Here is a 57,671-nt window from a genome sequence, read left to right as displayed (position 1 = left end):
TTCTTTACGACCTTGGTCTTGAGGATAAGATTGTAGGGATAACCAAATTTTGTGTTCACCCGTATCACCTAAAGCAAACCAAAAGGATTATTGGGGGAACCAAAAGAGTGCATTATGAAAAAATAAAGGCACTGGAGCCCGATATTATCATCGCTAATAAGGAGGAGAATACGCCCGAGATTGTTGAAAGGCTTAGCGAAATAGCTCCTGTATGGGTTAGTGATATTATTACGATTGAAGATAATATCAAAATGATAGAGGAACTGGGGAAAATATTCTCGGTTCGTACCAAGGCCCAGCACTGGGTTGATAAAATAAGCCACGGGTATTTAGATTTTAAGAAGTTTATGGAAGGCAGGCCGTTTAAAAGGTCGGCTTATTTTATCTGGAAAAATCCGTATATGGTTGCCGGGGGTAATAACTTTATCAACGAGATGCTTAAACTGAATCATTTTACCAATATATATGAAGACAGGGAAGGGCGTTACCCCGAAGTTATCGTTCAGAAAATGAGGATACAGGGAGACCCTGAGGTGATATTCCTTTCGTCAGAACCTTACCCGTTTAAGGATGAAGATGCTTTTGAACTGGGCAGGCATACACACCACGCACAAACCATTTTTGTTGATGGCGAAATGTTTTCATGGTACGGCAGCAGGATCGTAAAGGCGTTTGATTACTTTAAACAGCTACAACTACGTATAGAAGAACCGGTTTAGGATACTGGTAAGTATTTGTCATTACGAGGAGGGATGACGCGGCGATCTGTTACAATTTAGATTCTTCCTATCGTCAGAATGACAAGTAGTATTGTCATCTTGAACGTAATGCAATGGAGTGAAAGATCTTTAAAGTTTAGAGATTCTTCCTGTCGTCAGAATGACAAGTAGTATTGTCATCTTGAACGCAATGCAATGGAGTGAAAGATATTTAAAGTTTAGAGATTCTTCCTGTCGTCAGAATGACAAGTAGGGTTGTCATCTTGAACGCAATGCAATGGAGTGAAAGATCTTTAAAGCTTAGAGATTCTTCCTGTCGTCAGAATGACAAGTAGTATTGTCATCTTGAACGTAATGCAATGGAGTGAAAGATCTTTAAAGCTTAGAGATTCTTCCTGTCGTCAGAATGACAAGCAGTATTGTCATCTTGAACACAATGTAATGGAGTGAAAGATCTCCTGTCCTTTTGTCTTTCCACAAAAGAACGAAAAAGGCACGGCTATGACTCCTTAAGCTAAAAATTACTGCACTCGGCTAAACCATCCGAACTCGGGCTTGCGCCTCAAACAGCGGATGCTTTTTTGCGCCTCGTTTGTAATTTTCTATACGCTACGGAGCCTGATGCCGAATCTTCACGCTGATATTGATATAGGATTTGAAAGACGGGTTACGTGTTCTTCCGGTCATTGCGAGGAGGGACGACGCAGCAATCTGCTATAATTTAGATTCTTCCTTTCGTCAGAATGACAAGTAGAGTGTTGTAAGGCCTATGTAATAAAGAAAAGGTTGTATATTAGCCTTTTAAACCTTACCAATGAAAAACTTTATCTCCAAATTAAACTGGCGCCTTATTTTAGTTCATGTACTGGCTACCTATTTTTTTGTTTTCGGAATAAAATTACTTTCATTTTTTAGTGATATAGAGGCTGTTAAAGTGCTTTTAACCAATAGGGAAGAGCCTGTGGGAGATGATTATGTTTTCAGAATTGGAATGATTAATCTTTATAACTTTTATTCTGGATGTGCTGCTATCATCTTAGTTTTTATAATTTCACTAATCCTTTGTAAAAAATATAGATGGTATTGGGGTAATTCTTTAATTGTGTTTATTTTCTCAATGACTATGTATTGGCTTGGCTATACAGGATGGACTTACGTTAAAATAGTGCTTTTGATGCCCGGAACAATTTTTAAACAAATTGAACCGGAATTTATAACAAATATCCTGATACTTTTAACTTTTGGAGTTCTTTTCCTGTTTAATAAAAGAATTATTCGATTTGTAGAAACCGGTAGATTTACCAATTGTCAGGTAACCGAACCTGTAAGTTAATAGTTTACTTCTTCCCCAGTTTTTTAAAATATTCAATATATTCCTTAGCGGTATTAAACTGTTCGTAGCCATCGCGTTCTATAACACGGCCGTATTTATCCAGTAGTACGATATATGGGAAAAAGCCGTTACGGTTATAACGTTCGGTAAGTATTATTTTTGGGTCGTTAATATCAACAGGCTCTGATTCCCCTTTTTTTTGCAGGAAATCGGCTCTTAGTAATATCCAGTTTTTATCGGCTTCGGCTTTAAATTCTTCGCTTTGCCATACTTTGCGCTCCAGTTCAATACAGCGGGAACACCAGTCTGACCCCGAAAAGACCAATAGTATATTTTTATTTTGGGCAATGGCTTTGCTCTTTGCAGTTTCCAAATCCACATTCCACTCCTGGCAAAAGCCCACAGCATTCAGCATAAGGCATACAAGTAATACGCACTTTTTCACGTTTCCACAATTTGCGCAAATGTAGAAAACAAAACGATTTAAAAAACAGTGGGTTAAAAATATTTTAAGGGGTATAAAAACAAAAATGCCAATAGCATTTACTACCGGCACTTTTCTTTAACTAACCCTAACTAAATGTGAGAAAACTATATTAGTTTCAGCGTGCAAATTACTCAAAAAAAATAGTTTCCAATGTTAAGGTAATGTTATATGTATGTCATTGTAAATTAAAGTATTAGCTTTTAGTTGTCCTGCAAAGCAAATACCTTTTTTAATAGCGGAGATGTTCTCTCGCTAATGTTGTTTCTAATCTCTTTTTCCTCTACAGATATCATTGTAAATACCCCGTTTAAGGCCTGTGATGTTACATAGTCGGTTAGATCTGGGTTTACCTTGTCTACAAACGGAAGTTTGTTGTACTTGTTTATAATGTTTTCCCAAACTTTATCGGCTCCCACTTTACCAAAAGACGACTTAATAACAGGGTTGAACTTAGAGTACAACTGAGTAGTGGTGGTTTTTTCCAGATAGGTAGTAGCCGACCTGTCGTCGCCCATTAATATGTTTTTGGCATCATTAAAAGTCATATCCTTTACCGCCGAAACAAAAATAGGGGTGGCTTCTTTAACGGCATCTTCGGCAGCGCGGTTCATCATTTTCAAACCTTCGTCTGCCAGTGAGCCTAGTCCTACTTTGCGCAGGCCTTCATCCACTTTTTTAAGTTCGTCGGGTAAAAGTATCTTTACCATTTCGTTTTTATAAAAACCATCGGTAGCAGTAAGTTTGCTTACCTGTTTATCAATGCCTTTATCCAGCGCCTCTTTAAGTCCGGCAGCGATATCGGCATTGCTTATAATTCCGTTTTGCGGAAACTGTTCTGCCATTTGCTGTAGTTCGGCACAACCTGAAAAGGAAACCGACAGCATAACGGCAAAAACAGGGATCAGTATTTTTTTCATGTATAGGGTTTGGTTTTAGTCCTGTAAAGCAAAAACTTCTTTAAGTAGGTCAGACGTACGAGAAGATAAATCGGTTCTAATGTCTTTCTCTTCCACGGCAATCATTGTAAATACACCGTCCATTGCTTTAGAGGTAACATAATCGGTAAGGTTAGGGTTAACATCTTTAGTTAATGGTAGTGAGTTGTATTTTTCAATGATGGTAGCCCATACTTCATCGGCACCTACTTTGTCTAACGATGTTTTTACAACCGGACTGAATTTTTGATACAGTTGGGTTGAGGTAGTATTCTCCAGATAGGTAGTAGCCGATCTGTCGTCGCCCATAAGTATATTTTTAGCATCGGTAAAACTCATACTTGTAATAGCATTTACAAAAATAGGGGTAGCTTCCTTCACGGCATCTTCGGCAGCACGGTTAAGCACAACAAGGCCTTTATCTGCAAGGTCACCCATACCTACACTGCGCAGGGTTTTGTCTACCTTTTGCAGTTCTTCCGGTAAAAGTATTTTTACCATTTCGTTTTTATAAAAACCATCTTCGGCAGTAAGTTTTGTTACCTGCTCTTTAACTCCCTGATTAAGGGCTTCTTTAAGGGCAGATGCAATATCGGTATTACTTATACCTGTACTGCTTCCGGTAACTTCAGATACTTTAGATTTTGCCTTATCCAGAAGGCCTCCCAACTGTGCATGAGATGCCAGTGGTAATAACAAAAGGGCGAATACTAATTTTTTCATGTAAGTAATGTTTTTCCAAAAATAAACAAAAACCGTTCCACGCAAAATATAGCACCGTTTTATTGACAGTAAAATATTGTTAGTTTACCGACGGACGGTTTATCGGCATGTCCTGCTCCTTTAGTTTTAAGTAGCTGCCTACATTAAACAGTATTACCGATATTACAATAACAAAATAGGCTGCTGCCTGTATTAGTGTAACACTCTCATCATAATACACTATGGCAAGCGTAAATGCGATAATGGGGTTAAGGTATATCAATATCCTTACTGTTGATGAATTGATTCCTTTTAGTGCAAACAGGTTAAGGAACATAGGTACTATGGTAAAGCCTACAGCAATCATCAATATAAAACAGTAAAATAGAGGCTCTGTAGGTACAGGGCCACTGTATGGCTTATAAAACGGCAGCAGTATAAGTGCCGTAAACCCTATTTGCAGGGTAAGTAGTATAAACCTGTCGGGCATTGTAATCTTTTTTTGGAGAACGAGGTATACCGCATAACTGGAGGCAACAACCACGCTGTAAAGCGCACTGGTAAAGCTGTTGTAAGATAATATTACACAGCTAAGCATGCTTAGAAAAACCGACAGCCACTGTAGCCGGGTGAGCTTTTCTTTTAATATAAACCAGGCAAATACCGTGGTAAGTATAGGGCATACCATATAGGCAAAGGACGCTGCCTTTACACTTATGTGGTTCATTACATAAATAAAGAAAAACCAGTTTGCAGTAAGCAACAGCGAACTGCCGAAAATAAGCAGCCATTGGTTTCGCTTTTCTTTTTTGGTAAGGGTGGAAAAATAGTTTTTGGTTTCTTTTATTTTATCTCTTCTAAAGGCAATGTTAATAAGTAGCATGATAATAATGCAGGCAAAAACACGATAAAAAAGTATGTCCAGAGAAGGGTATAAATAAAGGGGTTTAAGCACAATGCTAAAAAATCCCCATATAATAAAGGCTGAAATGGCAGCCATGTAGTGTTTAGGAAGTTTCATCTCCATATAAATAAGGGCGCAAATGTAGTGAACAACACCCTATGTAAAAGTTAAAAAACTATAAATATATTACAGCTTTTAATGATATTTTTTAGTCACTATTTAACTATTTAATTTCCTGTAAGTTTTTTATTATCCGTAACTTGCATAGATGTTTTTGTAAAATTTAAGGGAATGCAGATTATCGAGCTTGAACTGCTTAGTAACAATTTAGCAGCGACCGAGAGTTTTTATAAAGAAGTGTTAGGATTAAAGGCAGATTTGTCTGATAAGTTTTCTTTAACCTTTTCCATAGGGTACACCAAACTTATATTCAGGCATGTGGATGATTTAAACCCTGTTTATCATTTTGCTATTGATATCCCTAATAACCGATTTGACCAGGCATACTCCATTATGAAGTCTAAAATCGACCTTATTCCGGTAGATCCTGAAAATGATATTGCCGACTTTAGGAACTGGCAGGCGCAGTCGTTTTACTTTTACGACAACAACGGTAATATACTGGAGTTTATAACCCGTTACCCCAACAAGGAAACATCTGATAAGGACTTTACTTCACAATCCTACATCTCCATTAGTGAAATAGGATTTGTTACTAACGATGTCCCTCATCTTGCCAATAAACTGAAAAAGTGGTTTGGTGTACCTATATTCCACAGGCAGCCCCGTAGCAGTAAATTTACGGTATCGGGCGACGACCACGGGTTGTTTATAATAGGAGCAAAGGGAAGAAACTGGTATCCTACTAAGGTTAAGGCGGCTTCTTTCCTTACAAGGGTTTTATTTATGAATGAGGGTAATTTGTATCATATTGTAAGGTAGTTCTTTAAAAATTACTATAACGTTTTTTCTGGGGTTAGTTTGTTTTGAAATCTTCAATAAATCCGTAAATTGCGGGCTTAAAATTGAGATTCTTATAACGATGGAGCAAGTACAGCCTTATAATCCTAAACATAAAGTTAGAATAGTAACAGCCGCATCCCTGTTTGACGGGCACGATGCAGCCATAAACATCATGCGCCGTATTATACAGGCAACCGGTGTTGAGGTAATTCACCTGGGGCATGACCGTAGTGTGGAAGAAGTGGTAAACACTGCCATACAGGAAGATGCTAATGCTATTGCCATGACTTCTTACCAGGGAGGTCACAACGAATATTTTAAATACATGTACGACCTGCTTAACGAAAAAGGAGCAGGACACATTAAAATATTTGGCGGTGGGGGCGGAGTTATCCTTCCTGAAGAGATAAAAGAGCTGCATGAATATGGTATTACCCGAATCTATTCTCCGGACGACGGACGTGAGCTTGGATTACAGGGTATGATTAATGATTTGGTACAAAGAGCTGATTTCCCTGTAGGCGATAAGCTAAACGGTGAAGTAAACACGCTGGAAGAGAAAAACCCAACTGCTATTGCCAGGGTAATATCATCGGCAGAGAACTTCCCTGAAATCGCAAAAGAAACGCTTGATGTTATACATAAGAAAAACGAAACTTCTAAAATCCCTGTACTGGGTATTACGGGTACAGGTGGTGCCGGTAAATCATCGTTAGTAGATGAATTGGTGCGCCGTTTCCTTATTGATTTCCCTGAAAAAACCATCGGACTTATATCGGTAGACCCGTCTAAGCGTAAAACAGGTGGTGCATTACTGGGAGACCGTATCAGGATGAATGCCATTAATAACCCAAGGGTTTATATGCGTTCGCTTGCTACACGCCAGTCTAACCTTGCCCTTTCTAAATATGTGGCTGAGGCTATACAGGTGCTTAAGGCAGCTAAATATGATTTAATTATCCTTGAAACATCGGGTATCGGGCAAAGTGATACCGAGATATTAGACCACTCTGATGTTTCGCTGTATGTAATGACACCTGAATTTGGTGCTGCTACTCAGCTGGAAAAAATTGATATGCTTGACTTTGCCGATCTTGTTGCGATTAACAAGTTTGACAAACGCGGTTCGCTTGATGCGCTTCGTGATGTGAAAAAGCAATACCAGCGTAACCACAACCTGTGGGATGCTAACCCAGACGATCTTCCGGTGTATGGTACTATTGCGTCGCAGTTTAACGACCCGGGTATGAATACGCTTTATAAGTCGATTATGGATAAGATTGTGGAGAAAACAGAATCTGAACTACAATCGACCTTTGAGATTACCCGTGAAATGAGCGAGAAGATTTTTGTAATTCCGCCAAGCAGAACACGTTACCTTAGCGAAATTGCAGAAAATAACCGTGGGTATGACGAAACAGCTGCTACACAGCAGGATGTGGCTCAAAAGCTATACGGTATTTTCAAAACCATTGAAACCGTTAGTGGTAAAACTCCAGAGATAAATAAGGCAGGTATTGAAGAAACATCGGTAGCTACAAATGATGCCGAGAAAAAACAATTCCTTGATTTACTTGTAAAAGAGTTTGACCGTGTAAAAATGAACCTTGACCCATACAACTGGGAGGTTATACTTACATGGGACGAAAAAGTAAACAAATACAAAAATCCTGTTTATACCTTTAAGGTAAGGGATAAGGAAATAAAAATACAAACCCATACCGAGTCGCTTTCGCATTCGCAGATACCAAAGGTTGCCCTGCCTAAATACCAGGCCTGGGGTGATATTTTAAGATGGTGCCTGCAGGAAAACGTACCGGGAGAATTCCCTTATACATCTGGACTGTATCCGTTTAAGAGGGAAGGGGAAGACCCAACCCGTATGTTTGCCGGAGAGGGCGGACCTGAGCGTACTAACAGACGTTTCCACTATGTGAGTCTTGGTATGCCTGCAAAACGTTTATCTACAGCGTTTGATAGTGTTACTCTTTATGGTAATGACCCAGACCACCGTCCGGATATTTACGGTAAAATTGGTAATGCCGGTGTGTCTATATGCTGTCTTGACGATGCTAAGAAACTGTATTCGGGCTTTAACCTTGCCCACCCAATGACATCGGTGAGTATGACTATTAACGGTCCGGCACCAATGCTGTTAGGTTTCTTTATGAACGCGGCTATCGACCAGCAGTGTGAGCTTTACATCAAGGAAAACGGACTTGAAAAAGAGGTTGACAGTAAGATAAATAAGATATACAAAGAGAAAGGTGTAGAAAGACCTCGTTACAACGGTAAACTACCGGAAGGTAACGACGGACTTGGGCTTATGCTTCTGGGTGTAACCGGAGACCAGGTGCTTCCTGCCGATGTGTATAACGATATTAAAGTACGTACCCTGTCGCAAGTGCGTGGTACGGTACAAGCCGATATTCTTAAAGAAGACCAGGCGCAAAATACCTGTATCTTCTCTACCGAATTTGCCCTTCGTTTAATGGGTGACGTACAGGAGTACTTTATCCAGAAAAACGTAAGGAATTTCTATTCGGTTTCTATATCAGGATACCACATTGCCGAGGCTGGTGCTAACCCAATCACGCAGTTAGCATTTACTCTTGCTAACGGATTTACGTATGTGGAGTACTACCTGAGCCGTGGTATGAACATTAACGATTTTGGTCCTAACCTGTCATTCTTCTTCTCTAACGGTATTGATCCTGAATATGCGGTTATTGGTCGTGTTGCAAGAAGAATTTGGGCTAAGGCACTTAAAAATAAATATGGTGCAAACGAGCGTGCACAAATGCTTAAGTACCACATTCAAACATCGGGTCGTTCACTACACGCGCAGGAAATTGACTTTAATGATATCCGTACAACGCTACAGGCGCTTTATGCTATTTATGATAACTGTAATTCACTGCATACAAATGCTTATGACGAGGCTATTACAACGCCTACCGAAGAAAGTGTGCGTCGTGCAATGGCAATTCAGCTTATTATCAATAAAGAGCTTGGACTGGCTAAAAATGAAAACCCTATACAGGGGTCGTTTATTATTGAGGAGCTTACCGACCTTGTGGAGGAAGCTGTACTTACCGAGTTTGACCGCATTACCGAAAGGGGCGGTGTGCTTGGTGCTATGGAAACTATGTATCAGCGTTCTAAAATTCAGGAAGAAAGCCTTTACTACGAAACCCTTAAGCATACAGGAGAGTTCCCTATTATTGGGGTGAATACCTTCCTGAGTTCTAAAGGTTCGCCTACGGTTGTTCCTGCAGAGGTTATACGTGCAACAGAGGAGGAGAAACAGTTCCAAATCAACACGCTTGAAAGCCTACACGAGGGTAATGCACAAAAGGTTAAGGAACAGCTTGCTATAGTACAGGAAGCTGCCATACAAAACCAAAACATATTTGAATGCCTTATGGAAGCTGCCAAGGTTTGTTCGCTGGGACAAATTACTGCTGCCCTGTTTGAGGTAGGTGGTCAGTACCGCAGGAATATGTAATTATCACTTAGATTTAAAAATTTAAGACTGAAATATTTAAATAGAAGCCTCCTAATAAGGGAGGCTTTTTTTGATATGTTAAAATTATTTGTTTATTTAGTGGTTCTAACCTTTTAACCTTACCTAATGAAACTACGACTATTAGCTCTTTCATTTTTTATAGTTTTAATGTCATGCTCATCAGATGATAGTACAGACCCCGTAAATGAAAATCCAACCCCGGAACAGCCTGAACAACCATCAGAACCTGTAGTGAAAAATTTACTTACAGTTGAAGAAGAATTTTTTTCTCAACCGTATTTTTCAAAAAAGGTGGTTACCAATTTTGAAGGTAATAAACCTGTTTTGATGGTACGTTATAATGAGGATAATAGTATAATGTTTAATACTGTTTATACGTATAATGAAAATGGATCTCTCGAAAGTTTAGAAGAGGTTTACGAAAATGGTACCCAAAGGTCTTTTACGCAATACCAATATGATGAAAGTGGTAATATTATACTGATTACCTGGAATGATTTTAGTGCTAATCTCAATATTACTTATGATTATGTTTATAACAACGATAATACAGTAAGTTGTACACGAACAAATTTAAATAATAATACAACAGTCGTAACTGTTTTTTACCTTAATGAAAATAATCTGATTTATAAAATTATGGAAGAAACAGATAATCAAAATAATATCTATACAAAGGCGGAATATGATAATACGGGGAAAAATATTTCAACCCTTGCAATAATTGATGATAACGGTACGCACTACAATGTTAATTGTTCTTATGAATATAGCTATGAAGTAAAAGGAGATTTTTTTAAAAGATATAAGTTACATGGGAATCAAAACAATATTATATTAATTAATGGGTCATTTGACCCATATCTTCAGGCAATAGGCTATATTTCTACTATTCATATGGTGGATGCTGAAGGCGGATTTGAATACACTGAGAGTATTTATAATTATAATTATGAGTTTGATAATGAAGGTTTTCCCATTGTGCAACAATTCTATTTAGAAGGCATTCATAAATCTGAAATCAATATCACTTACGAATAAAGAAATTTCCAGTAATAACTTCTAACCCTTACCTAATGAAACTACGACTATTAGCCCTTTCATTTTTTATAGTTTTAATGTCATGCTCATCAGACGATAGTACAGACCCCGAAAATGAAAATCCAAACCCTGAACAGCCTACAGAACCTGTGGATAAGGTAATGACCCAAATTGAAATTATTTATCATGATGATTTTTCTTATAAACGTTCAGTTACACAATATGAAGATGGTAAGCCTGTTTCAAGTGTTAATTATGATGATAATGATAATATTATGGTAACAGGAACTTACACTTATAACAGTAGTGGTTATCTTACCTCTATTGATGCTCTTAAAGCTGATGGTACTATAGATAATACTACCGAATATCAATATGATGAACAGGGAAGGTTAATGGGGTATATTCAGGATGGAGAGGAAGCTTATGGGGCTTTGCAAACTAAATATTATACTTATAACGATGATAATACCATAACCTGTACCAGGACATTTGATACGTTTGTTTATGTTACTACATTTTTTGTAAATGAAAACGGAAAGATTTATAGTATAAAAGATGAAACCGATAATGATAATAATGAGAGGTATGATGCACAATATAACAGTCAGGGTGATAATATTATTACGGTTAGTACGATAAGTGACTATGGAGTAACCAGTATAGTAAATTATAACTACAATTATAATCAGGAAGTAAAAGGTAGTTATTTAGGGAGAAACAAATTATATGGCGGTTTTAATAATAATATTTTAAGAGCTGAAAGTTTTAACATGGATTATCTTGTATTAACAAGTTATCCAGTATCATATATCAATGAAAACGGTCCTGATAATTATTATGATTATGAGTACCATTACAATTATATATATGAGTTTGATGAATATGGATATCCTGTAAAAGTGAAAAAGTATTATGATGGTGTTTATAACACAGAAATTATAATAACCTACGAATAATAAATTATATTGAAACTCTTACTTTACTTTTTGTTGTCTTTAATGTGTACAGGTCAGGCTTCTAATACACATACTAAACGTATTTATAAATTTGAACATGCATCAAACGGAAACAAAGGGCAAGTTGATTACATTCAGTTAGTTTTTGAAAAAGATTCGATTAAGGGGGGTAAATATTATGGTAATGAAAATAATATTCATTTTGTTGCTGATATAGAATTTAATGAGGATATCCAATGTGATTATTTGGTGTTTACATTAAACAACTATGTATTTTGTGATAATGATTCTAATCCTTATCAAAGAGTGGCGTGTTTGCAAAAGGACAACCCTGAGTTTGATGTTTTATTAGATATGCCTCGTTTTAGAGGAGATATTTCATCAGGACAATTAATTTTAAATAGAATTTTTGATTATTATTCCGGGAGATTTGATGATATGACTTTTACATTAGTAAATGGAAATTAACACTTACTAATTTGAATAAAGGAGATTTGCTACATGAAGGTATCTAAATAAAGAGTTAGATAATTTTTATAATATAATATGGATATTTATTTTCAATTGGGTGTAATATCGATTGCAATATTCGCTTTTTTGGCTTTGGTGTTAATCATTCTTATTTTTATTGATAGGGAAAAATTAAATAATCTATCTCAAAAAAAAGAATACTTAGGCGGATTTCATGGGAGTACTTTTTATTCTCAACCATTTCTTACTATTGAAGAGGCTAAAGATGAAAAATTGAATAAGATTATACGTAAGCACAATAAGAAAGTAGTAGTGTTTTATATATGTTTTTTGTTTCTAATTATTGGTGTAATATTCTTAAATGTTGGAAGAGAATAATCAGACTTAAATAGTTGTATAGAGATAATGTTGAAGTAACTTACTGAAGATGTCTATAAATTTATAATTGATAGTATGAATTAGAGAGAAGTTCCCTGATAAAGAAAGTTTTTTTTGATAAGTTATAATAATTTATTTACTTAGCAGCTATAACCTTTTAAACCTTACCTAATGAAACTACGATTATTCTATTTTGCGACGTTTGTGGCTCTTATGTCTTGTTCTGATGATGATTATACTCCTTTGGAAACAAAATCAATAAAAAGTGTTACTACTTTTTATAATGACGGAGATGAGATTAAGGATTCTGAAACTTTTTTTTACATGGACTTGCCGGCTAAACGATATGTTTATAAAAACGGACAGGATTTTGCCAGTGAATGGTTTATGTATGATGCGGCTACTATGTATCTGTCTTCCTATAATTATCTTCAGGAAAACAGGGAAGATAGTTTAGATAAAAGTATTTACTATGATGAAGAGGGAAGAATTAAAACAATTTATATTTACGATTACACCCCTCAGGTAGTATTATATACAAACACTTACGATTATTCGGTAAACGGTGAGATTAGGCTTTATCAGCAAAAAGATGATAATAGCGTAATAACCAATCAGGAAATACAGTACAGCCTTAATTCGATGGGTGATATCTATAAAATTACTGCTTTTGATTCAAATAGTGATATAATGTATGTTACTGAGGCAGAATATACGGGAGATGTACTTACATCTGTCACTAAAACCGAGTATCAGGATGGTATTTCAGGCCAGCAAACTACTGTAAACTATAACTATAATACTTCACTGGAGGTTAAAGGATCTTACTTAAACCTAACTGTGTCTCAGTTAGGTACAAACAATAATAGTATTTTGTTTTATAATGGTTTTGAGGTGTTTAAGGACAGTTATATTCAGGCGTATAGTAATAAAAGCTTTGATTATGAACTTGATAAGGATAATTTTCCTTCAAAGGAAACTGTTTATCTTGATGGGAATTTTACACAGAAAAACATAATTACTTACAAGTAAACTGTTTTTTTTAGTTATTATAGGTTTTTGTTTTTAGGTTAAATCTTATTTTATTTGCATTCTTAACTTAAAACTACACCAATGAAACTACGTTTATTCTTTTTAGCAGCTTTTGTGGCGCTAGCTTCGTGTTCATCAGACGACAGTACTGATCCTGTAAATGAAAACCCTAATCCAAACCCAAATCCGGTTGAAGAGGAACCGGAGCCGAATGATGAATGGCCTGATCAGCCTGAAGTTGTAAAATATCTGGACAAAATCAACATATTACACACCTCACTTAGTGGCGAGGTAGGTACAAATGTTATGACTTTTGGCGATAATAATAAGCTTACTACTTACGAATCTTTTGGTGTTAATACCATGCTTATTGCTCGTAGTGAATACGAGTATAATGAAAATGGTAGCCTTAGTGCTCAAAGCTCGTATAATTCATCAGACGTTTTACTTACAGAATTTTCCATTTCTTATGACGAACAGGGGCGAATAAGTGAAAAATTATATGGTTTTCAACACGCAACACAGGGTTGGAAAAACCAAACAATAACATATACTTATGAAGAAGATAAGATAGTGGCATCTACTTATGATTCAGCAAACCTTCAAACACCTGTTTTTGTATTTACCCATTCATTAAATGCAGAAGGTAAAATTATTAAAATTGTAAGAAATGAAGAAACCCAGCCTATTCAGGAAATTGTATACAGTGGAAATAATATAAGTAGTATTACAAATAACGGTATTACAACTTCATATGAATATGATACAGAAATGCCAGTTTATGGAGATATTACTAAAATATATGAAAATCAGTTTGCAGGTAACACTAATAACATGATACTGTTTGAGGGTAAGGTTAATCTTGATGTTATTCATGTTCAAAAACAGGTAGCAACGGCTAACTACATGTCGGCAGTTATTGCAGGCGAGGATAATAGCTATACTTTTGAATATGTTTTTGATGAAGATGGCTACCCGGTAGAACGTAACAAATACAAAGGCATGTTAGCTGTTTTTTATACAGCGATAACCTATAAAAATTAAATATAAATACACCTTATGAAATTACGCTTATTTTTTTTAGCGGCATTTGTATCGCTCGCTTCGTGTTCATCTGACGATGATGGAAATCCAGCAAATGAAATACCAACTCCTGTAGTTAAGAACTTAAAAGATATTACTTATAAAAATGCTTTAGGAGAAACTAGGGAAATAACAAAATACGAGGATAATAAACTTAAAGAAAGGATTCTTTATGATCAGGGAGTGATTTTTCATACAGAAATATTTGCTTATAATGAAGACGGATATCTTGTTTCGGGAGTTTATACAGCCGATGATGACGGCGTAAATCAGTATGTAAGCTATGACGATTCCGGAAGGATTACACAAATTACGAATGATTTTACTTATATGGGTATTGTAGGTAATACAACTACTTCTGTTGTTGATTATTCGGAAACGGGAGTGATTAATGTTACTAAAACCACAGTTCAAGGGGAAAACGAAGAGCTAGATTACTTTAAATATTTCCTAACTGCAGAAGGAAGGGTGTATGAAATAGCTTTGGTTAATGATGATGAACTAAGTTATATTTATAAGGTAGACTATGATGGTGATAACGTTGCTGTGGTTTACAGTTACAGAGATGGTGATACTGGAGCTTACCTGAACACATCTACATTATCTTATGATAATGAAACAGAAGTAAAAGGGGAATTTGTACACATAAACAGTAACAGGTTTGGTGATAATAAAGCAAACTATGTGATTTACAGGGAAGATGCTATACCAAATGTGTCTGAACAATATCTTATAGGTAATGTTTCAAACGGACAGGCAAACTATATTGGAGAAATTACTTATGAATTTGATGAAGATGGTTACCCTATTAAGCAATTGTCCTATTTGCTGGGACAGGAGAATCCTTTAAGCCAATACATTATTACATACGAATAAAACAAAAAAGCCTCCTTACGGGGGCTTTTTAATTACAATGCCATTTGTTATTTTCTAATTTAAAATCGTTCTTCTTTTCGGGTATAAATACTTTAACAATCAAACTTTTTGATTTTTTTCTTACGAATAATTCTACAAATTAAAATTATAGGAAATTTCAATAAATTTCAAAGTATTGATAATTAGGTGGTTTTTACGGAAATCCGTAAAATAAAGTAAGAATAATTCTACTTGAATATCATTGTGTGGTAGAAATTTCTTATAAAATGATTTATATGGTAAGTAAAAAGTATTTTAAGAATACGTTATAAATTAACATTTTGTTTATATTGCACTGAGATATTTTCTATTTTTGCTAAGCCCAATCAAAAATTTTAATGAAGAAAACCCTACCGATTTTAGTGCTATTGCTCGGACTCCTATGCCACGCACAGGAAGAGAACGCCGACTATTTCCTAAATCAGGGAATAAAACAAAATTCCCAAAACCAATATGTGGAGGCGGTTGAGTCTCTAAAACAAAGTGTTTCTTTAGCTACAGAGTCTGATGATAAAGTAACCCTGATTAAAGCATATGCAGGTTTAGGAGAAGCTTACCATAAAGCCGATCAGCCAAAACTGGCTACAAAGAACTACTTACTATCCTTAAGCCATGCAAAGACAATTAAGGACGGAAACGCTATTATAAAAGCATCAAAAGAACTTGGAGAACTATATGCTGATGAGGAAGACTATGGTCTTTCTGTTCAGTACTATACCTATGCTATTAAGGAGGCAAAGCAGTTGAATAATGAGGTGCTTGAAGCCGAGGTTCTTGTGGAGCTTGGTGAAGTATACGAGCTACAGGATAAGCCCGAACCGGCTCTTGATGCTTATAGCAGGGCACTTGCCATTTACCGTGCTAGAGGTAAAAACAGTGAGGCAGGGCATACGCTTAGCAAAATGGGTAATGCTTACCGAAAGAAAACCGATTATGTACAGTCAATATTAAACTACAAGGAGGCACTGGGCTATTTTGCCGGACTTGATGACAGAAAAAATGTGGCTGCTACACTAAGTGACTTAGGGAAGGTACATGCGCTTAACGACGATTACAGTGAATCATTACGTCTTTATGAGCAGGCTTACCTTGATGCTTCGTCTATTAAAGATAATGAAGTTATCATTTCATCTTGTCTTGGTATGGCAACTGCATATGAGAAGCTTAAGCAGTACCCGGAGTCTATTCGTTACCATAAACTGTACGAACAGAAAAAAGATAGTTTAGTAACAGCAAAGCATGCACTGGCATTACAAACACTACAGTCAAAGTACAAAAAACAGCGTGATCAAAACGAGTCAAGACTACTTGGTACTGAGGGTGGGGAGCAGGAAACTGTTTCTTCGGGCGATAGTATAAGCCGTGCAGAATATGAAGCTACAAAACGTACACGTATTATAATTATAGGTGTATGCTCTATAGTAGTATTGTTAGTTATAGGCTGGTTTTGGAAAAGAAAACAACAGCTTAAAGAGAAGCTGAGAGAGGAAAGAATGAACCATGAAACCGAAAGGCAGGAACGCCTTCGTATGGTTCAGGATATACATTCTGATCTTGACTCTAAGCTTTCTAAAATCAATTACCTTAGTGAATCTATTGTAGAGAAAACCCATGGTATGCCTACTATTAAGAGTAGTGGAGAGGCCATGCAGGATACTACTAAAAAACTGGAAGAGAATATTAGGGATCTTGTTTGGTTATTAACCCCAAGGTCTACTACGCTTTCCAATTATATTACCAATACTCAGGATTATGTAACCGATTACTTTAAGGACAGTCCGGTTGAAGTATTGTTCTCAATGCCCGATAATCCTTCTACAAATACTATTGTAAAAGAGAGTCAGCGTGAGTTAACCGCAGCCATTAAGGAGAGCCTTGAAGCTATTGCCGAAGATCCGCAGGCATCAAAAGTATTCTTTGGTATGTCGTTTTCGGGTACAAGGTTAATGGTATCCATTAAAGATAACGGTGCCGGTACAGATCGTAATGAGGCTAGTAAGAAAACCATGGAAAGCCACATTGTGAGCATTGGCGGTATTATGAAAGTAGATGCCGAACAGGGTTGGGGAACCATGGTAAAAATGATTATCCCAATCAACAAACAAATAAGAAAATCAATGAAGAAAGTGTAGTTTATACCTTTAACTTCAAATACCCTATATGCAGCTCATCTTCTACAGGATGGGCTGTTTTTGTAATAGCAAAGCTGTATTGCTCTTTATACTTAGGTAAAAGTATATCGGCTACGTTATAAGCATCATCAATATCAAGTGCATATTTGTCGTCCACGTGCGATTCGGCTCCTTTAAAACCAAAGTGCTTGTAAAAGGTAGTTTGTTTAACGGCTTTAACAGCTTCTCCCATAGTTTGTGCCACTATTAAGGTTTTATAATGATACTCTTCAAAATCGCCCGGTTTGTATCCGCCAAGGTTTATAAAAAACAGCTTTTCGGTATTGTTATTGTCCTGTTTTTTGGTGATGGAAATTTCATATTCACCCACGTGTGTAACCTCTCTCCAGGAGTCTACATGTAGCCTTCCGCCATCAGGCCAAAAAGTATACATATCTGAGATAAGGGACTCGATTGAAGTGCCTATTCCAAAAAAAATATCATGTTGTTCGGTTAAACGTCCGTTAGGCGTGCAGCCCAGTAATACCTTGAATAATCGTAGTTTTTGTTCCATACTGATACAAAGGTATTTAAATTTTTTTTCATGAATTTTCCTTTGAAAATATTTTTTGGTTCAGTTTTTGGAAATATCTTTATAAACAATAAAACTTTTAACATTATGAAAAAGATATTTTTACTTTTAAGCGTAGTGAGCCTCTTTACATTATCGTCGTGTGTTGATGACGATCCGGATGTGGTATATAACAATACAGATAATTATTTTGAAGCTGAGGTATTTGAAGTAAACCAGGCAACATTCTCATTTGATGCTAATACAGGTTACTATACTTCTTTTTACGAATTAAATCCTGCTTTATATCCTGCAGATATGATTTTAGTATACCGTTTAAAAGAGGTAAATAACGGTAGCGATGTATGGGAAATGATTCCTAAAACACTTTACTATGATAATGGTGATTATGTAGAGTTTGATTTTGATTTTACCCGTAACGATATTGTTTTCTACATGGGAGCAAACTATGATTTAGGTACTGATCCAAACTTTTTACAAAATCAGGTATTCAGGGTAGTGATTATTCCGGGTTATGATAATTCTGCAAGGATTGACCTTACAGATTACAACAATGTAATCAAAGAGTTTAATGTTGACCAAAGCAATATTAAAACACTACAGCCAAAAAAATAATTTGGTGTACATAACAATATAAAAAGAAGCAGGCCATTGGCCTGCTTCTTCGTTTTTAAAAAACGGAATTAGAATTTTTCTAAATGGCGCGTAATAATATTTTTTAGTTTCCTTCTAAAATATACTTCGTTAGGATTGCCAAAGTAACGTGTAATGGTAAGCCTTGCCATAAGGTAGCTAATACTTGATTCTGCTCCCTGATTAAGGTTTACATTATGCTCTTCAAGTCCGTCAAAACAACCTCCTGTACAGGGATTATATATAATTTGCTGTAAATGGTTGTTCCCTAAAAACCAGTTAAAGGCCATTTCCATTTTGGTAAGGTACTTTTCGTCTTTAAATATATCGTGAAACTTACGTAATGCCAGTATGGTATAAGCTACATCAATAGGCTGCTCACCATAGCGTTTTTTTTCTTCTCCTTTAAAGTGCCAGCCGTCGTTAGATATTACTTTGATAGATTGTTCGTCAAAAATCACATCCAGTAAAAAGTCAAAAGCTTTGCGAGCTATATCACGATACGTTTCGTTGCCGGTAATAGTGTAGCAAAGCAACAGCGCTTCGGGGAGTACACTATTGGCATAGGTTAGGTAGCTTTCAAACCACTGCCAGTTTTCCTCATTTTCATGCCTGTACATTTGTACCATCCTGTCGGCAAACAGTTTTATGTATATAAGGGTATCTTCATCCTTAATGCGCCTGTTGTAATAATACAAGCCTTTTATTACAAAAGCCATTGCTCTGGTAGAGTAAATGTTTTTGGTAAGTGATAGGGAAAGGTGAAAAGCGGCTTCGGCACGTTCACCCAGCTCATCAGGTAAAATGTTAGCTATAGATATAAGATAACCTAAAGCCCACATGGCTCTGCCCGAACAATCTTCCAGATTCTCGTTGTTATTTTGAGCGGTAATCTTTTTATTAAAGTCTACATAATTAAAAAAGCGTCCGTCTTTACTTTGGCAGTACTCAATAAAGTTAAGATAGGTATCTATATACGGAATTACACTGTCATCCTTAAACTGTTTGTAGTACTGACACATGGCTATAAGGGCGCGGGCATTATCATCCAGTGTGTATCCAGAATCCGGGTCGGGTTTGTTTAGTTTTGAAAACTGCAGCATCCCGAAATCAGTAGTCATATTCTTAATATGATTTAGGTTTACCCGGGGATTCCTGTACTGGAGTTTCATTCCGTTTCCCATGGTTTGCTGTATTAAACGGGCATGATCTACGGCAGAGTTTTCCCAGGCGGTATGAATTATTTTATGCAGTCCGTTAAGTACCATAGTTTGGCGAAGGGTATCGTCTCCCAGTAGGCGGTTAATCGCTTTAGCCAACTGATTGGAATCTCCAAAGTCAAACGTAATACCGGTTTCTCCGGCAAGCACTTCCTGTGCATGTGGAATTGGTGTAGATACAATGGCGCATCCGCAACTTAAAGCATAGGAGAAAGTACCACTTACTGCCTGATTAGGGTCTTTAGAGGTAAACAGGTACACATCGGTCATTTGCAGGTACTCCAACAGTTCATTTAACGGAACATACTTATTAATAAAGGTTACGTTATTTTGTAGGTTCAGTTCGTTTATTTTTTTGATAAGGCTATTGCGGTAGCTTTCGCCTTCGTGTAAAAATACGGTAGGATGGGTTTTACCTATAATAAGGAAAAGCACATTAGGGTTTTGTGCTACCACTTCGGGTAGTGCTTCCAGTGTTGTTTCTATACTTTTACCAGAGCTAAGCAGCCCGAATGTGGAAAGTATAGTTTTTCCTTTAAAGCCATATTTTTCTTTTAGTTCGTTTTTCTCCCTGTGAGGTACCAGGTGAGTACCGTGTGGGATAACCGTAATAAGGTTACGGTCTATTATATAGTCGCGCACCAGTATATCGGCAGCGTTGTTTGTCATTACAATAAGCGAATCCACGCGGTTAAGTATATGCTGTACGTTGGCTTTAAAAGCCTCGTCAGGATTTGGTAATACCGTATGGAATACAACAGTGAGTGGTTTTTCAATCTCATCAATAAAAGTATTGAAGGCATCGCTGGTTTCGGCAAACAGCCCAAACTCATGCTGTATCATTACTATTTTTACATTGGTATCCTCATTAAGGGTTTTTGCCAGTTTTATGTATGATTCGGGTTCAGAGGTGTTGAGTGTATATTTTACATCCGGATTGGTGTAAGTATGCTTTTCGTTTTTGTTTTCCAGTGCACATATCTTTATGGAAAAAGAATCTACATACTGGTTGTTAAGAGCTTTAATAAGATCTTCAGAATAGGTTGCTATACCGCACTGCCTTGGAGGGTAAGTGGTAATAACTGTAATTTCGGGTAACGGATGGTTAATTTCATTATCCTTTACCACCTGCTCTATAATTAGGGGTTTGTACTTATCTCCTGCATTTTTCCTGTTTTTCATGACACGGTCTTTTTTTGTGAGTTGTGGGTTTAGCTTTTAATTAAATAGATTTAAAAACCGGTTATAAGTAATTTATAACCGGTTTTCGAGTGTTTATGAATTATAAGGGATTCCTTAACTCTATGCTTGGGCATTGCTCACCCAGTCATTTGCTCTTTCTTTAGCGCTGTTCACAGCCTCTTTGGCATCGTTTGCAGCACTTTTAAGTTCTTTACCGGCTTTACGCTGCAGTTCGTTTAGTTTACCTTTAAAATGTTCTTTTGCTTCTGCGGCGTTTGCTTCAAATTTTTTCCTGTCATTTCTTCTTTTTGCAAAATATAAAGCTGCTCCTGCTAAGGCTACAGCACCAGCTGTAACTCCTACTACAATTTTCCTGTTCATTTTTTTTATATATTTAGGTTATTAAAACTTGAATAACCTAAAATTACCACATTCTCGTTTCAGGTAGGGTTTTGCTTAGAGAATATTTAACACAATTAACAATACTTTGAGTATTTTAAAATTTAGTTAACGGATGTAAGAAATTCTTTGAGAAAAATTCAATATAAAGTTAAATAAATGTTGTGGAAATGCGAAATTTAGAAGTTGGTAATTTTATTTTAGGGGTTATTTTTGTGTAGTTGATAAAATTTAAGAATTATACCCCCTAAAAAATAGGGGTGTCTTAATATTTGAATTCAAAAATTCATATATTTGCATCGATTTTAATATCATTAATAACTTAAAAAATTAGTTTCATGTCAACAATTCGTTTTCAGGCCTTAAAAGAAACCGCGGGCAGAAAGCCGGTTAAAGTAGAAGAGCTGGATCGTAAGTCTGCTATTTTCGGCAGTAATGTGTTTAACGACAAAGCAATGCGTCAATTTTTAACGTCTGAAGCATACCAGGCAGTAAAAGGAGCTGTACAGTATGGAACAAAGATTGATAGAAAACTGGCTGATTATGTAGCTATGGGTATGAAAGAGTGGGCTCTTTCTAAAGGTGTAACGCACTATACTCACTGGTTCCAGCCATTAACAGGTACTACTGCAGAAAAGCACGATGCTTTCTTTGAAACATCTTTTGACGGTAGTGACCCAATCGAAAAATTTGCTGGTACTCAGCTTGTACAACAGGAGCCGGACGCATCAAGTTTCCCTAACGGTGGTATTCGTAACACGTTTGAGGCTCGTGGTTATACAGCATGGGACCCAACATCTCCGGCATTCATTTTTGGTACTACATTATGTATCCCAACTGTGTTTGTATCTTACACAGGTGAGGCGCTGGATTACAAAGCACCATTATTACGTGCACTTAATGCTGTAGACGAAGCTGCTACAGATGTGTGCCGTTACTTTGATAAAAACGTAAAGAAAGTAACTCCAACTTTAGGGTGGGAGCAGGAATATTTCCTTATTGATAAAGCTCTTGCTGCATCAAGACCGGATATTACACTTACAGGACGTACACTTTTAGGACATACTTCTGCTAAAGGGCAGCAGTTAGAAGACCACTATTTCGGTTCTATCCCTACAAGGGTTCTTAACTATATGAGAGACCTTGAAAACGAGTGTATGCTATTAGGTATACCTGTAAAAACACGTCACAACGAGGTAGCTCCAAACCAGTTTGAGCTTGCTCCTATATTTGAGGAAACTAACCTTGCTGTAGACCACAACTCATTACTAATGGATGTAATGCAGAAAGTTGCAGAACGTCATGACTTTAAAGTACTTTTCCACGAAAAGCCATTCCAGGGAGTTAACGGTAGTGGTAAGCACAATAACTGGTCGCTTGCTACAGATACAGGAATAAACCTTTTAGGTCCTGGTAAAACGCCAATGAGCAACCTACAGTTCCTTACTTTCTTCATTAACACTATTAAGGCTGTATACCAAAACGAGCAATTGCTAAGAGCTTCTATCGCTTCTGCGTCAAACGATCACCGACTTGGAGCTAACGAGGCGCCTCCTGCAATTATCTCTGTATTCATCGGTCAGCAGCTTACAAAAGTTCTTGAGGAGCTTGAAGGTGTATCTAACGGTAAACTTTCTCCTGAAGAGAAAACAGATCTTAAACTTAACGTAGTAGGTAAAATTCCGGATGTATTACTTGATAATACTGACAGAAACAGAACTTCTCCGTTTGCCTTTACAGGTAATAAATTTGAGTTTAGAGCAGTAGGTTCTAATTCTAACTGTGCTAACTCAATGACAGTTCTTAACGCAATCGTTGCTAAGCAGCTTAAAGACTTCAAAAAAGAAGTAGATGCGCTTATCGATTCTAAGAAAATGAAGAAAGATGATGCTATCTTTAACGTATTAAGAGAGTACATCAAAGAAACCAAAAACATTCTTTTTGAAGGTGACGGTTACAGTGACGAGTGGGAAGTGGAAGCTGCAAAACGCGGACTAAGCAACAACAAAACTACTCCGGAAGCGCTTAAAGCAAGAGTATCTAAAGAGGCACTTGCATTATTTGAAGAGCTTGATGTAATGAACCACGTTGAGGTTGAAGCACGTTATGAAATTGAACTTGAAGAGTATGCTAAGAAAATCCAGATTGAAGGACGTGTACTTGGAGATATTGCACGTAACCACGTAATCCCAACAGCTATTCGTTACCAAAATATCCTTATCGAGAACGTAAAAGGTCTTAAAGAGATATTCGGTAGCAAGTTTGAGGAAATAGGTAAAGAGCAAATTATCCTTATCAAAGAAATATCTGAGCACATTTCAGGAATCAACTCTAAAGTTGAAGAAATGACTGAAGAGCGTAAAAAAGCAAATGCACTTGAAACTGCTGAAGAGCAGGCTGCTGCTTACTGTAATAATGTAAAACCATACTTTGACGTTATCAGAAAGCACTGTGACAAACTGGAGCTTCTTGTTGACGATGAGCTTTGGACACTTACTAAATACAGAGAGTTATTATTTACAAGATAATATAAGCTTATTATAAATTAAAGCCCCGCAATAGCGGGGCTTTTTTTGTACTAAAAAGTATGAGTTTACGTTTTATTATAAATCCTTACCTAATGAAACACTTATATACTCTTTTTTTACTTACTCTTTTTACGTTTGTACAGGCCCAGCAAAAGCATACCATTTATTTTGATTTAGATATTGATGAACCAAATACTTCATCTGTAAATAGTTTTGACACATGGTTGCAACAAAATAAAGATGCAATTGTATTTAAAGTATATGGCTATGCCGACACTACAGGTAGTGTGCCGTATAATAAAAATTTATCGCTTAGAAGAGCAAATGCAATTGTAAGCCGATTAAAACAAAATAATATAGCCTTTGCAGAAGGGGTAGAGATTAAAGGTTTTGGTGAACAATTTGAGAAGGATAGTGACCAGGCTAAAAACCGTAAGGTTGAGGTGTACTATGGACTACCTGTGGTAGAAGCGGATGTTGTTAAACCGGAGCCGGAGCCGAAAAAGACTGTGTTTGCTCAAAAAGTAGAAAAGTCTAAAGTAGGAGATAAACTGAGGTTAGAGAATTTAAATTTTTACGGTGGCTCAGCCCATTTTTTACCCGAATCCATACCGGTTCTGGAAGAGTTATTGGCTGTTATGAAAAGCAACCCCAATCTTAAAATTGAAATACAGGGACACATATGTTGTGAAAAGAAAGTAACACATCCGGTGTCTTCAGATAGGGCAAAAGCCGTTTACAGCTATTTAAATAATAATGGTATTTCCCATTCCAGAATTTCGTATAAAGATTATGGAGCAACTTCTCCAATATACAGTATACCTGAAAAGAATGAAAAAGAACGGGTTACTAACAGAAGAGTTGAAATTAAAATAATAGCGAATTAATTATGAAGCGAATTTTTACCTTGCTAATATTATTGGTTTTTACACTTGTACAGGGCCAGCAAAAGCATACCGTTTACTTTGACTTAGATATTGATGAACCAAACAGCTCGTCTGTAAATAATTTTGATACATGGCTGCAACAAAATAAAGATGCAATTGTGTTTAAAGTATATGGCTATACCGATAAAGTAGGTAGTGTGCCGTATAATAAAGATTTATCGCTTAGAAGGGCAAATGCAATTGTAAGCCGATTAAAACAAAATAATATAGCCTTCGCAGAAGGGGCTGAGATTAAAGGTTTTGGAGAGGAGTTTGAGCAGGATAGCGAACAGGCTAAAAACCGTAAGGTGGAGGTGTATTATGAACTGCCCGAAACGGTTGAGGAAGTCATAGAGCCTCTTGATACCGAATTGGCTAAAAAAGTAGACCGCTCTAAAGTAGGGGATAAGCTAAAACTGCCTAATCTCTACTTTTATAATAACAGCGATATTGTAGTACCTAAGTCAAAACCGGTATTAAGAGAATTGCTTGTTATTATGCAGAAAAGACCTAAACTTAAAATAGAGATACAGGGACATATTTGCTGTCAGCCAACAGACGAGGGGCGTATTTCATTCTTTAGGGCAAAAGCCGTGTACGAATATTTACTCTACAATGGGATAGACGCGGGGAGATTAAAGTATCGTGGTTTTTCAAGCAATAATCCGGTTTACCCGTTACCCGAAAAAAATGAAGATGAACGCAATGCCAACAGGCGTGTAGAGATTGAGATTATTGAGAATTAAATATTTTATAATAAATAAAGTCTTATTTTCGTAAAAATACCATATTACAAAAGGATGAAAAGACCTGTTTTATTCATTATATTTTTACTGCTTGCTTTACCGGCTGTTGCCCAAAAGCAATACACACTTTATTTTGATTCTAATAAATATGAGATAGATCCGGCTTCCGACCAGATAAGAATCTTTAAGGCATGGATGTCGGCAAACAAAGAGTCTAAAGTAGTGGCGATAGACGGTTATACCGATGAAGACGGTAGTACCCAGTTTAACGATACACTGGCACAAAACAGGGTAGACTATGTGTACAACCTTATAAAAGGGAATATAAAAATACGCGACGATTTTAAAACCCGCAGTTTTGGGGAACTTCACAAGCAGGAGGCAGATAAGTCTAAAAACCGTAGGGTAGATATATTTTACATCCGTAAAGATCAGTTACATTTAGAGAACGAAATACTGGGAATCGAGGAAGAACCTGCCCCAGAACCCGAACCAAAACCAATTGTATATACTGAGAAAATCGTACTGCGCAATCCAAACGGTACTATGGACGAGATTGTGCTCGATACCGTGTTTATGAAAAAGGTAGGTACGGCAAAACCGGGTGAACACCTGGCAATAAAGAATCTTAACTTTTACGAAAATACTTTTGCCATTACTCAGGAGTCGCGCCCAAGGCTTTTTGAACTGCTGGAAGTAATGCGACTGCACCCCAAACTTAAAATCAAATTACAGGGACATATTTGCTGTATGGAAGGCGACCCGCGCGATTTGAGCACTAAAAGGGCTAAGGCAATATTTATGTTCCTGCAACAGTATGGTGTACCAAAAAGCCGACTGTCGTTTGAAGGGCTTGGAACTTCACAACCGCTTTACCCGTTACCGGAAAAAAACGAAGAGGAACGCGCCGCTAACCGCCGTGTGGAAATTTTGGTGGTGGAAAACGAGTAGTCGTTTTCAGTGATCAGTGTTCAATTCCCCTCTTGAGAGGGGTGGCGTAGCCGGGGTGTGTCATTGCGAGGAACGATGCAATCACTGAGATTTCTCCCGCTGGTCGAAATGACATAGCATGTTGTCATTCCGATACGTAACACAGTGTAGTGAGGAATCTTGTTTTTATCTGATATATAGAGTACTCCTTTTATGTACTGTCATTGCGAGGAACGATGTACTCACTGAGATTTCTCCCGCTGGTCGAAATGACATAGCATGTTGTCATTCCGATACGCAATGCAGTGTAGTGAGGAATCTTGTTTTACCTTATCGTATAAAGTTCTCCTTTTATGTACTGTCATTGCGAGGAACGAAGCAATCTTTAAGATTTCTCCCTCTGGTCGAAATGACATAGCGTGTTGTCATTCCGATACGTAACGGAGTGTAGTGAGGAATCTTGTTTTGTTGTCGAGGTCTGTAAAATTCTCCTTTTATGTACTGTCATTGCGAGTAACGAAGCAATCTTTAAGATTTCTCCCTCTGGTCGAAATGACATTGCGTCTTGTCATTCCGATACGTAACGCAGTGTAGTGAGGAATCTTGTTTTGTTGTTCTTATGTACAAAGTTCTCCTTCTTATGTACTGTCATTGCGGGGAACGATGCAATCACTGAGATTTCTCCCGCTGGTCGAAATGACATAGTGTGTTGTCATTCCGATATGCAACGCAGTGTAGTGAGGAATCTTGTTTTGTTGTTCTTATGTGCAGTCATTGCGAGTAACGAAGCAATCTTTAAGATTTCTCCCTCTGGTCGAAATGACATAGCGTGTTGTCATTCCTATACTTAACGCAGTGTAGTGAGGAATCTTATTTTACCTGATATTTAAAGTACTCTTTCTGTGTATTGTCATAGCTAGGAATGAAGCAATCACTGAGATTTCTCCCGCTTGTCGAAATGACATAGCGTGTTGTCATTCCGATACGTAACGCAGTGTAGTGAGGAATCTTGTTTTGTTGTTCTTATGTACAAAGTTCTCCTTCTTATGTACAGTCATTGCGAGGAATGATGCAATCACTGAGATTTTTCCCGCTGGTCGAAATGACATAGCGTGTTGTCATTCCGATACGTAACGCAGTGTAGTGAGGAATCTTGTTTTGTTGTCGAGGTCTGTAAAATTCTCCTTTTAGATGCTGTTATTGTGAGGAACGAAGAAATCTTTAAGATTTCTTCCTCTGGTCGAAATGACATAGCGTGTTGTCATTCCGATACGTAACGCAGTGTAGTGAGGAATCTTGTTTTTGTCCTACTTATATAAATATCCTGTTATTATTAGGAACGAAGCAATCTCATTACAGAGATTCCTCGGTTTCGCTGTCGCTTCACTCGGAATGACAGAACGATAATTAATTGCTAAATTAAACAATTGCCATATTAGCAAATTAAAACTATCTTTGCACACAGTAATACAAACCCTATTTCATGAGTTCTGATAACAGCAAACGCTATAGCCTGAGGGGAGTTTCGGCTTCTAAGGAAGATGTTCATAACGCTATTAAAAACATAGATAAAGGCTTATTCCCAAAAGCTTTCTGTAAAATCGTACCCGATTATCTTACTAACGATGAGGATTACTGCCTTATAATGCATGCCGATGGCGCCGGTACAAAATCGTCACTGGCTTATATGTACTGGAAAGAAACGGGAGATATTTCGGTATGGAAAGGTATCGCTCAGGATGCTCTTATCATGAATATTGACGATCTGCTTTGTGTAGGTGCTGCCGATAATATTATGCTGTCATCAACCATAGGTCGTAACAAAAACCTTGTTCCGGGTGAGGTAATCTCGGCTATCATAAACGGTACCGAAGAACTTATTGAGGAGTTAGGGAAATTTGGTGTTACCATTCATTCTACAGGTGGTGAAACTGCCGATGTGGGCGACCTTGTGCGTACCATAATCGTAGACTCTACCGTAACTGCACGTATAAAACGTAAGGATGTTGTAGATAATGCAAACATTCAGGCAGGTGATGTTATTGTGGGGCTTGCTTCTTTCGGTCAGGCTTCTTACGAAAAAGAATATAATGGCGGTATGGGTAGTAACGGACTTACCTCTGCACGTCATGATGTGTTTGATAACTACCTTGCTCAAAAATACCCTGAAAGCTATGATGCTGCCGTTCCTTCAGAACTGGTTTACTCAGGAAAAACAAAACTTACCGATGCGGTTGAAAACAGTCCTATAGATGCCGGTAAGCTTGTACTATCGCCTACACGTACCTATGCGCCAATCATTAAAAGCATATTAGACAAATATACACCACAGGATATTCACGGTATGGTACACTGTAGTGGTGGTGCACAAACTAAAGTGCTTCACTTTGTAGATAACGTACACGTGATTAAAGATAACCTGTTCCCTGTACCTCCTTTATTTAAACTGATCCAGGAGCAAAGCGGTACTGACTGGAAAGAAATGTACCAGGTGTTTAACTGCGGTCACCGTATGGAACTTTATGTTCCGCAGGAAATTGCCGAAGATATCATTGCTATTTCAAAATCGTTTAACGTAGATGCGCAAATAGTGGGAAGGGTAGAGGCTTCTGATAAGAAAGAGCTTACCATTACCAGCGAATACGGAACGTTTAAATACTAAAATACTGAATCCGCCCATTGGGCGGATTTTTTTATTTATTATATTAGGGCTTAATTATTTTTGAGATTTCTCCGCTCCACTCTGTTTCGGTCGAAATGGCATTCCATTCCGGGTGTAGTGATAGTAAAATTGGGGAATCCGATACAAGTAAATAAACCTTACCAACCCATGAAAAAAACATTTCTTAATGCACAATGGCGCAAGCTGGTTATGATTAACTATGCTGTTGACCCAAAAGTACTGGAGCCTTATGTGCCGTTTAATACCGAACTAGACCTGTGGAACGGTACCTGCTATGTAAGCCTTATAGGGTTTATGTTTGTTGATACTAAAGTACTGAAGCTTAAAATCCCTTTTCATATCAATTTTGAGGAAATCAACCTTCGCTTTTATGTGAAGTATAAGGATACCGAAGGTTATAAAAGGGGAGTGGTATTTATTAAGGAAATTGTTCCGCGACCTGCACTTACCCTTGTGGCAAACATGCTGTATAAGGAAAACTACGAGACCCTGCCTACACGCCACAACTGGATAGAGCGCGATGATTCGCTTATGGTGGAGTATGGCTGGAAAAAGGACGAGTGGAACAGTATACGTGTTACTGCCGATAAGCAGCTTGTAGATATTGTTCCTGATAGTGAGGAAGAATTTATTACCGAACATTTTTGGGGATATACCAAAGTGAATGATACGGTGACATCTGAATATGAGGTGGCACACCCACGCTGGCAGATTTATCCGGTAAGGGATTATGAAATTGATGTTGATTTTACCAAAGTATACGGCAGTGAGTTTGCCTTTTTAAAGGATGTCAAACCGGTATCGGTTTACCTTGCAGAGGGATCTGATATTGTGGTAAAAAAAGGAAAGAAGCTAAAAATAGAAACTGCCGAAGTATAAATAAAAAGGGAACATCTGTAAGTTGTCATTCTGAATGCAACGAAGTGGAATGAAGAATCCCTAAGAACTCAATAAGAAATTTTCTTAAAGTCAAAAACGACAAAATACAAATGAAAAGGGCAGCCAATGAGCTGCCCTTTTCTGCCAATCCAATAAAGATATATTACACTTAATTACCTCCTTATTACAATTTTATGTGTTTCGGTAGTAAAGTCGCTTACAATTTGCATCACATAAGTACCCGATGCTAACTCCTCCATATTAAGGGCAGTTGCCATAGCATCGGCTTTCATTTCCATAACAAGTTTTCCCGTTCCTAAATCGTATACGGCTACACCGGCATTATCGCCGTGGTTTTGTGCCAGTTCTATATTAAATATTCCGTTGTTTGAAGGGTTAGGGTATACTATACTCCTTACGGCACTTGCTGCAAAATCTTCGGTATCAAGAGAACACGCCTCCTGAGATTCGTATGCACCAATATCACGACGTCCGTTAAACACATCCTGTCCCGCCTGATCCTGAGAGTTATCGTTAGGGTCACCCATATCGGCAGCTGCACTAGGGCATCCCAGTTTGTGGGTAAAGGTGCTGCCTCCGTTATCTCCCAGTGCCAGTAGCTCAATGGTAAACGGAGTAGTTATTGATCCCGTAATATCAGTTTCTGCGCTTACATAAGCTTCTGCTTCTGCAATACCTATAAGGTTATACCCCATAGAGTTTATCATTTCGCCTTCGGCATACACATCGGCTCCAGCCACAACAGCAAGGTTACCTGCCAGTATAGTGTTAGTAACAGTAGGCGACATCATGGAATTGTTTGAAATACCACCACCGCTAATAGTAGCTGCGTTCAATGTGATAGTGTTGGCGTTTATCATAAGTTCGGCATTGTTATAAATACCACCACCGTTAGTAAGTGCTGTATTTCCTGATATAGTAGTTTTAACCACCGTAGCCGATCCTGCATTGATATGGATTCCGCCACCCTGACCAAGCAGACCCGTAGCACTATTACCCGAAATGGTAGAGTTACTAACGCTTAGTGTACCACCATTGTTAAAAATTCCCCCGCCACCATCATCGGCAGCAACTCCCGCAGCAATATTATCGCTAATTGTTACATTGGTAACCGTCATGGTACTACCGTTTTGGTTCCATAGTCCGCCACCCTCACGGGCTGCTATATTGGCACTCACACTACTTTCGCTAATATCAACCATAGTAGCTCCGCTAATGTGTAGTGCGCCTCCGTTACCGGGGTTAGGAGTCCCGGCTGTACCGTTAACATCGTTTTCATTAAGGGCAGATGCGCTTATCATTAAATTTCCGGCAATAACCTCTATACCACCACCTGCACGGTTAGCGCTGTTTAGGGTAATCATGGTGTCATCAATACTTACAGTACCGTTTGAGCTAAAGATACCACCACCGCTACCGCTTACACCTGTAGCTGTGTTACCTGTAATTGTACTGCCTGATATACTTACCATACCACTAACGTTAAACACACCGCCTCCGCCATCGATAGCTGCGCTACCTGCTGCTTCATTGTTTTGTATAGTAACATCGGTAATGGTCATGGAGCCACTTCCGTTCCATAGTCCGCCACCTTGTAGTCCTGCATAGTTGCCGCTTACCATACCACCTGTTATAGTAGCACTACCCGAACCTGTAATGTGTAAACCACCACCATTACCCGGAGGTCCTGAAGCCGAATTTCCGGTTAGCATTACATTGGTTAGTACGATAGTACTTGTGCCCGAATTGTCTTCAATACCACCACCGGCTCTTACGGCTGTATTGCCTGATATTTCGGTATCGGTAACAGTAAGCTGCGAACCAACATCGTTAAGAATACCACCGCCACTACCAAGAGTACCATCGGCAGTATTATCACTAATTGTAGCATTTGCAATAACAAGTGTACCACCATTAAGGTTGTAAATACCACCACCACCTTGATCGGCACCGTCACCACTTGCAGTATTTCCGCTAATAACAGTTCCGTCAATGTTCATTGTTCCTGTTCCGTTCCATAGTCCGCCACCTTCTGATCCTGCCATATTTCCTGAAACTTCACCACCGCTAATAGTAATCATTCCCATACCTGTAACGTGTAGTCCGCCACCATTACCGGGTGAGTTGTTTGTAGTGTTGTTGATAATCATTACATCGGTTAATGATACCGATCCCATCATACCTGAATTATCTTCTATACCACCACCTGCACGGTTTGATACGTTTCCTGATATTTCGGTATCTGTAACAGTAAGTTGCGCTCCTGCATCGTTAAGGATACCACCACCACTACCGGAAGTACCATCGGCTGTATTATTACTAATTGTAGCATTTGCAATAATAAGGGTACCACCATTAAGGTTGTAAATACCACCACCACCTTGGTCGGCATCGTTACCGCTTGCGGTATTACCGCTAATAACGGTTCCGTCAATGTTCATTGTTCCTGTTCCGTTCCACAGTCCACCACCTTCTGATCCTGCCATGTTTCCTGAAACTTCACCACCGTTAATAGTAATCATTCCCATACCTGTAACGTGTAGTCCGCCACCATTACCGGGTGAGTTATTTGTGGTATTGTTGGTAATCATAGCATCGGTTAATGTTACTGATCCCATCATACCTGAGTTATCTTCAATACCACCACCTGCACGGTTTGATACATTACCTATTATTTCTGCTTCGGTTACTACCAGTGTAGCTCCTGCATCATTAAGGATACCACCACCACTACCGGAAGTACCATCGGCTGTGTTATTGCTTATTACCGTTTCGGCATTTACATTAAGTGTACCGCTAAGGTTGTAAATACCGCCACCACCTTGGTCGGCACCGTCTCCGCTGGCAGTATTGCCGCTTATCACTGTTCCTTCTATAGTCATGGTACCACTACCGTTCCATAGTCCGCCACCTTCGGCAGAAGCTGTATTGTTGTTTACCGTACCGCCTGTAATCATGGTATCACCTGCACCTGTAATGTGCAGTCCGCCACCATTACCCGGGCTTGACGCTGTGGAGTTATTGTTAAGGGTAACATCTGTTAAGGTTATCATTGTTCCTGCTCCCGAGTTTCCTTCTATACCACCACCGGCACGTCCTGCCATGTTACCTGTAATAACACAGTCGTTAACCGTAAGGTTACTGCCTGCGCCTACTAAAATAGCACCACCGCTACCTGCCATACCATCGGCTTCGTTTCCGGTTAGGGAAGAGGTGTTAATGGTTACATCGCTGTCGCCCATAACGTAAATGGCACCACCGCCCATGCCTGCTGTTGCTCCGCTGGCTGTATTACTGCTAAAAGCGCTGTTGTTTATAAGTACATCGGTACCCGATATAAAAAGCGCCCCACCATTATCTGATGCGGCACCTCCCGTAAATGATATGTTATTGATGGTAACCTGCGTAGCGTCCGATATGTTGAATATCCTGTTGCTGTCGCCTCCGCTAATAATTGTAGCATCGTCTCCATTACCGTTAATAATAAGTTCTTTATCAATGGTTATTTCGCTGTTAAGCGTAATGGTATTTCCATTGGTTGTAAGGGCAAATATAATAGTGCTGCCCGCAGAGGCATCTAATACTGCCTGACGTAATGACCCCATGCCACTATCGTTTGAGTTTGTCACGGTAACCTGAGCATTGGCTGAAAAACCAAACAAGAGGCAAACCGTTAAAAACATCGTGAATGTAAAATTCTTCATCATGTTGTAAAAGTTTCTGGTTCGTATTACTGTTAGTTACGATGTAAATTGTTTATTGGTTTTTTGGTGTTATAGTTAAATAATTCTTAAATATTTATTTTATGGATCAATATGTTGATGAAAATTTCATCTCATACATTCAAAATGTATTACTACCTTTAATGAAAATTAAACAATACTGAAGATGAAAGTAAACTTAAAAACCGGAGTAGATAAATTACTGTTTGGAATGAAACAGCAGGATGTAAAGGCTATTTACGGCGAGCCCGACAGGGAATATAAAGACGATGAAGAGAATATTATATATGTATATAATAAAGAGAAGTTCAGGCTTACGTTTTATAGTGACGAAGATTTGAGGCTTGGGTATATCATATCGGCAAATCCTGAATTGGAACTGTTTTCTAATAAAATAATAGGGCAGAAGTGGGGAGATGTTGCTGCTGTGTTAAAAGAAAACAAGATAACATCGTTTGAAAAAGAACCGTTTGATATAACCGATAATTATTTTAATGAAGATAACTGGGTTATTTTTCAGGTAGAGTTTGATGAGGTAGATACCCTTGAACTTGGCGCTGTTTTTAACAGTAAAGATGAGTTTGACTGGAAATTCTAATTTGCTGTACTGCATAAAAAAAAAAGGACATCTTATTCAGATGTCCTTTTTTTTTTATGTTTATCCTGTTTGGGATTATTTTCTTTCCGGTTTTTTGTCAAGCATTTTAATTTCGAATGCAAGATCAGTATTTGGCGGAATTAAACGCCCTGCACCTTTTTCACCATAAGCAAGGTGAGCAGGGATATAAGCAATAAGTTTATCACCAACGTTTAGCTGCTCTATAGCTTCGATAAAACCAGGAATCATTCCTGTTTTTTTACCTACTGTAAAAGGAATTGGCATATAACCACCCTGCATGTCTCTTTGCTGCATGTATGTACCGAATTTTTTAGCTGTTTCAGGGTCGCTTGTATCAAATACAGTTCCGTTTTGGAAGAATCCGGCATACTCAATATACACTTCAGATCCCGGTATTGGCTTGCCTGCCGAACCACTTTCTAGTATTTTGTATCTAAGTCCTGATGCTGTTTTAGTACCCGAAGTTTTTACTTCGTTAATAAGGGCAGCCTTATCTGCTTTAGCCTTTTCAATAGCCTCTGCTTTTTCTTTCAGTTCTTTGTTGGCTTTCTCGTAGTATTCTTTAAAAACTTTTTCAGCTTTAAATTTCTTAGCGTCTTTACCTACACGGATAATTTTAACGCTAATCATTGTATCGTTGTTTTCAATTTGGTTTACTACATCCTGTCCTTCTACCACGTGTCCAAAAACAGTATGGATGCCGTCGAGGTGAGGGGTAGCTTTGTGAGTAATGAAAAACTGACTACCGTTTGTAGCCGGCCCGGCATTAGCCATAGATAATATGCCTGGTCCGTCATGTTTTAAATCGGTAATCTCATCAGGGAATTTGTAACCCGGTCCGCCCGAACCGTTTCCGTTAGGGTCTCCGGTTTGGATCATGAAGTTTTTTATAACACGGTGAAACTTTAAACCGTCATAAAAAGGTTTTCCTTTTCTGTCGCCCACAACCATATCGTTATCGCCTTCGGCAAGCAATACAAAGTTAGCTACAGTTAAAGGTGTTTTTTTGTATTCCAGTTCTAACAGGATATTACCTTTGTTAGTTTCTATTTCGGCATATAGCCCGTCTTCAAGCTTAGTAACGTCATAATTTGGAGCGTCGGTGTTTTTGCATGAAAACATTAAAGCAACAATGCTTAAGAATAAACTTGTCATTGGTCTCATTTATTGATTTAGATTAATTTTTTGATGTCTCGTCGGCTTTTATATCGTTAAGGGTAACGGTACACATAAGCGGCTTGTTTGTGCCTATTTTGTTTAGGTCACCACGGTAGCCATAGCCAAGGTTTGAAGGGAACAGAAAGGTAACTTTTTCCCCTTTGTTCATTAATTTGATACCATAGCGAAGCCCTGCCATTATATCCTCTTTGTCTACATAATAAACCTGAGGTTTCAGTTCTTCTTCGGTGTAAATCACGTTACCGTTTATATCCTTAATGTCGTAAGAATAATAAGCAATGTCACCACGTTTTGGAGTAATGGTATCGGTAGTATTTTCAATATCATAGCGGTACCAGTAGCCTTTATCGGCAGCATGGTACTTGTGCTGAGGATTGTTCTTTATAATAGAGTCTATAGCCAATTCCTCGTTGGCAATGAGTGCCTTATTACGCTCTATGGACTGCTGCATGAAGGAACCCGAGCTGTGTGACACTGGTACTCTTGCCTGTTGTTGTGAACAACCGACTATAAGAAGTGTCATTAAGGCTACAGGCCATATAATTTTCTTCGTCATTATAATCTTGTCTATATTTTAATGTTTGCTAATGTAGCAATAAATTTTTGTAAAGTTGCTTCCAGATTCTCGTTTGATTTTCCTCCGGCAGCATTAATATGTCCGCCACCGTTAAAATGCTCGCGTGCATACTGGTTAACATCAAATCCGTCTTTAGAGCGGAAGGATATTTTTATAATGCCTTCTTCCTTATTTTCGGTAAACATAGCTGTGAAATTAATGTCTTTCATGCTAAGCCCGTAGTTTACAATTCCTTCGGTATCACCTTTTGTATGGCCTAAGCTGTTAAGCTCATCCTGACTTAAATAAGTGTAAGATGTTTTATACTCCGGTAACACTTTCATGTTATGCAAAGCCCTTGCCAAAATTTGTAAACGATTATTTGAATGGTTATCATACAGTAAACTGTGAATTTCGCTATTGTCTACCCCTTTATCAATAAACTCTGCTACAATGCGGTGCGTGGTACCTGTTGTTAGCGGGAACCTAAACGAGCCCGAATCGGTCACTATACCGGTATACAGGCAGGTAGCTATTGTTTTATCAATAAGTGAACCTTCGCCTAAAGCGTTAATAAAGTGGTATACCATTTCGCAGGTAGAGCCATAATTAGGTTCGCTAAACATGTACTTGGCATAATCACCCGGTTTTTGGTGGTGATCTATCATGATAAACGTAGTAGTAAGCTCTTTTAATGCAGCTTCCATCATGTCTCCGGTGCGGCTTAGTACATTAAAGTCGAGTGTAAATATTATGTCACAATTTTTAAGAATGGCTGTGCAGTCGGTGCTATCCTTTTCAAATACCTTAACAGTCTCTGAAGCCGGAAGCCAGTTTAAAAAATCAGGGAATTCATTTGGAGCTATAACCGTAACATCATGTCCTTTAAGTTTAAGGAAATGGTAAAGACCTAAATTAGAGCCCATAGCATCTCCATCGGGGTTACGGTGTGGTATTATGGCTATTTTTTTTGGAGAAGCCAATAAACTCTTAATCTCTGCAATATCTTGGGATGTCATCATGATGCGAATTTACATTTTTTTATTTTATGGTTAGAAGGTTGTAAGCAGGGGAGTTCAAAAAAAAACCTCACTCGGCTTAATGCCTTGTGAGGACTACTATTTAAAGGATAAAAGAGAGTTTTTAAAAAGATTTGTGCTTAATGTGTGCCGTTTAGCTGTATAACATTAAGGTTCCTGATGTCATCTTCTGCAAAACGTTTAAAATCCTGCAGGTATTTAAGGGATTGTCTTTTAAACGACCCCGGCATTATAAAGGCAATAACTTTCATAAAGCCTTTAAACTCAAAATAATTTTCTGTAATGTAGCGGGTTTTGTTTCCCGGTACTGATATGAATCTGTTTTTCACTATGTTGTAAACACCGTTAGCCTCATAGGTTCCTGTAAACTCATCAGGGAGTCTTCTTGCAGTAATGGTTTCCGTCATCTCAATGTTACGGTTTCCCATTCTAAATATCAGTCGCGATTTAGCGCCGGCCTGTCCCGGTATACCGCTAATGCTTTCAAAGTTTACAAGCCCGTCCATCCAGTATTTTAAATTATCCGGATTATCAAATAGCTCGATAACTTTACCTAGGGGCAAATCAATTTCTGTTTCAACTGTGTACTTCATAATTCAAATTGCTAGAATTTCAACGAGTTAAGGCACCTGGAAACTTCAAAGTATAGTCCGTCAATGTTATAGGAGTTTTCTTTTAGCGTTAAATAGTCATAGAGTCCTTCAACAAGCTCCTGTTTGCCGCCAAATTCAAACCCCAGTATGTTTAAAAGCTCATACTCGTTCATAACATTAATTACGTAAAAACTTGATTCTATAGATGTACCTTCTCCTGTGCTTAGTATCGCATCCAGAATCATGTTTGCCTGTATGGTCTCTTTTTCGGCTTCGTCAAACCTTTGGAGCTCCTTGTAGGCATATATTCTGTATTCTTTCATGCGGACACTAAAAGGATAAATCTTTAATATCTTTGCCGAAAGTACAAGTATATTTTCACAATCTTCAGGGGAAACTTCCCCTTTTTGCAAAATTTCGTTTAATTCCTGTTGTGCATCAGATCGCTCATAAGGAGCATATTCGTCCTGAAAAGAATACCCAAAATACAGGTGTCTCCTTTCCTGAATGGTCATAGTGCTGTCGGCCACAATGTATTTGGCATACAGCTTATCAAAGTGCAGGGGAGAGTTTTTATCCTTTACATTTTTTTCAATGAGATCAAAATCAGGTTTTTCAAGCTGAAAATCCTGAGCAAAGGAAAATTGTACCGCTAATAATATTAGCAAAGAATAGATTAGTTTCATATGGGGTTGGTTTTGAATTGATTAAAGTTAATTAAAATTATCAAATTTTTAACATAAAACTAGAAAATTAATATCCGCAACCGCTGTCTCCGCGCAAGCTACAACCGCTGTCAAAGCTGTCGTTGTTACTACCCCCAGTGTTACCGCTGTTAGAATTGCCTTTGTCGTTACCATCATTTTAATAGCACTGTATATTGCAATAATGAAACCTATAAGTATTACTATACCAACGCCGATGCCACCTGAAGCCTGAATGCTAATAGCTACTACTATACCAAGAAGGTATGTGTCTTTGGTAGGATTGTGATGTATTTCCCTTTGCAGGGTGCTTTTGCAAAAATTTATCCAGTATGATTTTGTGTAAGTTAAATGCAGGTGCCATACCTGGTTTACAGGATCAGAAGGGGTTGCTGATGATTTTGATACGCAGCATAGAAAGATAAACTTTCGGTATTCTTCAATAACGCTGTTGGTGTATTCTTTTGTCCAGCCGTTTTCTCTGGCAAGTCGTGCCGAAAACGTAAAGGAGGCATCAGGATCATCCAGCCTGAAATTTGAGATTTTATCCCATAGCTCTTTTTGGGGTGCGGTCATTTAAAAAATAAATTTTGCTAAAAATATAAAAAGGATATCAAAATACAGAATTTGATTTTTTTTCTTTTGTTATTAAAATGTAATCTGCCGTTTTTCAGTTGTTTTTGTATGGTTGATTTTTAAATTAGTTATGTTTTAGATAAAATAATAATGTAGAATTACTTTTTATTTGATGATAACTAGTACTTGTTTTAGTTGTTAATAGTGCATATTTATTGATAAACCTGCTAAAAAACAATCAAATTAAAAAACATAAAAACTCATTTTTCAGTTTCAAAATATTGAATTACTTTTGCGCATGCAACACAATGTACTTATTCTAGATTTCGGATCGCAATACACACAGCTTATTGCGAGGAGAGTTCGCGAGTTAAATATCTTTTGCGAAATTTTCCCTTACAACAACCCACCGGGTGATTTATCGTCTTACAAAGCCGTAATACTTTCTGGTAGTCCATTCTCAGTAAGGGCAGAAGATGCACCGCATCCAGACCTTTCTGAAATTCGTGGCAAACTACCTTTATTAGCAGTTTGTTATGGTGCGCAGTATCTTGCTCATTTCCATGGAGGAGAGGTAGCGCCAAGTAACATCCGTGAATACGGTCGTGCAAACCTTTCTTATATTAAGGAAGACGAACCATTCCTTGAAGGTGTTAGTGCAGGTAGCCAGGTATGGATGAGCCATAGTGATACTATTAAGCAGTTACCAACAAACGGTGTGAGAATTGCAAGTACTAAAGATGTGGAAAATGCTGCCTATAAAATAGAAGGCGAAACTACTTATGCTATCCAGTATCACCCAGAGGTATATCACTCTACAGACGGTAAGCAAATGCTTGAGAACTTCCTTGTGAAAATCGCAGAAGTACCTCAAAACTTTACTCCGGATACTTTTGTTGAGGATATTGTTGAGGAGCTTAAAACAAAAATCCAAAATGATAAAGTAGTACTGGGGCTTTCAGGAGGGGTAGACTCTACTGTGGCAGCGGTACTTTTAAATAAGGCTATTGGCCAAAATCTTTACTGTATATTCGTTAACAACGGATTACTGCGTAAAGATGAATTTGAAAGCGTACTTCACCAGTACAAGGATATGGGGCTTAACGTTAAAGGTGTTGATGCTTCTGAAAGATTCCTTGGTGAGCTTGCAGGTATTGAAGATCCTGAAACTAAGCGTAAAACCATTGGTCGTGTGTTTATCGAAGTATTTGATGACGAGGCACACTTACTTACCGATGTGAAATGGCTTGCACAGGGTACTATTTATCCTGATGTTATTGAGTCGGTTTCTGTAAAAGGACCTTCTGCAACAATCAAATCTCACCACAATGTGGGTGGGTTACCTGATTTTATGAAACTTCAGGTTGTAGAGCCGCTAAGAATGCTGTTTAAAGATGAGGTAAGAAGAGTAGGTGCTACTTTAGGTATCGACCCAGAGCTTTTAGGAAGACACCCGTTCCCGGGACCAGGTCTTTCAATCAGGATTCTTGGAGATATCACTCCGGAGAAAGTACGTATACTTCAGGAAGTAGACCATATCTTTATCCAGGGGCTTAAAGATCACGGACTTTACAATCAGGTATGGCAGGCAGGTGCAATATTATTGCCTGTAAACAGTGTAGGTGTAATGGGGGATGAAAGAACTTATGAAAAAGTTGTTGCCCTTAGAGCAGTAGAATCTACAGATGGTATGACTGCCGACTGGGTTCACCTACCATATGATTTCCTTATGAAGGTTTCTAACGAAATTATAAATAAAGTGAAAGGTGTAAACAGAGTTGTTTATGATATTAGCTCTAAGCCACCAGCCACTATTGAATGGGAATAATATTTCTTTAATTTATATTTTAAATAAGCCTTTGCAACCGCAAAGGCTTATTTTTTTATTTGTGGCAGGGTTTTGGTAAATTGTTAAATGGATTTAATAATTTGACCAAAAAAACGTTTAATTTTAGAGCGACTAAATTTGACTAAAAAACTACAAGCCATGAAAAAACTTTTATTATTGGTGTTGTTCACTACCTTTTCTTTTACTGCTGCTATGGCACAGAATAACTATGGTGACGACCAAAATTACGACAATGATGATGATACCGTAGAGATGACAGATGAAGATGATATGTATGAGGAGGAAGACCCTGATGCATTTTTTATTGATCATAAAATTTTACCGGGGGAAAGAATGATTATGATATCAAGAAAGTATATGATAGACCCTAAAGAGATTTACAAATACAATGAATGGGCTATTAGCGGATATGATGCTAAAACAGGTGGAGGTGTATTGAAAATCCCGTTACATAAATCACAGAAAAAGGATCTTGATGCTTTTAAAGAAAAGCTTGAAAAAGAACGTGGAGGACCAATACAGGTGCCTACGCCAAAAAGAAAAAAGAAACATCTTACTACCGATACCGAAGAATAAAAGAAGCAGTGATTGTGCGGTTATTTTAACTGAAATTTATAATAAAAATACTGTACAGCACTCGTTACATAAATTAAATTTGCACCAACTTAAACAATTAGTATAAACCAAAACTTGAATATGAAGCATTTTGTAATTTTATTTTTTTCACTCGTGTTGTTATCCGGTTCGGCTTTTGCGCAGGGCAAGTATAAAAAGCATCAGGTAGCTAAGGGAGAAACGGTGACCGAGATTGCAAAAAAATATAAAGTTACCCCATATGATATTTTCAGGCTAAACCCTGATTCTCAAAATGGTATTAGCGAAGGTGCGGTATTACTTATACCTACTGCAGGTAAAGTGAAATTAGAAACTACTGCTGTACCTGTTACAGAGAAAGCTACCAGAATTTCTAACCCTATACATGAGGTAAAGGCTAAAGAAACTATGTATGGGCTTACAAAACAGTATAATGTTACCGAGCAGGAACTTATTGCTGCAAACCCCGAACTGGCTGATGGGTTAAAAATAGGACAAAAAGTAATTATTCCGGTAAAAGGAAGTGGTGTTGAGGCACAGGCCGAAAGAGCAGAGAAAGTATTTGAGAAAAAAGATGCGCCAAGTTATATGTATCATACCGTTGAGGCGGGAGAGACAAAATACTCTATAGCTAAACAGTATGGTATGACCCAGCAACTTTTGGAAGAGCTTAATCCGGAGGTTAAAGATGTGCTTCCGTTAGGGTATAAGCTTAAGCTGGATAAAACATCGGTATTGGCTAAAGAGATAGGTCCCGGAGCACAGTTAAAACAAGATGAGCCTCAATTTACCATGTATACTGTTCCTGCAAAGGAAACAATGTATAATCTTACCAAAACAACTGGTTTAACAAAAGAAAAAATAGAGGAGCTAAACCCTGAGCTGAAAGAAGGCGGACTTAGGGAAGGTATGGTTTTAAAGTTTCCTGCACCTAAAACAGGAGGTTTTATTACCGGAAAAAAAGCACCCGGAGTTGTAAGTCTTGTTGATTCGCTTGATGTGCAGGGAGAAAAGCAACTAGCGCTATTACTACCTTTTAATCTGATAAAAGATCAAAGCAGTGAGGAGGAAACAGAGCGTGTAAGAACAGACAGATTCCTTAATATGACTCTTGATTTTTATGCCGGAGCTTTAATAGCTATCGATTCGGCAAAAACATTAGGGCTGCCTATTAAGGTTAAAATACTGGATTCACAGGAGTCTAAAACTTCATCAGCTGTAGACAGGCTTAAATCAAGTCTTGCAGGGGTGAATGCGGTAATTGGTCCGTTTTTTCAAAGTAACGTAGAAAGGGCTGCACAAACACTAACAAATGTCCCGGTAATATCGCCGCTCTCTAAAGAGGTGGGTAAGCCGGTTGAAAACCTATATCAATCGGTTCCAAGTCCGGATGTGGTAAGAGTAGCAATGCTTAATTTTATTAAAAGCAAAAACGCTAATCTTATAGCGGTTGTTGATGAGAAAAAACTGAGTTCAAAACAGTTTATTAAAAACAACTATGCCGGAGCGAAAATTACCGACCAGATGGTAACCGAAGAGTTGCTTAAGCCGTTACTTGATCCGGTAGGGATTAACTATATATTGCTTGATACCGAAAGTGCCGGTAAAGTATCTAATACGGTTAGGGTGCTTATGAAGATAAAAGAGGATTATAAAATACAACTGGCTGTTTTTGAAAGGACTGATGTGTTGGATAATGAGGAGGTTCCGTTGCATTTATTAACTCAGTTAAAAATGCAGTATGCTTCTATAACTAATGATACCGATACTCAGGAGAAACATTTGTTTGTTAAGAAGTTTAAGGAGAAAAACGGAGTTTCTCCAAATCAGTTTGCTACCAGAGGTTTTGATGTAACTTTTGATGTTATTTTACGTTTGTTCCAGCCGGAAAGTTTTGGAGAAACAGTAGTAACAAAATCGTCAGAACAGGTAGAGAATAAATTTGCCTACAGATCTCTTAACGGAGGTAATTATAATAACGGAGTATATATTCTGTATTATGATGAGGATTTAAGTATTAAACACGCAGAGTAATTATGACATCTAAAGTAACTTATTTAGGAGATTTAAGAACATCATCTGTTCATTTACAATCGGGTAGTGAAATTATATCCGATGCTCCGCTTGATAATAATGGTAAAGGAGAGGCTTTTTCACCTACCGATACCGTTGCAAATGCTTTGGCAACCTGTATGTTTACTATTATGGGTATAAAGGCCAGAGATATGGGGGTTAGTATGCAGGGATCTGTTGCGGAAGTGACAAAAACCATGGCTGCCGACCCACGAAGAATCTCAAAGATTAAAGTTGTTTTTAATCTAAAAAGCGATGCCGATGAGAAGGCAAGGGTAATACTGGAAAGGGCAGCAATGCATTGCCCGGTTCATTACAGCCTGCATTCTGATATTGAAAGAGATATAACGTTTAACTGGTGATTCGGTTTTAAATATAAAAATACCCTTCATTGGGTATTTTTTTTGTTTTGTACCCATGGTACATTTGATACTGGAAGTTTTTTTAGATTCCTTTGGTTTATGCAAAGTGTTTCATTCGCGTGACACTTGGTTATAAAAAGCACTCTGTATAAAGAGTGCTTTTTTGTTTTAAGGGTGGCTTTTGGTTACTACCTTTGCTGTTTACAGTATTATTTATGGATGAACAAAGGGAGTTGCTAATAAAATTAGCACATGCAAAAATGCCTTTTGGTAAATATGAAGGGCGTTACCTTATTGATTTGCCTGAACATTATGTGGTTTGGTATCATAATAAAGGGTTTCCTGCCGGGCAGTTAGGTAAGCAGCTGCAACTGGTTTATGAGTTAAAACTTAACGGACTTGAGGGGATGATAAGAAACATCAGGAATCAATATCCAAAGCCCTGAAAAATTGAAAATTTGTTAAAGAAACACCCTGAATTACTGAAAAATAAAGCTGTTTTTCAGGCTTTGTGTATTGGTATTTTCAAATTTTCAAATAACCTCATTTACAGATTACATTTTATCGGATAAAATTGCTTATTTTTGCCACGTTTTTTACAACAACAACAGCACAACAACAGTACAATGAATCAAACGAAGTATATTTTTGTTACAGGAGGTGTAAGTTCTTCTTTAGGTAAAGGAATCATAGCGGCTTCTTTAGCAAAATTATTGCAGGCAAGAGGCTACAGGACAGCTATCCAGAAATTTGACCCATACATTAACGTAGATCCGGGAACGCTTAATCCATACGAGCACGGTGAATGTTATGTAACAGATGACGGAGCTGAAACCGATCTTGACCTTGGGCACTATGAACGATTTTTAAATGTTCCTACTTCTCAGGCTAACAATGTTACTACCGGTAGAGTATATCTTTCGGTTATAGAGAAAGAGAGAAGAGGGGAGTTTTTAGGTAAAACTGTACAGGTTGTACCTCATATCACTAACGAAATCAAGGAGCGTATGCAGCAACTTGGTAAAACGGGTGATTATGATATTGTTATTACCGAGATAGGTGGTACTGTAGGTGATATTGAATCACTACCGTACATTGAATCTGTTAGACAGTTGGTTTGGGAGCTGGGTGAAAACAACGGTATTGTTATTCACTTAACGCTTGTACCATACCTTGCTGCTGCCGGAGAGCTTAAAACCAAGCCTACACAGCACTCTGTTAAAACATTAATGGAGAGCGGTATTAAGGCCGATATACTTGTTTGCCGTACAGAGCATGAGCTTTCGTCTGACTTAAGACAAAAGCTGGCACTTTTCTGCAATGTGAAAAAAGAAGCTGTTATACAGTCTATAGATGCTTCTACAATATATGATGTTCCAAACCTTATGTTAGAGGAAGGATTAGACAGGGTAGCCCTTAAAAAGCTTGACCTTGCCGAGAAAAACAATCCGGACTTAAAACAATGGAATGAGTTCCTTTTCAAACTTAAAAATCCTAAGCATACCGTTAACATTGGTCTTGTAGGTAAGTATGTAGAACTTCAGGATTCATACAAATCAATCCTTGAGGCGTTTATACATGCCGGTGCTGTTAATGAGACTAAAGTAAATGTTATTAGTATCCACTCTGAATATCTTGATGAGCAATCGGCTGCTAAAAAACTGTCTGGTTTAGACGGTATTCTTGTTGCTCCCGGATTTGGAGGAAGAGGTATTGAGGGTAAAATAGAAACTGTTCGTTTTGCAAGAGAGAACAAAATACCTTTCTTTGGTATTTGTTTAGGTATGCAAATGGCAGTTATAGAATTTGCACGTAATGTACTGGGATGGAAAGATGCTAACTCTACCGAGATGAATGAGAGTACACCTTACCCTGTAATTAACATTATGGAAGAGCAAAAAAATATTACCGATATGGGTGGTACTATGCGTCTTGGTGCATGGAAATGTCACTTAACCGAAGGTACTCTTGCATACAGCGTATATAATAAAGCAGATATATTAGAGCGTCACCGTCACCGTTATGAGTTTAACGGTAAATACCTAAACGAAATGCAGGAAGCAGGAATGGTAACATCGGGGGTTAACCCGGATACCAAACTTGTAGAGGTGATTGAGCTTAAAGACCATCCGTTCTTCATTGGGGTACAATACCACCCTGAGTATAAGAGTACGGTAGCTAACCCGCACCCGCTTTTTGTAAGTTTTGTAAAAGCTGCGGTTAAGAAAAAAAGCGAATAATTTAGATAATTATATTCCTTGTAAAAGGATACACTTTCTGGTGTAACAAATTAATTAGATGGAAGAAAAAAAATTAGATTACAAATCGGCCATAGGTTTTGCCCTAATTGCTGTGCTTTTAGGCTGGATGCTATACAACCAGGTACCTACACAGGAAGAACTTGATAAAGAGAAAGCCGAAAAAGAAAAAGTAGAGCAGGAAAAACAGGCTAAACTTGCAGATGAAAAAACAGCTGTAATTACTGAGCAGGATTCAACAGTAACCGATTCTGTAAAACAGGCAGGCCTTAGGGATGCTCTTGGAGCATTTGCTTACAGCGCATCATTACCTTCTGCAAAAGAAGCTGTAACCGAGCTTAAAAATGACAAGCTTTTACTTGAGGTTGCTAACAAAGGTGGTTACATTAGTGTAGCTACTCCGCTTGGATTTGAGCAATTCCAAAAGGATTCGGGAGAGATGGTGAAAATCATCAAGGATAACAACGCCGATTTTAACCTGCAATTTAAAACCAAAGATAACCGTATCCTTAACACCAGGGATATGTACTTTGAGCCACAGCTTACTAAAAATGGTGAGAACCAAGTGTTAACCATGCGTTTAAAGGCAGGTGCAAATGCTTTCCTTGAATACCGTTATGAAATGACACCGGGACAGTACATGGTAGATTTCTCTATCCGTACACAAGGTTTATCTCAGGTACTTGATACTTCTAACCCTATTGATTTAGAGTGGAAGCTTAAAACTTATAGAAACGAAAAAAGTATCTCTTACGAGAATAGATATACTCAGGTTATTTATGAGTATGAAGACGGTAAGGATGACGATCTTAGTGTAGGTAGCAATGATAGCGAAAAAGCAGATGATGTTACTTATGTAGCTTTTAAACAACACCTGTTTACTTCTATCCTTTTAACAGATAAAGCATTTAAAACTGCCGATCTTGCATCTGAAAACCTAGTTAAAGATGAAGAGGTAGATACACTTTATACCAAGCAGTTTACTGCAAAAATGCCTCTTGAGTTTGATGGTGGCGAGCTTAGTTATAACATGGACTGGTACTACGGTCCTGCAGATTATAAGATATTAAACAGTTATGACAGAAACCTTGACGAGGTAATTCCTTTAGGATGGGGTATATTCGGTTGGATTAACCGTTATATATTTATCAAGGTATTTGCTTTCCTTTCTTCATTCCTTCCATACGGTATTGGTATTATTATATTCACTATCCTTGTAAGGTTGGTAATGTCTCCGGTAACATACAAGTCTTACCTGTCTCAGGCTAAGATGAAAGTTATTCGTCCTGAAATACAGGAGATAAACGAGAAGTACAAGAAAGACCCAATGAAAAAGCAACAGGAAACCATGAAGCTTTATAATAAAGCGGGTGTGAACCCAATGGCAGGCTGTTTACCGGCATTAATGCAAATACCGGTATTTTATGCCTTATTCCAGTTCTTCCCGTCTTATTTTGATTTAAGACAAAAAAGTTTCCTTTGGGCAGATGACCTTTCGTCTTATGACTCTGTTTATCATTTACCATTCCGTATTCCTTTATACGGTGACCATGTGAGTTTATTCCCAATACTTGCTTCTATTGCTATTTTCTTCTATATGAAAATGACTACCGGAGATCAAAGTATGTCGGCACCACCACAGGAAGGTATGCCTGATATGAGCAAAATGATGAAGGTAATGATTTACATCTCTCCTGTAATGATGCTTATATTCTTTAACAACTATGCTTCAGGACTGAGTTTGTATTACTTCATTTCAAACACTATTACCATAGGTATTATGTTTGTAATTAAGAACTACATTGTGAACGACGAGAAAATCCATGCAAAAATTCAGGAAAACAAAACCAAGCCTAAAAAGCAGGGACGTTTCCAAAAGAAAATGCAGGAAATGATGGAACAGGCACAGGAGCAGCAAAAAAAGCAGCAACAAAATAAAAGATAAACTGTAAAGCACTCTTCGGAGTGCTTTTTTTAATAAATTGGCTCACAGTTTGCAATACTAAAAACAGTACAATTTAAGTTTAGATATAAAACGTAAATACTATTATGAGATACTTTACAGTACTTATTACTCTTTTTATAACCTTGGGGCTTACCGCTCAAAACAAGGATGATATCAATAAGTTTGACAGTAACGGTAAACGCCACGGTGTTTGGAAAGGCACTTATGATGCTACCGGAAGACCGCGCTATGAAGGTACTTTTAATCATGGCAAGGAAACCGGAGTGTTTAAGTTTTTTGACGATACCCAAAAAGGTTCGGTTATAGCAACAAGAGATTTCTCTGAAGGTAATGGTGTTAGCTTTACTACGTTTGTTGATCAAAAGGGAAATAAAGTAAGCGAAGGTAAAGAAGTAAACAGGCAGCGTGAAGGCGAATGGAAAACATATCATCCTGACGGAAAAACTGTGATGCTACTGGAACATTACTCTAAAGGAAAGTTAAACGGTATGGTTAAAGTGTTTTTTGCTAAAGGTGAGCTTGCCGAAGAAAAAGAATATAAAGATGGGGTACTTAACGGTATCTATAAAAAATATAATGAAAAAGGTACTGTACTTGAAGACTCCCACTACAAGAACGGGAAGCTTAACGGGCAGGCAGTATTTTATGATAAGTTTGGAAATGTATCGTCTAAAGGCGAATTTATAAAAGGGTACAAGTATGGTTACTGGGAGTATTATGAAAATAAGAAACTGTTAAAAAAGGAGTTCATGATAATGCCTAAAGGGGTAACAAGGGACTAATGAATATTTTGTAGTACTTTTGCAGAAATTTTTTCAGGAAAGGAATTAAAAATGAAACGAGTAGTAGTTGGGCTTTCGGGCGGAGTGGATTCGAGTGTTGCGGCATACCTGTTGCAGGAACAGGGGTATGAGGTAATAGGGCTGTTTATGAAAAACTGGCATGATGATTCGGTTACCATCTCTAACGAATGTCCGTGGCTGGAAGATAGCAATGATGCTTTGCTTGTAGCCGAAAAGCTAGGTATACCTTTTCAAACGGTAGACCTTAGCGAACAATATAAAGAACGTATAGTAGACTATATGTTCAATGAATATGAGCAGGGAAGAACTCCAAACCCTGACGTGTTATGTAACCGTGAGATTAAGTTTGACGTGTTCATGAAAATTGCCCTTAGCCTGGGAGCAGACTATGTGGCAACAGGACACTATTGCCGTAAAGGCACCATTGAGAAAGACGGTAACGAAGTGTATCAGCTTTTAGCAGGTGTAGACGGTAATAAGGATCAGTCGTACTTTTTATGTCAGCTTTCGCAGGAACAATTGGGTAAAGCATTATTCCCTATAGGTGAATTAACCAAGCCTCAGGTGCGCGAAATCGCAGCTAAGATGGATTTGGTCACTGCAGAGAAAAAAGACTCTCAGGGGCTTTGCTTTATAGGTAAGGTTCGCCTGCCGGAGTTTCTTCAGCAGCAACTACAACCTAAAGAAGGGCTTATTTATGAAATTGATGCTGCTCAGGATACTTATAACCTGGATAAACCGGTATTTGACAGTGTAAAAGAGCAACTGGCTTTTGAGGCTAAAAACATAAACTACAAGCCGGAAATGGGTAAAGTAGTAGGAAAGCATCAGGGAGCGCATTACTACACCATAGGGCAGCGTAAAGGGCTTAATGTGGGTGGTACAAAAGAGCCTTTGTTTATCATAGCTACTGATGTAGCGAGCAATGCTATTTACACCGGGCAGGGGCACACCCATCCGGGACTGTTCAGAAAAGCGTTATTCATACAGGGTAACGAGGTGCACTGGGTGCGTGAAGACCTAACACTTAAGGACGGTGAAACTATGGAAGTAATGGTTAGAATACGTTACCGCCAGCCGTTACAAAAAGCAACCCTGCATATGTTTGATAACGGAATGTACATTGCTTTTGAAGAACCACAGTCGGCAATTACCGAAGGGCAGTTTGCAGCCTGGTATATTGATGACGAACTTATTGGTTCGGGCGTTATTTCATAATAAAGATTATCGTATTTTTTATATAAACCCAATGCTTATAAGTGTTGGGTTTTTTGTTGTAGTAAAGTATATTTGTTAATATGAAAAGAATACTGTTATCTTTAATCATATTGTCATTTTTTGCTTCCTGTAAAAAATCGGAGCAGATGCCTACTGTCACTACGGTTCCTGAATCAGTGACTGATTCTTTGCCAAATGTCGTTCAGGATAATCAAAAAGATACATTGGTTAATCAAAATCATTCAGGAGATTTAGTTCTTAATGAGGTCGTAACTTTTGTTAGCAAGATGGAACAGCAGGGATTGATATCTGACACTGTAAGACTAAAAAAGCTACATCAGTATAAATATCTTAATACCGACTCAATTCATTATATTAATAATTATCCATTTTATAAGATAGTGTTAGATGATGCCAGAATTAATGATGGTATAAACGATGAGGGGTATGCCTTTATGCAAAAAGCTAAAAGTATTGTTGATTATTTTTATTATAACAAAGAAAAAGGCAATTTTATCTCTGATGGTATAATTGAACAATGGGAGTTTAAAGATAATGAACAAGCAAAGCAGGCTTTAGATATTATTAGAGATAATGGTAATAATATTTATTTCAACACTAACCCTTTTGCATGTCGTATTAAAAACTATGTGATTATTTTTCATACCCGTGCTATGTCTTTTAGTTATGATCAAAAAAATATTTTTAGACAATTTACTGAGGATAATAAAATTAAAGAGGCAGACTTATATAATGGTCCATATAGGATGTAACTATGATTTAGTAAATTTGGCTCGAAGGCTATCATCAAAGAAATAATTGAACACGAACCTGAATTTTAATGCTCTATAATTTACATACCCATAACTACACGGCTAATAGCAACATATTTGAAATAGTAAACCGCTACCCTTATGAGGAAATAGATGTACCTTATTTCTCTACCGGTATACATCCCTGGTATATAGATTTAGAAAGGCTGGAGGAGCATTTAGCTGTAATTGACCAAAGGTTGGCAATGAATAATTGTCTTGCCCTTGGTGAGTGCGGACTGGATAAACGTATTGAAATACCCTTAAATGTGCAACAGGAAGTGTTTGAAAAACAGCTTCTGTTAGCAAAAAAACATCAAAAACCCGTAATTTTGCACTGCGTTGCCGCTTATCAGGAAGCAATAGCTATTAAAAAGCAGTTAAAAATTGAGGAGCCCATGATAATTCACGGGTTTTCTAAAAATGCTCAGGTAGCTAAGCAACTACTGGATAATGGTTTTTATATTTCGTTTGGAAAATACCTGTTGCGTAATCCCGAACTTTCGGCTGTGTTTGCTACAGTGCCTAACGACAGGTTTTTTATGGAGACCGATACTATTGAAGAAGGATTGGAACTGGTATATGAAAAGGCTGCAACCGCAAAAAATATAGATTTAGAAGAATTAAAGAATATAGTAAGCAATAATTTTAAAACCGTTTTTAAGAATGGCTGAATGGACCGAGAGAGCAGAGCTCTTATTTAAAAAAGAAGGGCTTGATAGATTAAAAAACGCAAAGGTAATGGTTGTGGGACTTGGTGGAGTAGGATCGTTTGCAGCCGAGTTTCTTGCCAGGGCAGGAGTAGGTAATATGACAATTGTTGATGGTGATACTGTAGATATTACAAATATTAACCGTCAGCTGCCGGCATTGCACTCTACCGTAGGAAAGCCAAAAGTACAAATAGTAGGTGACAGGCTTATGGATATTAACCCCGAGCTTAACCTTACAAGGATAGAGGAGTTCCTTTCTCCCGAAAGAGCTTTTGAGCTTGTAACGCCAGAGTTTGATTATGTACTGGATTGTATAGATAGTGTTACGCCAAAACTTAACCTTATTGTTGCAGCAAAAAGGAAGAAGGTAAAAATTATTAGCAATATGGGAGCAGGAGGGAAATACCTTGCTTCTAAGGTAAAAGTGGCCGACATTAGTAAAACCGAATATTGTCCGCTTGCTAAAAACATAAGGAAGCGTTTAAAGAAAGAAGGTATTACAAAAGGTGTAAAGGCGGTTTTCTCTACCGAAGAACCGGATCAGACAAGCCTTAAAATGACCGACGGTAAAAACTTTAAGAAGTCATTCTTTGGGACTAACAGCTGGATGCCTGCCCTGTTTGGGCTTCATGCCGCCGAAACCGTTGTAAAGTATATACTAAAGCATTAAAAAATCCCCGTTAAGGGGATTTTTTGTTTGTAATGTTAGTTAAGATAGGGTTAGCACCCTTTTTATAAAAGGGTATTTATTTTAATCCCGACTGGTTTGTGGTATCCTGTACGGGTTTCTTTTTAGAAGTTGTGTCCTTTTTTGGTAAGGCTATTGTAGGCTGTACACTAACAGGCTGTGTGTTTATAGGGGTAACCGTTGGAGTTTTCTTTCTCGTTGTGCGCGGTCTGGAAACTGTAGATGCCTCAGTTACTGTTATTGTGCTGTCGTTTGTCTGTGTTGCCTCTTCTTCAGGTAAAGAAGTAACTATTGGAATATAAATATCGGTAATCCATTCGGTAGTTTCTTTTGTATCGGCAGGGCCTTTAGTATATACCTCAAGGTACGGAAGCTCAAAATTCTCTTCCAGTTTGTTTTTCTTAATGTTTTTATAGGCAGCGTCCCAAGCTTTTTTAAGATGCCTGTAATCACCTTTTAAAGTCGTTTTAAGCGCATTGAAACGCTTTATTTGTCCTGCTTTGAATTCACTTCCTTCAGACATCAGTATTTCATCCTCAAGCGGAATACAGGTCATAAACACTGTACTATCTTTAGCTTCGTCAAAAATATAATAGTAGGTAAAAGGTTTACCGTTTGTAGCAATGTTATTATCGGTAACAAATTTGTTTACCTTGGCAAACATACCCGGCATTTTTTGCTGCATTTCAGATATCTTGCAGCTGGTGGAGTCGGCTATATAATAAGTTCCTTCTTTTGGCATAATACCGTCTACCTTTATTTCAAAAAAGTTGACACGGTTTACAAGCATGTAGTTAACCCTTTTAAGGCTATGGTTAATTAGGTTGGATACCTTTTTATCGGTTCCGCCTTTAAGTATGGCATAAGCCTTTTCCATAAAGCTAAGTTGTCCTTTCATTCTAAGGTTAACTTTAGTAGCTTCGGTTAAGGTGTCTTTAAATGTCCAGTGTACTTCAATATCTCTGTCGTTTAATACAGATGTTTGTGTTATGGAGTCGTTAGGAGAGGTGGCAAGGTTTTTTACACTGCCTGTAGCCCAGTTGGCATAGGCACCTTCGCCGGTGGTTGTGTCAGAGAAAGTATAGATAGCGGTAGTATCTTTTGTAAGAATCCCTGAGTTTTCCCAGTTTTTTAAATTTCCTACAAAGTTGTAAACAAGGTCTTTTGGAGCTTTTATGGTTAATTGTTCAGTAACATCATATTTACCGTTTTGGGTAGCTATAAATACAGTTCCTGCTATTGATGCCAGCAACAAGAGAAGGAAGAGGTACTTAACAATTTTCATATAGGCGGTGACTTTCTTATTTTACGTAAATGTATAAATTTCCTGTAAGAAAGCAAATAACTGTTACGTTTAAGTACTAAAAAGCAAAAAACTCCGTTTAACGGAGTTTTTTGTAATTTTAAAATGCCTTATTCACATTCTATAAAGTTTTCGGGATAAGGAGTCATACTTACCTTGTCTACAAGTATGTAAATATCATCCAGTTCAGTAAACAAATCAGCTTCTTCACTTTGTTTGCCACCTTTAAGTGTTTTCCTGTGAGTGGTTAATGTGTACTGCTGTACCTTATCTGTCACTGTATAGTTAAATGATATAAGGCTGTTGTAATTATTTTTAAACTGCACTTTCCAATGGTGCTGCTCTCCGTTTTTTCCGTCATATTTTAAGCGGAACTCAATTTTTGAGTAACAGCTTGTTTTTTGCCATTCTCCCCATCCGTTATTGGTTTGGGCAAAAGCAGTGTTTAAGGCAAAAAAGAAAAATGCGAGTAGTATAAACTTTTTCATGAGCATTGTTTTTTTATTGGAAATCTGTTGCGTTTACTCCCTCGTTAACCTTTATCTCAGCCGTTATAACCTCAGTTTGACCTGTAGGTGTTACTGTTTTGGTTTTAAAAGGGAAAGCAAGACCGTTTACTTTTCTGTAATCAGTAAAATATGAGGTGCTGCTTGTTGTTTCTATTGTTGCCGAGCTTGCTACAAGAAGACCCGATTCGACATCATAATAGTTTAACATGTCGGCATTGGTTTTAGCATCTTTGTAACTAATAACATAAGCTTCCTTTTTATCTACAAAACCTATGCCTTCCAGCCTTGCATTTGGATCTTTTAACGGAACAGAGTAATTATCTCTAAGTGTATTTCCGTTTTTAATAGACTCATACAGGGTTTTGTCCAGTTCGGTAGGTTCTAAGTCAGGCATTTTCATATACCCTCCGTTATCATTCACTACAAGGGTATAAGTTAGTTTGCCGTTTGTATAGCTTTGAATAAACATATCATTTTGACTTGTCATTTTAGAAACCACTTCAATTTTTGTGGTAGTGCCATTGTAATCGCTTAGCGTATTTGTTCTCGACATAAGGGTTTTTATGTTCCTTATCTTGTCTTCACCACCGGAAGCCGCAATATAATTATCAATAACCGACTTTACCGTTACATGGCTTGGTGCCGGATTGAATGCTCTTTTCTCTGCCGGTATGGCAAGTGCTTTTTTAACCTTTAAGTCAGACTGGTTTTGTGCCGTAAGTCCCGATGACATAGTTGGAGCAACCTCTTTTTTAGGAGCTACTGCTCTGGGAGTTGCCGCTACTGCAGGGCTATTATTAACAGGTTGTATAAGCTCTGTTCTTCCAAAATCAAAATAGTTAACTATTTGAAGCCCTTTTTTATACTGAATATAAATCGTATCTCTATCAATACCCTGAGGCCCCTGTTTTTTGATTAGGAACTTGTTTTCGCCTTCATGCAACGGTACCCGAATGTAGCTAATGGTAGCCGGCAGGGTTTGCCAGTTACGGGTATCGGCTTTTTCGGTTGCTGCTCCGGCAACATCGCCTCCCAGTTTAATAAGGTCTCCGGCGGTATCGCCAAAAAGCTCTTTACCTAGTGCGCCTAAACCTGCACTTGCTGCTTTTTTTGTAGCAAAACGAGCAACAAGATCTATGGTTTCACGAAGCATCCTGTCTTTAAGGCACTGTTTTGCAATAGGGTAAATGTCTTCGGCTAAGTTAAAAGGAACATCCTGATTGTTTACCTCTATGGCAGCATTACTGTAATAAGTACCCCTTTCCCTGTATTTAGGGATAGCTATGGCATTTACATTACCTATGTTAAAGCCTACAGGTATAGGAATAAATATTTCTTCCTGTGTGGCTCCGTCATAATAGGTGCCGTAAAAGAAACCATCGGTACCACTGGCAGTAATCACAATTTGATCTTTAGCCGGACCAAACCCGTTTTCCCAAAATACTATGGCTTCTCCAGTTGCTTTAGTAGCAGCATCGTCTGTAAGCTTGAACTTACTACTGTACTTTTCATAATCGTCCCTAAAGCCCATTAACTTAGAAGTCCTTAGCAGGTCTTTTTTAAGCTGTAGGGGAGTAGGTACATCAAAGTACATGTCGCCGTTTTTAGCATAAATCTCTTCGGCATTCCTGTAAGCAATATAGGCATTGTTTATATCGCCGGTACTTTCGTAAAGTATACCCTGCAGGATTTGAGAGAAGGCATCTTCACTATACCTGTTTTTGTTTTCCTTATACTTTTCATTGAGTTCATATAACTTAATGTTAATCCTTTTTGCCTCCACAAGGGCTTCGGCAGGTTGACCTAAATGAAAATAGTTAAGGGCTTTGTAATAATGAATAATTACCTTTTCAAAATCCTCACCTTTGTAGGGCTCGGCCATAGGATTGGTAAATTTCGCAGCTATGGCCTGTCCTGCATTGGTTTTGGTCATCCTGTCTTCAATCATGATGTAAGCCTCTTCAAAAAGAGTATTACTTGCCTCATAATTTCCGCTAAGATGCTCTACTTTTCCTTTTTCCAGCAGGTATAAAAGCCTGTTTCTGTTTTTGTTAAGGAATTTATTTTTATCAATGCCTGTTATGGCTTTATTAAAATCACCATTAAATAAATCGCTTTCAATATCTGCGGTTTTGGTGTTATAGGTACTACAGGATTGAAAGGCAATCAATAACAGTAGTAATGCCAGTTTTGCAGGCATTTTAAGTATGTTTTTGGTTGCTTTCATGTTGGTTGTTTATTTGGTGTTGAAACAAGAAATTACATGTTTTTCTTACCAATGTATTTTTTGATCTTTTTGTCACCAATCCATACTTTATCGTTAGTTTGGATATTGGTAAGCTCAAGGTCAACTTGGTAATAAACAGTTTTATCTTTAGATTTTTGATCTACAATAGAGTTTATTGTTCCCTGAAGCATGAAATCGGCACCGTTTTCAAGTCCGAATTTTTTCATGGTAGACTGAGAAGAGTAGTTTTGCTGATCGGCTCTTTCGGCTCTAATCTCTTCTCTCATTGGGCCACCCTGAACAAGTTTCATTCTTCCAGAGTTGATAATCTCTTTTTCAATGTCTTTAGAGAAAGTTTCGGTAGCAATATGTTCGTGTGATTTATTAGTAATCATACCAACAATAATAACCGGTTTTTTACCTCCGTTTTCGGCAGCATAAGTGCTGTACCAAGAGTGTGACATAAGTTCGGCAGTAATTTCTTCTGCAGTTAGTCTTGAATCGGTTTCGTTCCATCTTCCGCTTAGGTCGGTAACACTGTCTTCACTCATACGCTGAACTTTAGAAGCACAACTGGTTAGGGCTAATCCTAAAACAAAAGCTAAAATAAATTTGTAAGAAGTTTTCATAATTATTCGGTTTGATTAATAATTCAAAAATAGTTAAAAAAGGTTATTGTTAAAATAATACTAAAACCTCTTTACAACATTGATGCCATTTTTTTGGGAGCTAAATACCCGAAAGGGTATTTAGCTTATATTAATCCAATTAAATGTTTGTTTTTCAGGTGATTATTTTTTTGTAATTAATCGTTGAAAATACTACAGTCGTAATCAATCCAAAAATCAGCCTGTTCCTGATACAGGTAACCATAACCACAGTCTTCGGCAGCATTAATAAGATTTAGGGCTGCAGTTCTAACCGCGCTACAGGTAGAAGGTGTTGCATTGTCACTAAAAATTAGGGTTTTTTCATACAGAATATCTGCCAGTACTTCCAGCTGATC

The 57,671-nt window shown here is 37.8% G+C and carries 51 protein-coding genes (2 of these 51 running past the window's edge); 32 read left to right on the top strand and 19 right to left on the bottom strand.

Features of this window, described 5'->3' with window-relative positions; genetic code table 11:
* Positions 1–719: the 3' portion of an ABC transporter substrate-binding protein gene (locus GN157_RS05115; RefSeq protein WP_157482064.1), read on the top strand. The gene continues 37 nt to the left of window position 1, outside the view; 719 of the gene's 756 nt are visible here — the last part of the coding sequence; the start codon falls outside the window, past its left edge; the stop codon is at positions 717–719.
* A gap of 814 nt (positions 720–1,533) precedes the next feature.
* Entirely contained in the window at positions 1,534–2,052 is a 519-nt protein-coding gene (locus GN157_RS05110; RefSeq protein ID WP_157482029.1) for a hypothetical protein, read from the top strand.
* 4 nt (positions 2,053–2,056) lie between these two features.
* Here the strand turns inward: GN157_RS05110 and GN157_RS05105 are convergent, their stop codons facing one another.
* The 4 genes from GN157_RS05105 to GN157_RS05090 form a co-directional block, all read right to left on the bottom strand.
* Positions 2,057–2,497: a thioredoxin family protein gene (locus tag GN157_RS05105; RefSeq protein WP_317163505.1), complete on the bottom strand. Its 441-nt coding sequence runs from the start codon at positions 2,495–2,497 to the stop codon at positions 2,057–2,059.
* A gap of 242 nt (positions 2,498–2,739) precedes the next feature.
* Positions 2,740–3,456, bottom strand: coding sequence for a DUF4197 domain-containing protein (locus tag GN157_RS05100; RefSeq protein WP_157482028.1), 717 nt, complete (start codon positions 3,454–3,456; stop codon positions 2,740–2,742).
* A gap of 15 nt (positions 3,457–3,471) precedes the next feature.
* The gene (locus GN157_RS05095) at positions 3,472–4,197 is read right to left on the bottom strand and encodes a DUF4197 domain-containing protein (RefSeq protein ID WP_157482027.1); all 726 of its coding nucleotides are present in this window, start codon (positions 4,195–4,197) and stop codon (positions 3,472–3,474) included.
* A 79-nt stretch (positions 4,198–4,276) separates the two neighbouring features.
* The gene (locus tag GN157_RS05090) at positions 4,277–5,197 is read right to left on the bottom strand and encodes an EamA family transporter (protein ID WP_157482026.1); all 921 of its coding nucleotides are present in this window, start codon (positions 5,195–5,197) and stop codon (positions 4,277–4,279) included.
* Positions 5,198–5,371: 174 nt separating this feature from the next.
* Between GN157_RS05090 and GN157_RS05085 the strand changes: the two genes are divergently transcribed.
* From GN157_RS05085 to GN157_RS05040, 10 genes are all read left to right on the top strand, one after another.
* A complete protein-coding gene (locus GN157_RS05085; RefSeq protein WP_157482025.1) occupies positions 5,372–6,022 on the top strand; it encodes a glyoxalase in 651 nt (216 codons plus the stop codon).
* A gap of 100 nt (positions 6,023–6,122) precedes the next feature.
* Entirely contained in the window at positions 6,123–9,551 is a 3,429-nt protein-coding gene (locus tag GN157_RS05080) for a methylmalonyl-CoA mutase family protein (protein WP_157482024.1), read from the top strand.
* A 126-nt stretch (positions 9,552–9,677) separates the two neighbouring features.
* The gene (locus tag GN157_RS05075) at positions 9,678–10,613 is read left to right on the top strand and encodes a hypothetical protein (RefSeq protein ID WP_157482023.1); all 936 of its coding nucleotides are present in this window, start codon (positions 9,678–9,680) and stop codon (positions 10,611–10,613) included.
* Between the two features lie 35 nt (positions 10,614–10,648).
* Positions 10,649–11,572 carry a hypothetical protein gene (locus GN157_RS05070; RefSeq protein ID WP_157482022.1) on the top strand — a complete coding sequence of 308 codons (924 nt, stop codon included), beginning with the start codon at positions 10,649–10,651 and terminating at the stop codon, positions 11,570–11,572.
* Positions 11,573–11,581: 9 nt separating this feature from the next.
* The gene (locus GN157_RS05065) at positions 11,582–12,040 is read left to right on the top strand and encodes a hypothetical protein (protein ID WP_157482021.1); all 459 of its coding nucleotides are present in this window, start codon (positions 11,582–11,584) and stop codon (positions 12,038–12,040) included.
* Positions 12,041–12,118: 78 nt separating this feature from the next.
* On the top strand, positions 12,119–12,421 hold the full coding sequence (locus GN157_RS05060) for a hypothetical protein (RefSeq protein ID WP_157482020.1): 303 nt from the start codon (positions 12,119–12,121) through the stop codon (positions 12,419–12,421).
* A 171-nt stretch (positions 12,422–12,592) separates the two neighbouring features.
* Positions 12,593–13,453, top strand: a complete 861-nt coding sequence (locus tag GN157_RS05055; protein ID WP_157482019.1) for a hypothetical protein — start codon at positions 12,593–12,595, stop codon at positions 13,451–13,453.
* 81 nt (positions 13,454–13,534) lie between these two features.
* Entirely contained in the window at positions 13,535–14,497 is a 963-nt protein-coding gene (locus tag GN157_RS05050; RefSeq protein ID WP_157482018.1) for a hypothetical protein, read from the top strand.
* Positions 14,498–14,512: 15 nt separating this feature from the next.
* Positions 14,513–15,412, top strand: coding sequence for a hypothetical protein (locus GN157_RS05045; RefSeq protein WP_157482017.1), 900 nt, complete (start codon positions 14,513–14,515; stop codon positions 15,410–15,412).
* 377 nt (positions 15,413–15,789) lie between these two features.
* On the top strand, positions 15,790–17,583 hold the full coding sequence (locus GN157_RS05040; RefSeq protein WP_157482016.1) for a tetratricopeptide repeat-containing sensor histidine kinase: 1,794 nt from the start codon (positions 15,790–15,792) through the stop codon (positions 17,581–17,583).
* A 1-nt stretch (position 17,584) separates the two neighbouring features.
* On the opposite strand, the gene GN157_RS05035 is transcribed toward GN157_RS05040, so the two are convergent.
* Positions 17,585–18,136 carry a DUF1543 domain-containing protein gene (locus GN157_RS05035; RefSeq protein WP_157482015.1) on the bottom strand — a complete coding sequence of 184 codons (552 nt, stop codon included), beginning with the start codon at positions 18,134–18,136 and terminating at the stop codon, positions 17,585–17,587.
* 105 nt (positions 18,137–18,241) lie between these two features.
* Between GN157_RS05035 and GN157_RS05030 the strand changes: the two genes are divergently transcribed.
* The gene (locus GN157_RS05030; RefSeq protein WP_157482014.1) at positions 18,242–18,769 is read left to right on the top strand and encodes a hypothetical protein; all 528 of its coding nucleotides are present in this window, start codon (positions 18,242–18,244) and stop codon (positions 18,767–18,769) included.
* 68 nt (positions 18,770–18,837) lie between these two features.
* On the opposite strand, the gene GN157_RS05025 is transcribed toward GN157_RS05030, so the two are convergent.
* Together GN157_RS05025 and GN157_RS05020 are read right to left on the bottom strand one after the other, a co-directional pair.
* Positions 18,838–21,189, bottom strand: coding sequence for a glycosyltransferase (locus GN157_RS05025; protein ID WP_157482013.1), 2,352 nt, complete (start codon positions 21,187–21,189; stop codon positions 18,838–18,840).
* Positions 21,190–21,309: 120 nt separating this feature from the next.
* Entirely contained in the window at positions 21,310–21,570 is a 261-nt protein-coding gene (locus GN157_RS05020) for a hypothetical protein (protein ID WP_157482012.1), read from the bottom strand.
* A 356-nt stretch (positions 21,571–21,926) separates the two neighbouring features.
* On the opposite strand from GN157_RS05020, the gene GN157_RS05015 reads away from it, so the two are divergent.
* The 6 genes from GN157_RS05015 (at position 21,927) to GN157_RS04990 (ending at position 30,280) form a co-directional block, all read left to right on the top strand.
* Entirely contained in the window at positions 21,927–24,116 is a 2,190-nt protein-coding gene (locus GN157_RS05015; protein ID WP_157482011.1) for a glutamine synthetase III family protein, read from the top strand.
* Positions 24,117–24,208: 92 nt separating this feature from the next.
* Positions 24,209–25,003, top strand: coding sequence for an OmpA family protein (locus GN157_RS05010; protein WP_197429398.1), 795 nt, complete (start codon positions 24,209–24,211; stop codon positions 25,001–25,003).
* 2 nt (positions 25,004–25,005) lie between these two features.
* Entirely contained in the window at positions 25,006–25,788 is a 783-nt protein-coding gene (locus GN157_RS05005) for an OmpA family protein (protein WP_157482009.1), read from the top strand.
* A 54-nt stretch (positions 25,789–25,842) separates the two neighbouring features.
* A complete protein-coding gene (locus GN157_RS05000; RefSeq protein ID WP_157482008.1) occupies positions 25,843–26,739 on the top strand; it encodes an OmpA family protein in 897 nt (298 codons plus the stop codon).
* 1,462 nt (positions 26,740–28,201) lie between these two features.
* Positions 28,202–29,380 (top strand): AIR synthase related protein, encoded by a 1,179-nt coding sequence (locus GN157_RS04995; protein ID WP_035136023.1) that lies wholly within the window; start codon positions 28,202–28,204, stop codon positions 29,378–29,380.
* A gap of 168 nt (positions 29,381–29,548) precedes the next feature.
* Positions 29,549–30,280, top strand: coding sequence for a YqjF family protein (locus GN157_RS04990; protein ID WP_157482007.1), 732 nt, complete (start codon positions 29,549–29,551; stop codon positions 30,278–30,280).
* A gap of 173 nt (positions 30,281–30,453) precedes the next feature.
* Here the strand turns inward: GN157_RS04990 and GN157_RS04985 are convergent, their stop codons facing one another.
* Positions 30,454–34,008, bottom strand: a complete 3,555-nt coding sequence (locus GN157_RS04985) for a right-handed parallel beta-helix repeat-containing protein (protein ID WP_157482006.1) — start codon at positions 34,006–34,008, stop codon at positions 30,454–30,456.
* 181 nt (positions 34,009–34,189) lie between these two features.
* Here GN157_RS04985 and GN157_RS04980 point away from each other — a divergent pair, with 181 nt between their 5' ends.
* Positions 34,190–34,621 (top strand): hypothetical protein, encoded by a 432-nt coding sequence (locus GN157_RS04980; RefSeq protein WP_157482005.1) that lies wholly within the window; start codon positions 34,190–34,192, stop codon positions 34,619–34,621.
* 75 nt (positions 34,622–34,696) lie between these two features.
* On the opposite strand, the gene GN157_RS04975 is transcribed toward GN157_RS04980, so the two are convergent.
* The 6 genes from GN157_RS04975 to GN157_RS04950 form a co-directional block, all read right to left on the bottom strand.
* Positions 34,697–35,806, bottom strand: coding sequence for a peptidylprolyl isomerase (locus GN157_RS04975; protein WP_197429397.1), 1,110 nt, complete (start codon positions 35,804–35,806; stop codon positions 34,697–34,699).
* 13 nt (positions 35,807–35,819) lie between these two features.
* Positions 35,820–36,377: a gliding motility-associated peptidyl-prolyl isomerase GldI gene (gldI, locus tag GN157_RS04970; RefSeq protein ID WP_157482003.1), complete on the bottom strand. Its 558-nt coding sequence runs from the start codon at positions 36,375–36,377 to the stop codon at positions 35,820–35,822.
* An 11-nt stretch (positions 36,378–36,388) separates the two neighbouring features.
* The gene (locus GN157_RS04965) at positions 36,389–37,399 is read right to left on the bottom strand and encodes a DHH family phosphoesterase (RefSeq protein ID WP_197429396.1); all 1,011 of its coding nucleotides are present in this window, start codon (positions 37,397–37,399) and stop codon (positions 36,389–36,391) included.
* A gap of 137 nt (positions 37,400–37,536) precedes the next feature.
* Entirely contained in the window at positions 37,537–38,010 is a 474-nt protein-coding gene (locus tag GN157_RS04960; RefSeq protein WP_157482002.1) for an SRPBCC family protein, read from the bottom strand.
* Positions 38,011–38,021: 11 nt separating this feature from the next.
* Entirely contained in the window at positions 38,022–38,696 is a 675-nt protein-coding gene (locus tag GN157_RS04955) for a DUF4919 domain-containing protein (protein WP_157482001.1), read from the bottom strand.
* Positions 38,697–38,744: 48 nt separating this feature from the next.
* Positions 38,745–39,290: a glycine-rich domain-containing protein gene (locus GN157_RS04950; RefSeq protein ID WP_157482000.1), complete on the bottom strand. Its 546-nt coding sequence runs from the start codon at positions 39,288–39,290 to the stop codon at positions 38,745–38,747.
* Positions 39,291–39,588: 298 nt separating this feature from the next.
* Here GN157_RS04950 and guaA point away from each other — a divergent pair, with 298 nt between their 5' ends.
* From guaA to GN157_RS04890, 12 genes are all read left to right on the top strand, one after another.
* A complete protein-coding gene (guaA, locus tag GN157_RS04945; protein ID WP_157481999.1) occupies positions 39,589–41,118 on the top strand; it encodes a glutamine-hydrolyzing GMP synthase in 1,530 nt (509 codons plus the stop codon).
* Positions 41,119–41,277: 159 nt separating this feature from the next.
* Positions 41,278–41,715 (top strand): hypothetical protein, encoded by a 438-nt coding sequence (locus GN157_RS04940; RefSeq protein WP_157481998.1) that lies wholly within the window; start codon positions 41,278–41,280, stop codon positions 41,713–41,715.
* A 120-nt stretch (positions 41,716–41,835) separates the two neighbouring features.
* Positions 41,836–43,767 (top strand): amino acid ABC transporter substrate-binding protein, encoded by a 1,932-nt coding sequence (locus GN157_RS04935; protein WP_157481997.1) that lies wholly within the window; start codon positions 41,836–41,838, stop codon positions 43,765–43,767.
* Between the two features lie 2 nt (positions 43,768–43,769).
* Entirely contained in the window at positions 43,770–44,168 is a 399-nt protein-coding gene (locus tag GN157_RS04930; RefSeq protein WP_157481996.1) for an OsmC family protein, read from the top strand.
* Positions 44,169–44,383: 215 nt separating this feature from the next.
* A complete protein-coding gene (locus GN157_RS04925; protein WP_157481995.1) occupies positions 44,384–44,614 on the top strand; it encodes a DUF3820 family protein in 231 nt (76 codons plus the stop codon).
* Between the two features lie 180 nt (positions 44,615–44,794).
* Positions 44,795–46,408: a CTP synthase gene (locus GN157_RS04920; protein ID WP_157481994.1), complete on the top strand. Its 1,614-nt coding sequence runs from the start codon at positions 44,795–44,797 to the stop codon at positions 46,406–46,408.
* Between the two features lie 58 nt (positions 46,409–46,466).
* Positions 46,467–48,371, top strand: a complete 1,905-nt coding sequence (yidC, locus tag GN157_RS04915) for a membrane protein insertase YidC (RefSeq protein WP_157481993.1) — start codon at positions 46,467–46,469, stop codon at positions 48,369–48,371.
* 104 nt (positions 48,372–48,475) lie between these two features.
* A complete protein-coding gene (locus GN157_RS04910) occupies positions 48,476–49,174 on the top strand; it encodes a toxin-antitoxin system YwqK family antitoxin (RefSeq protein ID WP_157481992.1) in 699 nt (232 codons plus the stop codon).
* Positions 49,175–49,225: 51 nt separating this feature from the next.
* Entirely contained in the window at positions 49,226–50,413 is a 1,188-nt protein-coding gene (mnmA, locus tag GN157_RS04905) for a tRNA 2-thiouridine(34) synthase MnmA (RefSeq protein WP_157481991.1), read from the top strand.
* A gap of 80 nt (positions 50,414–50,493) precedes the next feature.
* On the top strand, positions 50,494–51,186 hold the full coding sequence (locus GN157_RS04900; protein ID WP_157481990.1) for a hypothetical protein: 693 nt from the start codon (positions 50,494–50,496) through the stop codon (positions 51,184–51,186).
* 68 nt (positions 51,187–51,254) lie between these two features.
* Positions 51,255–51,899, top strand: a complete 645-nt coding sequence (locus tag GN157_RS04895; RefSeq protein ID WP_157481989.1) for a TatD family hydrolase — start codon at positions 51,255–51,257, stop codon at positions 51,897–51,899.
* Positions 51,892–52,608, top strand: coding sequence for a tRNA threonylcarbamoyladenosine dehydratase (locus tag GN157_RS04890; protein WP_157481988.1), 717 nt, complete (start codon positions 51,892–51,894; stop codon positions 52,606–52,608). The genes GN157_RS04895 and GN157_RS04890 overlap by 8 nt, the downstream gene beginning before the upstream one ends.
* Before the next feature lie 76 nt (positions 52,609–52,684).
* Here GN157_RS04890 and GN157_RS04885 read toward each other — a convergent pair whose 3' ends face one another.
* The 5 genes from GN157_RS04885 to GN157_RS04865 all read right to left on the bottom strand — a co-directional run.
* On the bottom strand, positions 52,685–53,911 hold the full coding sequence (locus GN157_RS04885; protein WP_157481987.1) for a GyrI-like domain-containing protein: 1,227 nt from the start codon (positions 53,909–53,911) through the stop codon (positions 52,685–52,687).
* A 128-nt stretch (positions 53,912–54,039) separates the two neighbouring features.
* Positions 54,040–54,417: a hypothetical protein gene (locus tag GN157_RS04880; protein WP_157481986.1), complete on the bottom strand. Its 378-nt coding sequence runs from the start codon at positions 54,415–54,417 to the stop codon at positions 54,040–54,042.
* Positions 54,418–54,430: 13 nt separating this feature from the next.
* A complete protein-coding gene (locus GN157_RS04875; protein WP_157481985.1) occupies positions 54,431–56,665 on the bottom strand; it encodes a COG3014 family protein in 2,235 nt (744 codons plus the stop codon).
* A gap of 32 nt (positions 56,666–56,697) precedes the next feature.
* On the bottom strand, positions 56,698–57,294 hold the full coding sequence (locus GN157_RS04870) for a penicillin-binding protein activator LpoB (protein ID WP_157481984.1): 597 nt from the start codon (positions 57,292–57,294) through the stop codon (positions 56,698–56,700).
* Positions 57,295–57,470: 176 nt separating this feature from the next.
* A protein-coding gene (locus GN157_RS04865; RefSeq protein WP_157481983.1) for a hypothetical protein crosses the window boundary here: on the bottom strand, positions 57,471–57,671 show its 3' portion. The gene runs 114 nt beyond the window's last position; the window shows 201 of its 315 coding nt (coding positions 115–315); its start codon lies beyond the right edge, outside the window — the gene reads right to left on this strand; the stop codon is at positions 57,471–57,473.

Origin of the sequence: Flavobacterium rakeshii, assembly GCF_009741375.1 — a bacterium.
Taxonomy (GTDB): domain Bacteria; phylum Bacteroidota; class Bacteroidia; order Flavobacteriales; family Flavobacteriaceae; genus Flavobacterium; species Flavobacterium rakeshii.
The sequence above is the reverse complement of the archived record's forward strand: the minus strand, read 5'-3'. Positions and strand labels throughout refer to the sequence as shown.

What these genes read in the sequence shown, in the direction of transcription:
- GN157_RS05110 (WP_157482029.1), top strand. Translation starts at nt 1,534, where the DNA reads ATGAAAAACTTTATCTCCAAATTAAACTGGCGCCTTATTTTAGTTCAT.
- GN157_RS05100 (WP_157482028.1), bottom strand. Translation starts at nt 3,456, where the DNA reads ATGAAAAAAATACTGATCCCTGTTTTTGCCGTTATGCTGTCGGTTTCC.
- GN157_RS05095 (WP_157482027.1), bottom strand. Translation starts at nt 4,197, where the DNA reads ATGAAAAAATTAGTATTCGCCCTTTTGTTATTACCACTGGCATCTCAT.
- GN157_RS05090 (WP_157482026.1), bottom strand. Translation starts at nt 5,197, where the DNA reads ATGAAACTTCCTAAACACTACATGGCTGCCATTTCAGCCTTTATTATA.
- GN157_RS05085 (WP_157482025.1), top strand. Translation starts at nt 5,372, where the DNA reads ATGCAGATTATCGAGCTTGAACTGCTTAGTAACAATTTAGCAGCGACC.
- GN157_RS05080 (WP_157482024.1), top strand. Translation starts at nt 6,123, where the DNA reads ATGGAGCAAGTACAGCCTTATAATCCTAAACATAAAGTTAGAATAGTA.
- GN157_RS05075 (WP_157482023.1), top strand. Translation starts at nt 9,678, where the DNA reads ATGAAACTACGACTATTAGCTCTTTCATTTTTTATAGTTTTAATGTCA.
- GN157_RS05070 (WP_157482022.1), top strand. Translation starts at nt 10,649, where the DNA reads ATGAAACTACGACTATTAGCCCTTTCATTTTTTATAGTTTTAATGTCA.
- GN157_RS05060 (WP_157482020.1), top strand. Translation starts at nt 12,119, where the DNA reads ATGGATATTTATTTTCAATTGGGTGTAATATCGATTGCAATATTCGCT.
- GN157_RS05055 (WP_157482019.1), top strand. Translation starts at nt 12,593, where the DNA reads ATGAAACTACGATTATTCTATTTTGCGACGTTTGTGGCTCTTATGTCT.
- GN157_RS05050 (WP_157482018.1), top strand. Translation starts at nt 13,535, where the DNA reads ATGAAACTACGTTTATTCTTTTTAGCAGCTTTTGTGGCGCTAGCTTCG.
- GN157_RS05045 (WP_157482017.1), top strand. Translation starts at nt 14,513, where the DNA reads ATGAAATTACGCTTATTTTTTTTAGCGGCATTTGTATCGCTCGCTTCG.
- GN157_RS05040 (WP_157482016.1), top strand. Translation starts at nt 15,790, where the DNA reads ATGAAGAAAACCCTACCGATTTTAGTGCTATTGCTCGGACTCCTATGC.
- GN157_RS05035 (WP_157482015.1), bottom strand. Translation starts at nt 18,136, where the DNA reads ATGGAACAAAAACTACGATTATTCAAGGTATTACTGGGCTGCACGCCT.
- GN157_RS05030 (WP_157482014.1), top strand. Translation starts at nt 18,242, where the DNA reads ATGAAAAAGATATTTTTACTTTTAAGCGTAGTGAGCCTCTTTACATTA.
- GN157_RS05025 (WP_157482013.1), bottom strand. Translation starts at nt 21,189, where the DNA reads ATGAAAAACAGGAAAAATGCAGGAGATAAGTACAAACCCCTAATTATA.
- GN157_RS05020 (WP_157482012.1), bottom strand. Translation starts at nt 21,570, where the DNA reads ATGAACAGGAAAATTGTAGTAGGAGTTACAGCTGGTGCTGTAGCCTTA.
- GN157_RS05015 (WP_157482011.1), top strand. Translation starts at nt 21,927, where the DNA reads ATGTCAACAATTCGTTTTCAGGCCTTAAAAGAAACCGCGGGCAGAAAG.
- GN157_RS05010 (WP_197429398.1), top strand. Translation starts at nt 24,209, where the DNA reads ATGAAACACTTATATACTCTTTTTTTACTTACTCTTTTTACGTTTGTA.
- GN157_RS05005 (WP_157482009.1), top strand. Translation starts at nt 25,006, where the DNA reads ATGAAGCGAATTTTTACCTTGCTAATATTATTGGTTTTTACACTTGTA.
- GN157_RS05000 (WP_157482008.1), top strand. Translation starts at nt 25,843, where the DNA reads ATGAAAAGACCTGTTTTATTCATTATATTTTTACTGCTTGCTTTACCG.
- GN157_RS04995 (WP_035136023.1), top strand. Translation starts at nt 28,202, where the DNA reads ATGAGTTCTGATAACAGCAAACGCTATAGCCTGAGGGGAGTTTCGGCT.
- GN157_RS04990 (WP_157482007.1), top strand. Translation starts at nt 29,549, where the DNA reads ATGAAAAAAACATTTCTTAATGCACAATGGCGCAAGCTGGTTATGATT.
- GN157_RS04985 (WP_157482006.1), bottom strand. Translation starts at nt 34,008, where the DNA reads ATGATGAAGAATTTTACATTCACGATGTTTTTAACGGTTTGCCTCTTG.
- GN157_RS04980 (WP_157482005.1), top strand. Translation starts at nt 34,190, where the DNA reads ATGAAAGTAAACTTAAAAACCGGAGTAGATAAATTACTGTTTGGAATG.
- GN157_RS04975 (WP_197429397.1), bottom strand. Translation starts at nt 35,806, where the DNA reads ATGAGACCAATGACAAGTTTATTCTTAAGCATTGTTGCTTTAATGTTT.
- gldI (WP_157482003.1), bottom strand. Translation starts at nt 36,377, where the DNA reads ATGACGAAGAAAATTATATGGCCTGTAGCCTTAATGACACTTCTTATA.
- GN157_RS04965 (WP_197429396.1), bottom strand. Translation starts at nt 37,399, where the DNA reads ATGATGACATCCCAAGATATTGCAGAGATTAAGAGTTTATTGGCTTCT.
- GN157_RS04960 (WP_157482002.1), bottom strand. Translation starts at nt 38,010, where the DNA reads ATGAAGTACACAGTTGAAACAGAAATTGATTTGCCCCTAGGTAAAGTT.
- GN157_RS04955 (WP_157482001.1), bottom strand. Translation starts at nt 38,696, where the DNA reads ATGAAACTAATCTATTCTTTGCTAATATTATTAGCGGTACAATTTTCC.
- GN157_RS04950 (WP_157482000.1), bottom strand. Translation starts at nt 39,290, where the DNA reads ATGACCGCACCCCAAAAAGAGCTATGGGATAAAATCTCAAATTTCAGG.
- guaA (WP_157481999.1), top strand. Translation starts at nt 39,589, where the DNA reads ATGCAACACAATGTACTTATTCTAGATTTCGGATCGCAATACACACAG.
- GN157_RS04940 (WP_157481998.1), top strand. Translation starts at nt 41,278, where the DNA reads ATGAAAAAACTTTTATTATTGGTGTTGTTCACTACCTTTTCTTTTACT.
- GN157_RS04935 (WP_157481997.1), top strand. Translation starts at nt 41,836, where the DNA reads ATGAAGCATTTTGTAATTTTATTTTTTTCACTCGTGTTGTTATCCGGT.
- GN157_RS04930 (WP_157481996.1), top strand. Translation starts at nt 43,770, where the DNA reads ATGACATCTAAAGTAACTTATTTAGGAGATTTAAGAACATCATCTGTT.
- GN157_RS04925 (WP_157481995.1), top strand. Translation starts at nt 44,384, where the DNA reads ATGGATGAACAAAGGGAGTTGCTAATAAAATTAGCACATGCAAAAATG.
- GN157_RS04920 (WP_157481994.1), top strand. Translation starts at nt 44,795, where the DNA reads ATGAATCAAACGAAGTATATTTTTGTTACAGGAGGTGTAAGTTCTTCT.
- yidC (WP_157481993.1), top strand. Translation starts at nt 46,467, where the DNA reads ATGGAAGAAAAAAAATTAGATTACAAATCGGCCATAGGTTTTGCCCTA.
- GN157_RS04910 (WP_157481992.1), top strand. Translation starts at nt 48,476, where the DNA reads ATGAGATACTTTACAGTACTTATTACTCTTTTTATAACCTTGGGGCTT.
- mnmA (WP_157481991.1), top strand. Translation starts at nt 49,226, where the DNA reads ATGAAACGAGTAGTAGTTGGGCTTTCGGGCGGAGTGGATTCGAGTGTT.
- GN157_RS04900 (WP_157481990.1), top strand. Translation starts at nt 50,494, where the DNA reads ATGAAAAGAATACTGTTATCTTTAATCATATTGTCATTTTTTGCTTCC.
- GN157_RS04895 (WP_157481989.1), top strand. Translation starts at nt 51,255, where the DNA reads ATGCTCTATAATTTACATACCCATAACTACACGGCTAATAGCAACATA.
- GN157_RS04890 (WP_157481988.1), top strand. Translation starts at nt 51,892, where the DNA reads ATGGCTGAATGGACCGAGAGAGCAGAGCTCTTATTTAAAAAAGAAGGG.
- GN157_RS04885 (WP_157481987.1), bottom strand. Translation starts at nt 53,911, where the DNA reads ATGAAAATTGTTAAGTACCTCTTCCTTCTCTTGTTGCTGGCATCAATA.
- GN157_RS04880 (WP_157481986.1), bottom strand. Translation starts at nt 54,417, where the DNA reads ATGAAAAAGTTTATACTACTCGCATTTTTCTTTTTTGCCTTAAACACT.
- GN157_RS04875 (WP_157481985.1), bottom strand. Translation starts at nt 56,665, where the DNA reads ATGAAAGCAACCAAAAACATACTTAAAATGCCTGCAAAACTGGCATTA.
- GN157_RS04870 (WP_157481984.1), bottom strand. Translation starts at nt 57,294, where the DNA reads ATGAAAACTTCTTACAAATTTATTTTAGCTTTTGTTTTAGGATTAGCC.